We start from the raw sequence: 48,451 nt of genomic DNA, 5'->3' as shown, positions 1-48,451 counted from the left end.
ACGTGCCGGAGGGAGCGACCCGGGAGGGGTTCGCGGGGACGTACGCGACGCAGGAGAACTTCCGGTTGATGCGGGCGGCGTTGCAAATCTACCCACCACACGGTCCCGTCCGTCTCCAAGGCATCTCCAGCGCAGTCGCGACGGTCCGGACCACCTCTGAGTTCCACCACGCCGGCCACACCGGTTCACACCGGGCCGACCCCGGGCTGCGCCACCCCACCTCCATCGACCCGGCCACCCCAGGCTGCGCCAGGCCGTCGCCCGGCAAGGGCCAGGGAATGCCGGGACGGCAAGGGGCCAGGGCGGGCCGTCACGGACCACGCCGCTACAGACCGCGCCATGCCGCACGGTGACGGGTCACGCGATGGCAACTCAAGCAACGACCGGACGGCCGGACCAATGGCCGGACAGGAGCGCGGCGGCCGGAACAGGAAGGGGCGGCCGGAGGTCGAGAGACGGGCAGGGCCGGGCGACGGTTCCGGCCACAGTGCCGAAACACCGTCGTGGAAGACTCCGGAACCGGAGGTGGTGGGGATGGCCCTTCTCCGGCCGGAGAACCCGCAGCAGGCGCGACTGGTCCGGCTGCTGCGCGACGAGGGCCCTCGTTCCCGGGTCGAGCTGGGTGATCTGCTCGGTCTGTCGCGTACCACTCTCACCACCGAGCTGGATCGCCTCGTCGCCCGTGGCCTGGTCGAGACCGCCGGTCCGGCCGCCTCCCGGGGCGGACGGCGCTCGTCCCTGCTGCGGCTCGCCGCCGGAGTACGGTTCGTCGGCGTGCTCGTCGGGGCCGACCGGATCAGCGTGGCGGTCACCGACGGCGAGTTGAACGTGCTGGCCGAGACCAGCGAACCGGCCGACGTCCGTCGGGGCCCCGAGCCGGTGATCGGGCGGTGCGTCGAACTCGTCGGCAAGCTCCGCGTCGAGTCGGGGGGCGGCGAACCCACCGGCGTCGGTGTCGCGCTGCCCGGGCCGGTCGACAACGGCGCCTCCATCGCGCCGACCGCGCTGCCCGGCTGGCAACGATTCCCGGTCCGGGACGCCTTCGCGGCCGAGCTGGGCTGCCCGGCGCTGGTCGACAACGACGCGAACGTGCTGGCGCTGGGCGAGCAGCACGCCGGCATCGGGCGCACCTTCGACGACTTCCTCTATCTCAAGCTTGGCACGGCGATCGGCTGCGGGCTGGTGCTCGGCGGCACGCTGTACCGGGGTTCGACCAGCAGCGCCGGCGACATCGCGCACCTGCCGCTGTCCGAGGACGGGCCGACCTGCGCCTGCGGGGAGGTGGGTTGCCTGGAGGCGTACTGCGGCGACGCCGGACTGACCCGGGCCGCGACGGCCGCGGCACGGACCGGCCGCAGCGCGCCGCTGGCCGCGCGGCTGGCCGAGGCCGGCACGTTGACCGTGTCGGACGTCGCCGCCGCCGCGCTCGCCGGGGACCCGACGGCCCAGGCTCTGGTACGCGACGCCGCGCGCCGCCTCGGCCAGGTGCTCGTCGGCCTGGTCAGCTTCTTCAACCCGGGCATCGTGGTGATCGGTGGCGCGCCGGAGGGGCTCGGGCACATCCTGCTCGCCGAGGTACGCGGCGTGGTCTACCGCCGGTCGGCGCCGACGGCCACCGGCACCATGCCGGTGGTCCTCTCCGACCTGGCCGACCGGGCCGGCCTGGTGGGCGCGGCCCGGCTGGCCAGCGAACACGTCTTCGCCGTCGACTGACCGGGGGGTGTCGACCGGGGGCCGGACAGTCGGCCCCCGGTCGGCGGGATCAGTCCTTGTTGCCGAGTCGACGGGACTCGGTCTTGGCTGCCGAGTCGGCGGGATCAGTCCTTACTGCTGAACGCGGCGTCGAAGGCGGCGGACGGGGCGTCGAAGGCGAGGCGCCGGACGAACTGGAGCGCCTCGGGCGCACCGACCAGCCGGTCCATCCCGGCGTCCTCCCACTCGATCGAGATCGGCCCGTCGTAGCCGATCGCGTTCAGGGCCCGGAAACAGTCCTCCCACGGCACATCGCCGTGCCCGGTGGAGACGAAGTCCCAGCCGCGCCGCAGGTCCGCCCAGGGCAGGTGCGAGGCCAGCCGACCGCGCCGACCGTCGCCGGTGCGTACCTTGGCGTCCTTGCAGTCGACGTGGTAGATCCGGTCGGCGAAGTCGAAGATGAAGTTGACCGGGTCGAGCTCCTGCCAGACGAAGTGCGACGGGTCCCAGTTCAGCCCGAAGGCCGTCCGGTGCCCGATCGCCTCCAGGGTGCGCTTGGTGGTGTAGTAGTCGTACGCGATCTCGCTCGGGTGCACCTCGTGGGCGAAGCGGACCCCGACCTCGTCGAAGACGTCCAGGATCGGGTTCCACCGGTCGGCGAAGTCCTGGTAGCCGCGCTCGATCATCGACGGCGGCACCGGCGGGAACATCGCCAGGGTGTGCCAGATCGACGAGCCGGTGAAGCCGACGACGGTGTTGACGCCGAGCTCCGCCGCCGCGCGGGCGGTGTCCTTGATCTCCTCGGCGGCCCGCTGGCGTACGCCTTCGGGTTCGCCGTCGCCCCAGATCCTGGCCGGCAGGATGCCCTGGTGCCGCTCGTCGATGGGGTGGTCGCAGACCGCCTGGCCGACGAGATGGTTGGAGATCGTGAAGACCTGGAGGTTGTGCTTGGCCAGCGTCTCCCGTTTGCGGTCGACGTACGAGTCGTCGGCCAGGGCCTTGTCGACCTCGAAGTGGTCGCCCCAGCAGGCGATCTCCAGCCCGTCGTAGCCCCATTCGGCGGCGAGCCGGCACACCTCGTCGAACGGAAGGTCAGCCCACTGGCCGGTGAACAGCGTGATCGGTCGCGCCATAGTTCTTCTCCCCTGTGCGTGTGGTGGGGATTCCGTACCTGCGTGACCGGGGCGAGGGCGGCCGGACGTGGCGGCCTACGAGGGGGTGGACCGGTGGGCGCGGTGGCACCTGGGACCGACGGGTTGCGCCTCCCGTCGGTGCACCGGCCACCTCGCGGTCGCCGCCTTCACTCTAGGCGCGCGCCGCGCGATAACGGAAGGCGTAACGCGCTTGCGGAAGGTGCGGCGCGGCTGCGGCGGTGTAGCGCGCTTGCGGAAGATGTAAGGAAGGGTCCCCTGCTAACGCCTCGTGCATAGCAGGGGACCCCTCCTAACCGTTACGGCAGGACCCAGCGCTGGTTGGCGTTGGTGTGACAGGTCCAGAGGTGGACCGCCTGGCCGTCGGCCGAACTGTTGTTCGACACGTCCAGACACTTACCGGACTGCGGGTTGCGCAACGTGCCGTTCGACTGCGCGGACCAGTTCTGGGCACCGGAGCCGTTGCACGTCCAGAGCTGGATCTTCGTGCCGTCAGCCGAGGCACCGCCGTTGACGTCCAGGCACTTGCCCAGCGCGCGGATGGTCGAGTTCGGCGTGACCGTCCAGGTCTGGGCGGCGCTGCCGTTGCAGGTCCAGATCTGGATCTGCGTACCGTCGGCGGTGGCCGCGTTCCGCACGTCCAGGCACTTGCCCGCCAGACCGGTGATCCGTCCGGTGCCGGTGGGCGGCGGGTTCGTACCGCCCAACTCCTTGATCCGGATGTTGCGGAAGGACACGTCGTCACCCGTACCGTGGTTCTGGATGCCGATGTGGCCGGCGAGCGACCGGACCGGGTCGGTGTTGGTGAAGTCGTTGATCTTCGACCCGTTCAGGAAGACCTGGAGGCGTTCCCCCTCCACCAGCAGCTCGTAGGTGTTCCACTCCCCCGCCGGGTTCAGCGCGGCGTCGCGGGCGGCGAGGTCGGCGGACTTGAATCCGTAGACCGCGCCGGTGGTCCGGTCGGCCGCGTCGGTGGGGTCGATCTGCACCTCGTAGCCGTTGTTGATGGCCGAGTTCGGGTCGCTCGACGGCGGGAAGCCGATGAAGACACCCGAGTTGTCGTCCCCGGCGAGCCGCCAGTCCAGCTTGAGCGAGTAGTTCGTGAACTGCTTCGCGCTGTACCAGTACAGGCCCATCCCGCCGACCGAGGTCAGCGTGGCGTCCGAGTTGGTGAAGCTGCCCGGCCCGGCCTGGGACCAGCCGGTGGTCGAGCCGTTGTAGAGGGCGGTGTAGCCGGTCTCCGGGCGGCAGTCGGCCCTGGTGCGGCCGGCCGCGTACCGGATGCCGCCGAGCAGGTGCGCCCGGAACGCCGGCTCGGCGTACGTGGCCTGGGTGTGGCCGCCGCCGGTGTAGAAGGACCGCCCGGAGTTGACCGTCTTGCACCAGGCGATCGGGTGGTCGGCACCCATCACCCCACCCGAGTACGTCGACTCGTTCAGGTTCGCCAGCACCCGCGCGCCGGAGCGGGCGTTGGTCTGGAAGTCGTACCACTCGTCGGTGCGTACCCAGTTCTGCGGCAGGTGGGCGGTGGCCGCGTGGCCGCGGTTCTCGACCCGTACGGTGGCCTGCTGGATCGCCGGGTGCGAGCGGAAGTACGCGCCGACCAGGTTGCCGTAGAAGGGCCAGCCGTACTCGGTGTCGGCGGCGGCGTGCACGCCGACGAAGCCGCCGCCTGCGTTGATGTACGACTCGAAGGCGGTCTGCTGGGTGGCGTTGAGGACGTCGCCGGTGGTGTTGAGGAAGACGACCGCCTCGTACTGGGCGAGGTTGCCGGTGGTGAACGCGGCGGCGTCCTCGGTGGCGGTGACGGTGAAGCTGTTCGCCGCGCCCAGGTCGCGGATGGCCTGGGTGCCGACCGCGATGGAGTCGTGCCGGAAACCGGCGGTCTTGGAGAAGACCAGCACGTCGTACGGGGCGTCGGCGGCGCTGGCCGGGGTGGCCGGTGCGGTGCAGGCGAGGACGGCGAGGACGGCGGTGGCCAGGCCGGCGGCGGGTCTTCTGAGGAGTCTGCGCATGTCGCTCTCCCTACGGTTCGTGGTGTGAGGAGGGGACCCCTGCTATGCACGAGGCGTTAGCAGGGGACCCCTCCTTCTGTCAGGGCAGGACCCAGCGCTGGTTGGCGTTGGTGTGACAGGTCCAGAGGTGGACCGCCTGGCCGTCGGCCGAGCTGTTGTTCGACACGTCCAGACACTTACCGGACTGCGGGTTCCGCAGCGTCCCGTTCGACTGCGCGGACCAGTTCTGGGCAGCCGAGCCGTTGCACGTCCAGAGCTGGATCTTCGTGCCGTCAGCCGACCCGCCCCCGTCGACGTCCAGGCACTTGCCCAGCGCGCGGATCGTCGAGTTCGGCGTCACCGACCAGGTCTGCGCCGCGCTGCCGTTGCAGGTGTAGATCTGGATCTGCGTACCGTCGGCGGTCGCCGCGTTCCGCACGTCCAGGCACTTGCCCGCCAGACCGGTGATCGGGCCGGTGCCGCCGGTGTTCCCGCTGCCCGTGGTGAAGGTGAACGAGTCCAGGTCGTACAGCGATCCGGTGCCGGTGCCGGCGAACGTGAGATAGAGCGTGGTGGTGCCGCTCGGCGGGTTGGTGATCGCGCCGCTCACGGTCGTGAACGTCTCCCAACCGCCGGTCACCGGGACGGTGGCCGAGCCGAGCACGGTGCCGGTGGCCGAGCCGGCGCGTACCTGGAGGGTGCCGCCGGTGCCGGCCGAGGAGACCCGGGCGCTGAACGACGTCACGTTGTTGATCCGGTACGGCTCGAACGCGATCCAGTCGCCGTTGTTGATGTTGCCGACCGTCTTGCCGCCCTCGGCCGGGGCCTTGTCGAAGACCGCGATGCCCGACGAGGTCTTGTAGTGCTCGGCCTGCCGGCTGCGCGGCTGGAGGATGTGCTGGGTGTGGGTGGTGAGCCCGCCGGTGTCGGTGTACTCGGCGTCGAAGATCGCGAAGATGTTCGCCGCGTAGTCGTGTTCACCGTCGACCGGGATGGTGATGGAGCCGGAGCAGCCGGTCTGCGAGGTGATCTGGTGGCCGTGGCTGTCGTGGCCCAGCACGTAGGTCATCCGGACCTTGGTGCAGTCGATCGTGCCGTCCTCCGGGTCGGTGACGGTGATGCTGAACGGCACGGTGTCGCCGAAGGAGAAGAGTGAGCCGTTGACCGGGCCGTTGATGGTGACCGTGGGCGCGGTGTTGCCGACCCGGATCTGCACGCTGGCGTTGCCGGTGGCGCCCTGCGGGTCGCGTACGGTCAGCGTGGCGTTGTACGTGCCGTTGGCGGTGTAGGTCTTGCTCGGGTTGGCGGCCGTCGACGTGGTGCCGTCACCGAAAGCCCACGAGTAGGTCAACGCCCCGCCCTCCGGGTCCGACGACCCGGCCGAGGAGAAGTTCACGGTCAACGGGGCGACCCCGGAGGTCCGGTTCGCCGACGCCACCGCCGTCGGGGCGCGGTTGCCGCCGCCGACGTAGTCGTATCGGTAGAGCGCCGAGTTGGCGTCGCCGTTGAAGTACCCGGTGCCGTAGTCCAGCACGTAGAGCGCGCCGTCCGGCCCGAAGGCCATGTCCATGACCTGCTTGCCGTTCCACGGGAAGGAGGCGTCGATGGCGCCCACCGAGCCGTCGCTGTTGATGTGGATCGGCTTGATCCAGCCACGCCCGAACTCGCCGGCGAAGAACTGGCCGTCGAAGCTCTGCGGCCACTTGGTGGTCGACGTGGACGCGGCGTTGTAGCGGTAGACCGGACCGGCGGCGGGTGACTCGGAGCCGCTGCCGAACTCCGGCGGGCTGCCGGCGTCTCCGGCGTACCGGATCCAGGCGGGTTTGGCGGCCGGCAGGGTGGTCAGGCCGGTGTTGCGGAACGAGTTGTTGGTCGCCCCGCCGGTGCAGTTGTACTTCGGGCCGGCGGTGCCGTTGGCGAAGTTCCACTCGGCGTACGTCTCGTTGGTGGTGTTCGTGCCGGTGCAGTACGGCCAGCCGTAGAAGCCGGGCGCGGTGATCCGGTTGAACTCGACCTGCCCGCTGGGGCCCCGGCTGCTGGTGGAGCCGGCGTCCGGCCCGTAGTCGCCGACGTAGACGATGCCGGTGGCCTTGTCGACGCTCATCCGGAACGGGTTGCGCAGGCCCATCGCGTAGATCTCGGGGCGGGTGCTGGCCGTACCGGGGGCGAACATGTTGCCGGCCGGGATCGAGTACGTCCCGTTGGCGTTCACCTTGATGCGCAGGATCTTGCCGCGCAGGTCGTTGGTGTTGGCCGCGCTGCGCTGCGCGTCGTACGCCGGGTTGCGGTTGGTCCGCTCGTCGATCGGCGAGTATCCGGCGGAGTCGAACGGGTTGGTGTCGTCGCCGGTGGAGAGGTACAGGTTGCCGGCGGCGTCGAAGTCGATGTCGCCGCCGACGTGGCAGCAGATGCCCCGGTCGGCGGGGACGTCCAACACGTCGACCTTGCTGGACTGGTTGAGCGTGAAGTCGGCGTTGAGGGTGAACCGGGACAGCCGGTTGACGCCGCGCCAGGCGGAGAAGTCGGTGGCGGTCGCCGGGGCGTCGCCGGACGGGGTGGACAGCGGCGGGGCGTAGTAGAGGAAGACGTGCCGGTTGCTGGCGAAGTTGGGGTCGACGCCGACGCCCTGCAACCCTTCCTCGTCGTGGGTGTAGACCGGGACGGTGCCGATCACGGTGGTGGTGCCGGCCGCGTCGGTGCGGCGCAGCGTGCCGTTGCGGGCGGTGTGCAGGACCGAGCGGTCGGGCAGCACCGCGAGGGTCATCGGCTCGCCGACCTCGGCCACGCCCTTGGCGAGGGTGACCTGCTGGAAGTCGGTGGCGACGATGGGGTGGGCCTGGGCGGGGGTGGGGCCGCCGAGGGCGGCCGGCCCGGCACCGAGGGCCACTGTGCCGGCGGTGACGGCCAGCAGCAGCGCCGAGGCGCCGGTGAGCCACCGTGCGGGGTGGCGGTGGTGGTGGGTGGACATGCGTGTCCTGTCCCTTCCTGACGAGTGACTGCCAGGGCGGGGCGCGCGCCGTCGCGCCGGATGCCGTAGCGGGAGGGGTGCGGTGGTGCTGTCGTGGGTTCCCGCGCCGCCGGTTCACCTCGACGAAACAATCCGGTGCTGGCGATGACACTAAACGACATTAGTCAATGTGTCTATATCTTCCGCCGAGTCGGCACTGACTTTCGTCAGTTCGATCAAAAGTTGCCGGGGTGGCGAGTCAGTGCCGACGGTCGATCGCCTGTCTGGCCAGCGCGCTCAGCGCCGCGCGGCTCTCCGGCGTCACCGGGACGTGCGCCAGCACGGCCAGCGCCGCTTCGGCGCGTCGCCGGATCATCCGCTCGATCTCGTCCCGGGCACCGGTGCTCTCGATGATCTTGCGCAGCTCGGCGGCGCCGTCACCGTCCAGGTCCGGGTTGCCGAACAGCTCACGCAACCGGGTGCTCTGCGACCGGTCGGCGGCGGCGCGGGCGAGCGCCATCATCACCGTCGGCTTGCCCTCGCGCAGGTCGTCCAGCACGGACTTGCCGGTGACCGCCGGGTCGCCGAACACCCCGAGCACGTCGTCGCGGAGCTGGAAGGCGTCCCCCAGCGGGTCGCCGAACTCGACCAGCGCGGTGACCAGGTCGGGTGGCGCGCCGGCCAGGGTGGCACCGATCTGCAACGGCCGGGTCACCGTGTAGCGGGCCGCCTTCATCCGGATCACCGTGAGCGCGCTGGCCACCGAGCCGTCGCCCACCCCGGACACCAGGTCGAGGTACTCCCCCGCGATCACCTCGGTCCGCATCAACGCGAAGACGCCGTACCCCCGGTGCACCGCCTCGGCGGTCAGCCCGCACTCGTGGAACATCTGGTCCGACCAGGCCGCGCAGAGGTCGCCGCAGAGCAGGGCGGTGTTGCGCCCGTACGCCTCGGGGTCGCCCCGCCACGACGAGCGGGCGTGCAGGTCGGCGAAGATCCGGTGCACCGAGGGCTCACCCCGGCGGCGGTCGCTGCCGTCCAGGATGTCGTCGTGGATCAACGCGAACGCGTGGAACAGCTCCAACGCGGCAGCGGCGGTCACGATCGGCGTGCCGTCCGGGCCACCGGCACCCCGCCAGCCCCAGTAGCAGAACAGCGGACGCAGCCGCTTCCCGCCGGCCAGCACGAACCGGTGCAGCGTGGTGAAGACACCCCGGGGCGCGCCGTCCGGCCAGTCCGGGTCCTGCCGGTCGAGGAACGCGGTCAGCTCGGCGTCGAACCTGGCCCGTAACGCGCCCGCGTCGGCGGACGGCACCGTGACGGTCACCGCACCGGGAGCCCGGCCAGGTGCAGTAGCAGCCCCTTCACCTCCGTGGCAGCGATCCGGTCCCGCGCTGCCGAACCGTCCGAGCAGAGCAGCACCGGCCCGTCGGCGGGGTCGGCGGGCAGCCGGCCGTGCGAACCACGCACCGCGGCGGCGCCCGCGTCCAGGCCGACCACGCTCATCAGGTACCGCATGCCGAGCTTCTTGCGCGCCAGGGCCACCCCGGCCCGCCGCTTCGCCGCACCGGGGGCGGCCGGGTCGAAGAACAGCTCCGCCGGGTCGTACCCGGGTTTGCGGTGGATCTCGACCAGCCGGGCGAAGTCCGGCGCGCGGGCGTCTTCGTGCCAGTAGTAGTAGGTGAACCACGCGTCCGGCTCGGCGACCAGCACCAGTTCACCGGCGCGCGGATGGTCCAGCCCGTACGCCGCCTTGCCGTCGGCGTCGAGCACCTCGGCCACTCCCGGCAGCCCGGCGCAGAGCTTCGCCACCGCCGGCACGTCCGCCGGGTCCCGCACGTACACGTGGGCCACCTGGTGGTCGGCGACCGCGAAGGCCCGCGACGTCCACGGGTCCAGGTACTCCATCCCGGCCTGCGTGTAGACCCGCAACAGCCCCTCGGCCCGCAACAGCCGGTTGACGTCGACCGGCCGGGACACGTCGGTGATGCCGTACTCCGAGAGCACCACCACGGTCGCCCCCCGGTCCCGCGCGGCGTCCAGCAGCGGCCCGAGTACGCCGTCCAGCTCGGCCGCCGCAGCGGCGGCCCGGGGCGAGGAGGGACCGAAGCGTTGCAGGTCGTAGTCGAGATGCGGGACGTAGACCAGGGTCAGGTCCGGTGCCTCTTCCTCGACGATCTGCTGGGCGGCCCGGCAGATCCACCGCGACGAGGGCAGCCCGGCACCCGGCCCCCAGTAGGTGAACAGCGGGAACGTGCCCAGCCGCGCGGTCAGTCGGTCGTGCAGCTCGGGCGGGTCGGTGTAGCAGTCCGGTTCCTTGCGGCCGTCGGCGTGGTAGACCGGCCGGGGCGTGACCGTCCAGTTCACGTCCGCGCCCATCGCGTACCACCAGCAGACGTTCGCCACGGTGTAGCCGGGCTCGGCCCGCCGGGCCGCCTGCCACAGCTTCTCCCCGCCGACCAGCGCGTGGTGCTGCCGCCACAGCAGCACCTCGCCGAGGTCCCGGAAGTACCACCCGTTGCCGACGATCCCGTGCTCGGTGGGAAGCGCCCCGGTGAGGAACGTCGACTGTGCCGAGCAGGTCACCGCCGGCAGCACCGTACCCAGCTCGGCCTGGAAACCGGCATCGGCGACCGCCCGCAGCCGGGGCATGTGCGCCAGCAGCCGGGGGGTCAGCCCCACCACGTCCAGCACCACCAGGGGTCGGCTCACGACGGTCCTCCAGGGTCGGTCACGGCGTCACCACCGCTTCGGTCGGGGTCAGCCCGAGGGCGACCAGTTCGTCGCGGGTGAAGGCCAGTTCGGCGGCGATCCCGGCGGCCAGCTCCGCGTCGGTGCGCGGGCGCCGCCGGAGCGGCAGCACCCCCCAGGTGTACGTCTCGATGTCGAGGTGGTCGCAGCCCGCGTCGTCGCCGCCGAGCAGGACGGCCAGCGCGTCGCGCAGCACCGGCAGCGTCGAGCCCAGCGGCGGCTCGGGCGGGGCGTGCAGCGGCACGTGGTAGTGCACCCGCCACGGGCCGGGCAGCGCCGCGTCGAGCGCCGCGTCCAGGTCGTCGGCCGCCCACGCCGGGTCGGCCGGGTCCCCCGCCGACGACGAGGCCGCCGGGCCGGCGGTGGCGGTGGCGGTGGCGGTGGCGCAGCTCGCGGCACGGGTCTGGTGCAGGAAGCGCGGCTCGACCCAGCGGCGCAGCGCATCGGCGTCGCCGACCGGGTCGGCCGCCTCCAGCGCGGCGGAGACCTGCACCTTCACCACCGGCAGCCCGGCGGCGGCCAACCGGTCGAGGGCGGCGGCCGGCTCCTCCCAGGCACAGGCGAGGTGGGCGAGGTCCAGGCAGATACCGAGCCGCTCGGTGTCCAGCCCGGACAGCGCGGTGACCGCCTGGGCGCTGCTCTCCACGACACAGCCGGGCTCCGGCTCGAAGCCGACCCGCACCGTCCGGCCGGTCTCCCGCTCCAGTGCGGCGAGCCCGGCGGCGAGCTGGTCCAGCCGGTGCCGGGCCGCGTCCGCACGGGCGGTGTCCCAGGGGGTACGCCAGGCCAGCGGCAGGGTCGAGACGGAGCCCCGCACGGCGTCGTCGGGCAGCAGGTCGGCCAGCACCCGGGCGAGGTCCAGGGTGTACCGGAGCCGCTGCGCGTCGGTCCAGTCCGGCAGGTACACCGCCCCCTTGACCACGGATGCCTGGAAGGCCGCGTACGGGAAACCGTTGAGGGTGACCACCTCCAGCCCGCGCACGGTCAGCTCGGTGCGCAACCGGCGACGGGCGTCCGGGGCGGCGGCCAGTTCGGCGGCGACCGGGGCGGCCAGCCACAGCCCGAGCCCGAGCAGGTCACTGCCGAGCGTCTCCCGGACCGGCACCGCGTAGCGGTCGAGCTGGGCGACGATGCCGGCGAGGTCCTCGGCGGCGTGCACGTTGGTGCAGTACCCGAGGTGCACGGTGCGCCCGCCGGGATGGCGTAGCCGCATCAGCCACCGCCACGCAGGATCGAGTTGCCGGCGAAGGTGGGCTCGGCGTCGACGTCGCTCAGGTCGAGCCGCCCCGACTGGCCGTAGAACTCCACCGGGTTGCGCCACAGCAGCAGGTCCACGTCGTCGTGGGTGAACCCGGCCGCCAGCATCGCCTCGCCGGTGGCCCGGGTCAGCAGCGGATCCGAGCGACCCCAGTCGGCGGCCGAGTTGACCAGCACCCGCTCGGTCCCGTACGCCTTGAGCAGCTCGACCATCCGGGGCGGCGACATCTTGGTGTCGGGATAGATGGAGAACCCGAGCCAGCAGTCGCTGTCCCGCACGGCGCGGACGGTCACCTCGTTGAGGTGGTCGACCACCACCCGCCCGGCCCCGATCCCCGACTCGGCGACCACCGCGAGGGTGCGCTCGACGCCCCGGGCCTTGTCCCGGTGCGGGGTGTGCACCAGCGCCGGCAGCCCGTGCTCCACCGCCAGCGCGAGCTGGGCGGCGAAGACCTCGTCCTCCTCCGGCGTCATCGAGTCGTACCCGATCTCGCCGACCGCCACCACGCCGTCCTTCTCCAGGTAGCGCGGCAGCACGTCGAGCACCGCCCGGCAGCGCGGGTCGTTGGCCTCCTTCGGGTTCAGCGCGATCGTGGCATGGTGGCGTACGCCGAACTGCCCGGCCCGGAACGGCTCCCAACCGACCAGCGAGTCGAAGTAGTCGGTGAACGAGCCGACGCAGGTCCGTGGCTGGCCGAGCCAGAACGCCGGCTCGACCACCGCCCGGACCCCTGCGGCGGCCATCCGCTCGTAGTCGTCGGTGGTCCGGGACGTCATGTGGATGTGCGGGTCGAAGATCCGCATCACACCTCCCTGTGGTGGGTGGTCAGCCGGTCCAGCAACGCGACCGCGTCGGCGGGCATGTCCCGCCCGGCGGCCCGCCGCTCGTCGGCCAGCGCGCCGAGCATCTGCGCCAGCTCCCCGTCGGCGCGGGCGTCGAGGTCGGCGACCACGGCCAGCGGTACGCCGGTGAAGACGCACTTGAGCACGGCCTGCCGCCAGGCCGGCTGGTCGAGGTGACGGGCGTACGGGCCGAGGGCGGCGGCGACCAGCCGGGTGTCGTTGGTGCGGATCGCGTCGTGCAGCAGCGGCACCCCGGCCGCGCCGATCGGCAGCAGCGGCAACGCCTTGAGCACCGCCCGCTTCTCGGCCGCGTCGCCGGTCCGGTACAACGTCTCGGCCTGCCCGGCGAGCCCGGCCTGTCCCGCGTGCTCGGCCTGTCCCGCGTGCTCGGCGTGCCCTGCCTGCGCTGCCTGCCCTGCGTGCCCGGTCGGCAGGGCGGTCAGCAGCAACGCACGAGCCGCCTCGTCGGCGGTCCAGCCGGGCAGGTCGGGCAGCTCGGCCCGACCGCAGTGCCGTCCGGCGGCGGGAAAGAGTCGCGCGATCGTGGCCGGCTCGGCCGCGACGCGCCGCAGCGCCGTCGCCAGCCACTCCGGGTCGGGTACGCCCCGCAGGGCCGCCCGCAGTTCGTCCGGTGTCATCGCCGTCCGCACCCCTTCCTCCGCTTCGCCAGTCAGCGCTCTCCGCGCTCCGAAGTCCGCCTCACCGTCACGCGGCCCCCGGGACCGCTGTCGCCTCGCCCGCACCGACGGCCGACGCGACGACGGCCGACGCCATGGAGCTCGACGCGACGACGGCCGCCGACGCAGCGGAGGTCGACGCGGCGACGGTCGACGCGGCGGCGGTCGACGCGGCGGCGGTCGACGCGGCGGCGGTCGACGCGGCGACGGTCGACGCGGCGGCGGTCGACGCGGCGACGGTCAACGCGGCGGTGTGCAGGAAGTGCAGGGAGCGGGCGGCGATGCTGGGGGCGGCGTGCGAGTGGCGGGGCAACTCGACCGCGACCAGGCCCCGGTAGCCGACCTCGCGCAGGGCGGCCAGCACCGGCGGGAAGTCGATCTCGCCGGTGCCGAACTCCAGGTGTTCGTGCACGCCTCGCCGCATGTCGTCGATCTGCACGTTGACCAGGTGCGTGGCGACCGCGTGGACACAGTCGGGCACCGGTATCGGTTCCAGGCAGCGACAGTGTCCGATGTCGAGGGTGATGCCCAGCCGGGGCGGGGCGCCGAGGGCCGCGTACAGACGACGCCAGTCGGCGATGTCCTCGACCAGCATGCCCGGCTCGGGCTCGAAGCCGAGGGTCACCCCGGCGGCGTCGGCCGCCTCGACGACCGGCGCGCAGCCGGCGACCAGGCGGTCCCAGGCGAGGGCCGGTGGGACCGACCCGGGTCGGACACCGGCCCAGAACGAGACCGCCTCGGCGTCGAGGTCCGCACCGATCGCCACCGCGCGGCGCAGGAACTCGATCCGCAGCGCGGCGTCGTCGTGCAGCAGCGTCGGCGCGTGCTTGTGCCAGGGGTCGAGCAGGTACCGCGCCCCGGTCTCGATCACCAGACCGAGACCGAGGTCGGCCAGTCGGCGGCCGACGGCGTCGACCCGGCGGGCCAGCCCCGGCGCGAACGGGTCGAGGTGGTCGTGGTCGAGGGTGAGCGCCACGCCGGTGTACCCGAGGTCGGCGATGACCGCCAGCGCGTCGTCCAGCCGGTGGTTGGCGAAGCCGTTGGTGCCGTACCCGAAACGCAGCCCGCCCGGGTTCGCGGAGCCGGCGGCGGTCATGTCGGTGAGACCTTCCGGGCCAGCCTGCGGCCCAGCGGCGCGGCGGCGGCGACCGCCAGCCCGAGCAGGCCGGCACCGGCCCGCGCGGTCAGCGCGCCCTGCAACGCGGGCAGCCCGGTGATGCCGGCACCGACCGCCGCGCGGACCCGGCCGGCGCTCGGATCGGCGGCCACCCGGGCCTGGGCGGTGCCGTAGCGGGCGGCGTACCAACCGGCGAGGACTCCGGGCAGTGCCGCCGCCACCCGGCCGGCGGCCGTCGGCCCACTCCGGTGGGACGGCAGCGCGGCGCTCGCCGCGACCAGCGCGGTGCCGGCCAGGGTACGTCTCGGCAGCGCCCGGTCGGCGCCGGTGACCTCGCGGCGGGACAGGGCGGTGACGGTCCAGGTGTGGGCGGCGACGGTCAGCGCCGCCGGCAACGCCCGCGACGGTCGACCACCGGCGGCACCGAGCAGGACGTCCAGTCCCCGGCAGGTGGCCATCACTGCGGGCCCGGCGGCGGTGTTCTTGGCGGCCAGGTCGTACGCCCAGACGGCGGCGGCCAACGGCACCGCGACGGCGGTGGCGCGACGGCCCCCGCCCAGCGCGGCGAGCCCGACGCCGGCCACGGTCAGGCCGGCGGCCAGGCCGACCGCGAGGCCGGGGTGGACCCGGCCGCTGGGGATCGGGCGTTCGGGGCGCTCGACCGCGTCCAGCCGCCGGTCTGCCCAGTCGTTGGCGGCCATCCCGGCCCAGTAGAGCAACACCGACGCGGTGGCCAGCACGGGCGTGCCCGGGCCGAGCGCACCGGCCGCCGCGGCACCGGCCACCACGTCCCCGGGCACCGAGAGCGCGGCCGGGGCCCGGACCAACTCGGCGAGGTCAGCCACGCGAGGCATCGCGACCTCCGGCGTGCAGGCGACGGGTGAACGCGGCGAGTCGGGTCCACTGGTCGCCGAGCGAGTGGGTGGCGGTGCCGAGCGGGTCCTTGAAGAAGAAGGCGAGATCGGTCAACGGCCCGGTGATCCCGGCGGCGTGTGCCGCGGCGGTGAGCCGGGCCAGGTCGAGTACGAGCGGGGCGGCCAACGCCGAGTCGCAGCCCTGCCAGGTGAACTCCAGGCGCATCCCGGTGCCCAGGAAGCCGGCGAAGGTGATCAGGTCCCAGGCGGTCTTGAAGTCGCCCAGTTCCTCGACGTACTCGATGCGGGTGTCGCCCTGCGGCAGGTAACCGAGCGTCTCGCCGAGCACCCGCTGCTTGCTGCGGACCTTGGCGGCGTTGGCGGCCGGGTCGGAGAGGGTCGCGCCGTCACCGCCGCCGAGCAGGTTGAGCCCGGACCAGGACCGGACGGTGAGGTGGCGCATCGCGAACATCGGGGCGAGCACCGACTTGAGCAGCGTCTCCCCGGTCTTGCCGTCGTGTCCCGCGTACGGCACCCGGTGCGTGTCGGCAAGCGTGGTCAACGCCGGCAACCGGAGCCCGGTCGACGGGGTGAAGTCGACGTACGGGCAGCCCGCCGTCACCGCCGCGTACGCGTACAGGGAACTGGGTGGTAGCACCTCGTCGGGGCCGGCGAGGGCGGCCCGCAGCGCGTCCGGGTCGGCGTGGCCGGGGTGCGGTCGGGGCGTCGGCTCGGTGGCCGCGACGTTGACCACCACCACCCGGTCCAGCCCGTGCCACTCGCGGAAGTCGACGAGGTCACGGACGGTGGCGGCGGCCCGGTCGGCCTGGCTGCCGCCGATCGGCGCGGGGCGCAAATCGCGTTCCACGGCGGCCAGTTCCTCGGTCAACGCGGCGACCAGGCGGACCGGCAGCACGCCGGCGGCGGCGAGCGCCTCGGCACGTTTGGCGAGCGGCGTGGTGACCACGTCGTGGCCGCCGAACATCAGCTCGGCGAAGGTCGGCAGCGCCGGGCCGCGCAGCTCGGGCAGCTCGGTGACGCACCCGGTGGGCCCGGTCAGACCGCCCCGCAGGGCGAGCGCCCCGACGATGCTGGTGGTCGCGACCGAGCCGCGCGCCCCCACCAGCCAGACACCCGTACGCATGGCGCTCCTTCGGATCACTTCGGGCGGATGCGCCCCGTCCGCCGCGCCGCCCGATGAAACTCACCGGCTGGCGTCGAGGTCGGCGGCGACGACGCCAGCCGGCATTCGGGCGGTGCGGACGGACGGGGCTAGCAGGCAGGGGCGGTCGGCGTCGCGCCCCTGCCTCCCCCGCAACCGGTCGGCCACCGGCATCGGTGACCGGGCCGGACGACTCGTGGCGAACAGGTCCGCCCAGAGGCGGGGAAGATCGGGTGGTGCGTACCCGGCGGGATCTCCTGGCCGGCGGCGACGTTGCCGTCGGTGGCGGTCCTCCGGTGCGGCCGGGGAATCCCGGTCCGGCCGCACCGGAGGCACCGCGTTCCTCGTGCCCCCGGGCCGGGTGGCCGGTGGCACGACCTCCGGTACCGACCCCGTTCCGGCCGCGGGGCGCAACCGCGGCCGGCCCTCGCCGGTCGGTACCGGAGGCGGTTCAGGCGGCGACCGTCGCCAGCGTCGGCTCCACCTCGGTCCAGGCGGACCCCAGCTCGGCCGAGCGGACCACCGCGTCCAACACCAGTTGCACCTGCAACGCCTCGACGAACGAGGGCGACGGGTCGACGCCGGTCGCCACCGCCTCAATGAAGTCGCGCATCTGGTGGGTGAAGGAGTGCTCGTACCCGATGATGTGGCCCGGCGGCCACCAGGCCGACAGGTACGGGTGCTCGCTCTCGGTCACCAGGATCCGGCTGAAGCCCTGCTCGGCCGTGGGCCGCGTGGCGTCGTAGAACTCCAGCTCGTTGAGGCGTTCCAGGTCGAAGACGACCGAGCCGAGCGACCCGTTGATCTCCACCCGGAGGGCGTTCTTGCGACCGGTGGCGAACCGGGTCGCCTCGTACGTGGCCAGCGCGCCGCCGTCGAGTCGGGCCACGAAGATCGCGGCGTCGTCGACGGTCACCGGTCCGGTGGCGGCGGCACCGTCGGCCTGCGCCGCCAGCCCGCTCGACCCGGACGGCAACGGCCGCTCCTTGACGAACGTCTCGGTGACCGCGCTGACCCCGGCGATCCGCTGGCCGGTGACGTGCTGGGTCAGGTCGATGATGTGCGCACCGATGTCACCCAGCGCGCCGGAGCCCGCCTGGTCCTTCTGCAACCGCCAGACCAGCGGGAACTGCGGGTCCACGATCCAGTCCTGCAGGTAGCTGGCCCGGACGTGCCGGATCTCGCCCAGCCGTCCGTCGGCGACGAGCTGACGCATCAGCGCCACCGCGGGTACCCGTCGGTAGTTGAACCCGCACATCGAGCGGGCCCCGCCGGCTCGGGCGGTGGCCGCCGCAGCGGCCATCTCCCGCGCCTCGGCGACGGTGTTGGCCAGCGGCTTCTCGCACAGCACGTGCTTGCCGGCGGCCAACGCCGCGAGGGCGATCTCGGCGTGGCTGTCCCCCGGTGTGCAGATGTCGACCACGTCGATGTCCGGGCGGGTCACCAGCTCCCGCCAGTCCGTGGTGTGCTCCTCCCAGCCGAGCCGGTCGGCGGCGTCGGCCACCTTTCCCGGATCACGCCCGCAGACGGCCACCATCCGGGCCCGCGCCGGCAGGTCGAACACTCGATTCACGGTCCGCCAGGCCTGCGAGTGCGCGGCGCCCATGAACGCGTAGCCGACCATGCCGACCCGCAGTTGGTTGTCAGTCGTGGACAAGGTGGGTCTCCCCCCGTGGTGTCAGAACCCGAGCTTGAGGTAGTCGCTCGCGTTCTCCTTCGTGATCGTCTCGGAGGCGAGGACGATCTCCTTGGGCACCTGGAGCTCGACCAGATCCGACATGCCCCGGTTCTGGCCGATCAGCCGAGCCAGCGAGATGGCCGACGAGGCCATCGACGGGCTGTAGGTCACGGTGGCCTTGAGCACCGTGTTGTCGGCCTGGATGTCCTCCATCGCCTTCTTCGAGCCGGCGCCGCCGACCATGAAGAACTCGTTGCGGTTGGCCTGGCTGATCGCGGCCAGCACGCCGATGCCCTGGTCGTCGTCGTGGTTCCAGACCGCGTCGATCTTCGGCAGCGCCTGGAGCAACTGGCTCGTCTCCTGCTGGCCGGAGTCGACGGTGAACCGGGCCGCCCGCCGGTTGGCCACCCGCAGGCCGTGCTGGGCCAGGGTGTCGTTGAAGCCCTTCGTCCGCTCCTGGGTCAGCTCCAACTCGTCCATCCCGGCGATCTCGGCGATCACCGGGTTGCTCACGCCCTTGGCCTTGAGCTGCTCGTAGATGAAGGTCGCGGCGGAGACGCCCATGCCGTAGTTGTCGCCCTTGATCTGCAACCGGTACGCCTTGGCGTCCGGGAAGGCCCGGTCCAGGTTGACCACCGGGATGCCGGCCGCCATCGCCTCCAGACCGAACGAGTTCAGCTCCTTGCCGTCGTGCGGTAGCAGCACGATCACGTCAGGCTTCTGCGAGATCAGGGTGGACAGCGCCGCCCGCTGGGCCGCCGCGTCCGCACCGGCCTCGACCGTCTTGAACTCCACGTCGGAGTACGCGCCGGCCTGCGCCCGGGCGTTGTTCGTGATCGCGGCGATCCAGCCGTGGTCGGCGGCCGGCGCGGAGAAACCGATCGTGACCCGCTCACCGGGCTCGGCGTTGCCGCCGCCCTCGGCCGCCTTGGTCTGTGCCTCGGTGGGCGTCCCCTGCTCGTTGCTGGTGCAGGCGGAGAGCAGGACGCCGGCACCGACGGCCGCCCCGCCGAAGAGCATCCGGCGCCGCGACATGTCGCGACTGTGCTGGGTCATGACGACCTCCTGATGTCAGGTGGTGGAGGGAAATTGGGTGTGCGCTACCCGGCCACCGTCGTTCGCTCGGGTGGCCCGGTGTGGTGCGGAAGGTGCGAGAGAAGTCAGCCGGTGGTGAGCCGGTTGTTGCGGCGGAAGAACTGGGTGAGGGTGCCGAACTGCACCTGCTGGATCAGGACGGCGGCGACGATGATGCCGCCCTTGACCATGTTCTGCGCCTCGGTGGAGAGGCCGTTGATCGCGAACAGGTTGGTGATGGTGGCGAAGATGATCACACCGAGCAGGGAGCCGACGATGGTGCCCCGCCCACCGCTGAGCAGCGTGCCACCGATGATCACGGCAGCGATCGCGTCCAGCTCGTAGAGGTTGGCCATCGCCGCCTGGGCCGAGGTGGCCTGGGCGGTGAGCATGATCGCGGCGATGCCGCAGCAGAGGCCGGAGAGCGCGTAGAGCAGCAGGGTGTGCAGCCGGACGTTGATGCCGGCCAGCCGGGCCGCCTCCGGGTTGCCGCCGACGGCGACCGTACGCCGACCGAAGGTGGTGCGGTTGAGCAGCACCCATCCGGCGGCGACCACCGCGGCGAGGATGTAGACCAGCAGCGGGATGCCGAGCAGGTCGTTGCTGGCGATGCCGTTGATCACGCCGTTCTGCGAGATCTGCGTCTGCTTGTCGGAGATCTCGGCGGCCAGTCCCCGGGCGGCCACCAGCATGGCCAGCGTGGCGATGAACGGCACCAGCCGCCCGTACGCGATGAGTGTCCCGTTGACCAGCCCGACCGCGATCCCGACCACGATCGCGGTGAAGATCATGCCGCCGGCACCGAAGCTCTGGGTGGCGACCGTGGTGCACCAGACTCCGGCGAGCGCGACGATCGCGCCGACGGAGAGGTCGATGCCGCCTCCGATGATCACGAAGGTCATCCCGACGGTGACCACGCCGACCACCGAGGCGAGCTTGAGGATGCTGAGCATGTTGGCCCAGACCCAGTCGGGGTTGGAGTAGAGGTCGGAGCGGGTGGCCGCACCGATCACGAAGAGCGCCAGCAGCACCCCGATCAGGGCCAGGTTCCGCTTGGCGCCCTCGCCGCCCTCACCGCTCCAGAAGGAGAGCCCGCGCCGCGACCCGCCGGACGGGTCGTGCTTGGTCACCCCGGTCGGTGCCGGCTCCACCGGCGGCGACTGCGCCGGCAACTGTGTGGTAGCGGGCGATCGCTCGCTCATGCCGGCGCTCCGCTTCGCTCCGCGCCGCCATGAGACACCTTCGCACTGGATCGATGATTCGCTCGCTGACGCTCGCTCATGCCGGTGCGCCTTCCATCAGAGACCCCGCCATCACGAGGTCGAGCACGGTGTCTTCGTCCAGTTCGCCTGCCGGGGCCGTCCGCACGACCCGGCCCTCCCGCATCACCAGCACCCGGTCGGACAGACCGAGCACCTCGGGTACCTCGCTGGAGACCAGCAGCACCCCGACACCCTCGGCGGCAAGCTGCCGGATCACCTGGTACAGCTCGGCGCGGGCGCCCACGTCCACGCCCCGGGTCGGTTCGTCGAGCAGCAGCAGTCTGGTGTCGCCGAGCAGCCAGCGCCCGACCACCACCTTCTGTTGGTTGCCGCCGGAGAGGGTGCGCACCGCCCGGCGTACGTCGCGCGGACGCATCTCCAGGTTCTCCGCGATCCGGTCCGCCTCGGCGCGTTCCTTCCCGACGTCGGTGAACCCGAGTCGGGCGTACCGGCTGAAGGTGGCCAGCGTGACGTTGCGGTAGATCGGTTCGCCGAGCAGCAGCGCCTGGCTCTTGCGCTCCTCCGGGGCCATGCCCATGCCGGCCCGGACCGCCGCGCCGACACTGCCCGGTCGCAGGGCCCGGCCGGACATCCGCACCGAGCCGGCCTCGGCCCGGCGCGCGCCGTAGATGGTCTCCAGCAGCTCGGACCGGCCGGAGCCGACCAGCCCGGCGATGCCGACGATCTCGCCGGCCCGCACGGAGAGCGAGACGTCGGCGAACTCCCCGGCGCGGGTCAACCCGTCGACCTGGAGCAGTTCCTCGCCGACGCCGGTGTCGGCGGGCCGGTCCGGGAAGACGTACTCGATGGTCCGGCCGGTCATCCGGGAGACCAGGTCCCCGGTCGGGGTGTCCCGGGCCGCCAGGTTCGCGGCCGTGGTCCGGCCGTCCTTGAGGACGGTCACCCGGTCACCGATCTCGCGGATCTCCTCCAGCCGGTGCGAGATGTAGATGACCGCGATGCCCTGCGCGGTCAGTTCGCGGATGATCCGGAAGAGGTTCTCCACCTCGTCGTGGGCCAGCACCGCGCTCGGCTCGTCCATGATGATCAGCCGGGCCTCGTGGGAGAGCGCGCGGGCCATGCTGACCACCTGCTTGCCGGCCGCGGGCAGCGCCCGCACCATCCGGCCCGGCGGGATCTCCGCGTGCCCGAGCCGGCCGAGGATCTGCCGGGTACGCCGGGCCATCTGGCCCCGGCGGACGAAGCCGAGCCGGCGCGGCTCGTGCCCCAGGAAGGCGTTCTCCGCCACCGACAGGTCCTCGACCAGGTCGAGTTCCTGATAGATGGTGGCGATCCCGGCCCGCATGGCGGCCTGCGGATTGGCGAACGTGACCGGCTCCCCGCGCCATTCGACCAGCCCCGAGTCCGGTCGATGCACTCCGGCGAGCACCTTGATCAACGTCGACTTGCCGGCACCGTTCTGGCCGAGCAGGCAGTGCACCTCACCGGCCCGCACCTCCAGTTGCACGCCGTCCAGCGCGCGTACGCCCGGGAAGGTCTTGACCACGTCGGTCAGGCGCAGGACCACCTCGCCGGCGACGGTGTCGTCCGGGGCCTCGACCAGCGGCGCGTCGCTCACGTCACCATGACTGTTCATGCCGCCTCCTGGAAGGCCAGGTCGCTGGCGAGCACCGCGGCTCCCGCGACACCGGCACGCGGCCCCAGCTCGGAGAGCACGACCGGCAGGTTGCCGGTGGCCAGCGGCAGGGAGCGCCGGTAGACGACGCTGCGGATCTCGGCGAGAAGTACGTGCCCCAGGTGGGCGAGTCCACCGCCGATGACGATCATCGACGGGTTGGTGAAGCTCACCAGTCCGGCCAGGACGCTGCCGACGCGTCGACCGCCCTCGCGGATGAGCTGGATGCAGGCCACGTCTCCTTCGACGGCTCCGGCGGCGACGTCCTGGGCGGTGACCGACCCCTGCACGCGCAGCCGTTCGGCCAGCGCGGGCGAGGCACCGGTACGCGCTGCCGCAGTGGCGTCCTTGGCCAGCGCGGCACCGCTGAACAGCGCCTCCAGGCAGCCGGCGTTGCCGCACGAGCAGACCGGTCCGTGTCCGTCCACCTGGATGTGGCCGATGTCCCCGGCGCAGCCGTCGGTGCCCCGGTAGACCTCGCCGCTCAGATAGATCCCGCACCCGATACCGGTGCCGATCTTGACGAAGAGGAAGTCGTCGACCGAGTGCGCCACCCCACCGTGCCGCTCACCGATCGCCATGATGTTCACGTCGTTGTCGACCACCGCCGGGCAGCCGTGCTCGCGGGTCAGCAACTCACGGACGGGAAAGCGGTCCCAGCCCGGCATGATCGGCGGGGATACCGGCACCCCGTCGCGGAAACTGACCGGACCGGGCACCCCGATGCCGACCGCGTTCAGCCGGTCGTAGACGCCGTCCACCCGGGCCTTGGCCAGCAGTTCGTTGACACGGTGCAGGATCACCTTGGGGCCGGAGCGGATGTCGGCCGACTCCGCGTACGCCGCCACGGGCTCCAGGCGACCGTTGAGCACCTCGACGTCGATGGAGCTCGCCCCGAGGTCGACGGCCGCGAACCGAAGGTCCGGGCTCAACTCGACCAGGGTGGAGCGGCGGCCACCCCGCGAGGCGGCCATCCCGGCCTCGGCGACGTAGCCGTGTCCGACCAGACGCTCCAGCTCGGCCAGCAGCCGGGGACGGGGTATCTCCAGGCGGTCCGCCAGTTCCGCTCGGGAAACGGCCCCCTGGTCGCGGAGCAACCGCAACAGGCGCACGTGCAGGGGTTCGACGGTCCGCATCGGGACCCCTTTCATCGATGCCATTCACATCGACGCAACGCCGATGTGTTGTGTCCGACACAGTAGGCGCCTTCCGCGCTGCCTGTCCAGATCTTCGGCCGACATTCCACCAACTTTTGTCCCGACAGACAAAAGCTTCAAGTGGATCAAGAAAAGGGTTGCTCAGGCGGTTCGCGCCGTGGCAGATGGTGGTCGCCGGCCTGCCGACACCGACCCGGCTGAGCCGGCGTCCGGGAGCGCGGCGACGCGGATCCGACCGGGCACGACAAGCCCGGGCCCGTCCGTCGATCATCGACGGTCGGACCCGGGCTGCCTCCGATCAGCTAGCGGGCGGCGCCTCGCCCTCGTCCTTCAGCTTGCGGTCGTCGCGCAGCTCGACGTACGGCTCCCGGTCGACCGGGCGGAGGCCGCCCGCGATCGCCCGGCCGCGTGCCAGCTCGGCGTCGAACTCGGCGCCGAACAGGACCGCGACGTTGCTGAGCCAGAGCCAGACCAAGAAGATGATCACGCCGGCGAGGGCCCCGTAGGTCTTGTTGTACGAACCGAAGTTGGCCACGTAGAGCGCGAAGACGCCGGAGACCAGCAGCCAGATCACCACCGCCAGGACCCCGCCCGGGCTGACCCAACGGAAGCCGCCCTGCCGGGCGTTCGGCGACGCCCAGTAGAGGATGGCGAACATCAGGCTGACCAGGATCAGCAGCACCGGCCACTTGGCGTAGTCCCAGACCGTCACCGCCGTCCGGCCGACTCCGATCGCGTCACCGACCTGCTGGGCGAACCGGCCGGTGAACACCACGATCACGGCGCTGGCCAGCAGCAGCATCCCGATCACGGCGGTGACCCCGACCCGGATCGGCAGGGTCTTCCAGATCGGGCGCCCCTCCGGCACGTCGTAGATGACGTTCGAGGCGCGCATGAAGGCGGCGACGTAGCCGGAGGCCGACCAGAAGGCACCGAGCAGACCGATCACGGCGGCGAGGCCGGCGAGGCCACCGTTCTGCTGCGCCTGGTCGATGGCCGCGTCGATGATCTGGCGGATGTTCTGCTCCGGCACCGCCTGGTCGACGGTGTCCCGGACGCCCTGGGTGGCGGCCGGGCCGAGCAGACCGAGCAACGAGACCAGCACCAACAGGCCGGGGAAGATGGAGAGCACGCCGTAGTAGGTGAGTGCGGCGGCCCAGTCGGTCAGGCCGTCGGAGTTGAACTCCCGTACGGTCCGCCGCGCCGCCGCCACCCACTCGTCCCGGGACAGGCGGGTCGGCCCGTCGGGCGCGTCCCGGTCGGCCGGCGGGTGCTCCGCACCGCTGCCGGGATCCTCGGCGGGCCGCCGCCGTGCGTCGCGCCCGTCCGGACGGGAAGACTTCTCGGAGGCCATCGCCCCTCCCCTCACCTCGACGTTCTCGCCCGAGACATGCCCCGCCAGCACGCTCGGGTAACCCCACCCACCAGCCCCGGGCGCGGACCGACTGCCGGGTCGTGCCGTCGACCACATCGCTGCGCCGTCGCCACACCGCCGCGCCACCGGCCGCCGCGAATCCGGTCCGGGCCCGGGAAATGCGTACGGAGAATGGTGCGTACGGCGCCGGAGAGGCGTCACTCATCGGCCGTGCGTTGTCAACCGTGACGCGCCGACCGAATCGCGCCGGGCATCGCGCCGGCACCCGCGCCACCGCCTCCAGGACCGCCGCGAGCCACTCGAACGACGCCGCCACCCTCCGTCACTTCATGCACGGAGAGTAATTGATTCGCTGGCATTTCGACGCCAACATATGACAGCCGAATGCCTCAAGAAGGAGAAAACGGGCGCGGCCACACGGGCCCCCTCCGCGCGCTCGGCAGACTAACGCGCACGTCCCGCGCAGATCGCGAAACCGATTCTGAAACATCCGCAGCGGGGAGTGACTGAAACAAAATGAAAGTCACTCAGGGAAACGATGATCGACAATGTTCCCAACGAAGTGTCAATTCGCGTATCGTCCCCCCTCGTGTCGGCTATCCGATTCACCGATGATTCCGGACCCGAGGGCAATCGCGCCCGTGCCCGAGTGGCGGAGGCCGACCCCGAGGCCGATCCGCGCACCGTCGGGACCGTTCCGGCCACCGTCCCCCGGCAACGGTCCGGCCCCGATCGCGCCACCGACCCGAGCGCCCCGCCCGGCGGCCGTCCCACCCCCGGGGACACCGACGCGCCGCCGGAGGTGGACGCACGGGAACTGGCCAGCCGGTTCGAGGACGAGAAGCCCGGCCGAACGCTTTCCGGGCCGATCGCCATCCTGCTGACCGGCGCGACCCTGGCCGTGGCACTGCTCGCGCTCTGGCAGGTGTTCCGCCCGCTGGCCCAGGGCAGCAAGTACTACCTGATCTTCTTCCTGGCCGGCGTACTCCCGCTGGTCTTCCTCGCGTACCCGGCCGACCTGCGCCTGCCCCGACTGCGCCGCAACCGGGACGCGGGCACCGACCGGGACGTCCCGTCCCCGGCGCAGGCCCGGCCGCCACGCACCGGGCCGAGCGGGGTCGACTGGGCGTTGGGCGTCGCCGCGCTGGCCGCCTGTCTCTATCCGGTGCTGCCGGTCGCGTTGGCCGGCGGTGGCGGCGGCTACGACGCCTTCCTCGACCGGCAGGGCCTGCTCGTCGGCACCGACGTGGTGATGGGCACCGTCCTGCTGCTCCTGCTGCTGGAGGCGTGCCGGCGCACCACCGGCTGGATCCTGCCCGTGGTGTGCCTGCTCTTCCTCGGCTACGGCTACTACGGCGGGCTGCTTCCGCAGACCTGGGCGGTGGCCCACGCCGGGCTCGACTTCGGGCAGCTCGTGGACGCCTTCTACAACTCCGACAGCGGGTTCTATGGCACCCCGTTGGACGTGGCCGCCACCTACATCGTGCTGTTCACCATCTATGGTGCGGTGCTCGACCGCTCCGGCGCGGGCCGGTTCTTCGTCGACCTGTCGGCGGCGGCGTTCCGTCGCTCCCGCACCGCCGCCGGCCGTACCGCCGTCGCCTCCGGCTTCCTGCTCGGCACCGTCTCCGGGTCGGGCGCCGCCACCACCGTCAGCATCGGCGCGGTCACCTGGCCGATCCTGCGCCGCGCCGGCTACCCGGCGGAGCGGGCCGGCGGGATGCTCGCGGCGGCCGGCGTCGGGGCCATCCTCTCCCCGCCCACGCTCGGCGCGGCGGCGTTCATCATCGCCGAGTACCTGGGCGTCTCCTATCTCCAGGTGCTCGGCTGGGCGATGGTGCCGACGGTGCTCTACTACCTCGGCATCGTGCTCTCGGTGGAGATCGACGCGCGGCGCTCCGGGGTACGCGCGGCGGCCCTGCCGGCCACCTCCGCCTGGCGGCTGCTGGCCCGCTCCGGCTACCACTTCGCCTCGCTCTTCGCGATCGTCGGTCTGCTCGCCGTCGGCGTGTCGGCCACCCGCGCGGTGGTGCTGGCCACCCTGCTCGCGATCGTGCTGTCCTACCTGGACCGGAAGCACCGACTCACTCCGCCCCGGCTGCTCGACGCGCTCTCCGGCGGCGCGCGCGGCGTGCTCGCGGTCACCGTCGTCTGCGCGGCGGCCGGCATCATTACCGCCACCACCACCAAGACCGGGCTCGGGCCGCAGGCCGCCGCGCTGCTGGTCGACGCCGCCGGTGCGGTCAGCTCGAACCCGGCCGTGGTGCTGGCGCTCACCGCGCTGCTCGCCGCCGTCGCGTTGAGCCTGCTCGGCCTCGCCATCCCGGTCACCGCGTCCTTCGTGATCGGCTGGGTGATCATCGGCCCGGCCCTGCTCGACCTCGGCGTCAGCGCCCCCGCCGCGGCGATGTTCGTCTTCTACTTCGCGGTGCTGTCCGAGGTGTCGCCGCCGACCGCGCTCGCCGCGGTCGCCGCCGCAGCCATCACCGGCGGCCGGGTGGTGCCGACCATGTGGCACACCCTGCGGTACGCGCTGCCGGCCTACCTCATCCCGCTCGCCTTCGTGGTCACCCCGACCGGGCTCGGCCTGCTCGGCATCGGTGGTCCACAACGGATCCTCGTCGCCGGGACGGTCACCGCGCTCAGTGTCGCGGTACTGGCCGTGGCGGCGGGCGGCTGGCTGCCCGGGGTCGGCCCGGCGGGCGCACCGGAACGCGTGCTCGGCGCGATCGCCGGGCTCACGCTGCTCTGGCTGGAACCCGTACCCGTCGCGATCGGTGCCGTACTGGCCGGCGCCATGGCGGTGGGCGTTTTCGTACGACGCGGATCCGCCGGCTCCTCCGGTGGGACGCGAGCCGGATCACCGGCATGACCGAGGAAGGAGCAAGAGTGGGACGGATCAACGTGCGGCTCGTGGCGGGAGTGGGAGCACTCGCCCTCGTCGCGGCCGGCACCGCAGGTTGCGGCGGCCGTCAGGGCGCCGCCGCCACGGACGACACCGCGAACGCCGTCACCTGCGAGGTGGCCGAGAACACCCGGGTGGGCATCGCCACCGGCAACGCCACCGGCGTCTACTACGTGGTCGGCAACGCCCTGGCCGGGCAGCTCTCGAACAGCACCGAGGGTCGGCTCACCGGCACGGCGGCCGAGACCGGCGCGTCGGTGCAGAACATCGAACAGCTCGTCGGCGGCCAGTACGACGTGGCGTTCTCGCTCTTCGACACCGCCGTCAACGCGGTGCAGGGCAAGGGCACCTTCACCGCGCCGCAGCCGGTCGAGGCACTGGCCCGGATCTACGACAACTACACCCAGGTGGTCGTCCGGGCCGACGCGGGAATCAACTCCGTGGCCGACATGAAGGGCAAGAAGATCTCCACCGGCTCCCCCAAGTCCGGCACCGAGGTCATCGCGAACCGCCTGCTGGAGGCCGCCGGACTCGACCCGGCCGCCGACGTCCAGGCGCAGCGTCTGGACCTGACCAAGACGGTCGAGGGCGTCAAGGACGGCAGCCTGGACGGATTCTTCTGGTCCGGCGGCGTACCCACTGGTGGTGTGACGGACCTCTTCACCACGGCCGGGGACAAGGTCAAGTTCATCGACATCACGCCGTTGTTGCCTAAGATGAGCGAACTGAACCCCGCGTACCAGGCCGGCACGATCGGCAAGGACGTGTACTCCACTGTGGCGGACACCCCGACCATCGTGGTCCCCAACGTGCTGCTCGTCCGCAAGGACCTGGACGCCAACGTGGCCTGCGCGATCACTCGGACGGTGTTCGAGAAGAAGGACGCGCTGGCCCAGGCCAACCCCGCTGCCAAGGGCATCGCTCTGGACACCGCCCGCAAGACCGACCCGGTCGGTCTGCACCGGGGGGCGGACAAGGCGTTGCAGGACCTCGGCGCGAGCTGACCCACCCTGGCCGGGCCGGTGCCTCCCGTGGGCCCGGCCCGGCCACCCCTACCTCGGGAGACCCCCGTGCCGCTGCCCTCACTGGCGCGCGTACGCCGGCACAACCGTCCGTCCGATCACACCGGTCGACTGTGGTCGGTGCGTACGCAGCTCCTCGCACCGATCCTCGTCGCCACCGCCGGACTGCTCGCCCTGGGCGCGATCCAGACCGACAGCGCCCTGTCGACCACCCGCGACGCCGAACGCGCCCGGGTGCTGGCCGGCACCGCCACCGCCACCGTGTCACTGGTGCACGAGGTGGAGCGGGAACTCGGCGAGACGGCAGCCCTGCGTCAGCGCGGCGGGACCTCCGGCCGGCAGCTGGTCGACGCCCAGCGGCAGCGGGTCGACGAGGCCGTGACGCGGTACCGGTCGGCCAGCGGGGACGCCCGGCGGGCCGCTCCCGACCTGGGCCGTTCACTGGACGGCGTGGACGAACACCTCGTCCAGCTCGACGAGGCCCGGGTGGCCGCGCTGGGCTCCGCGACCGCCGACCCGACCTACGTGGCGCTGGTGGAGTCGCTGCTCACGGTCGCCGACGCGCTGCCCGCCCAGGTCCGCGACCCGGAGCTGGCCAACCGGGCCCGCGAGGTGGCCGCGGTCGCCGCCCAGGAGCACCTGGCGTCGCTGGAACGGGACCTGCTGCGGACCGTCTTCGTCCGGGGCGAGCTGGCCGAGGGCGAACTGGTCCGGCTGGGCCGACTGCGGGGCGCGGCGGAACAGCGCCAGGCCGAGTTCTCGCGGATCGCCGGTGCGGGCGCCACGGCCGCGTACACCCGCTTGATGGAGAGCAGTGACGTCTCCACCGCTCGGCGGATGCGCGACAGCGCGCTGAACGCGGACCGCGAGCCGGCCGCGCTCGACACCGACGGCGACGCCTGGTTCGTGGCGCAGAGCGGCACCATCCGCCGGTACAACCTGCTGGGCCGCGAACTCTCCGACGAACTCGACCGGCGGGCCGCCGCGTTGGCCGCCGACGCCCGCCAGCGGGCCCTGGTCACCGGTGGCTCCACCGGTGCGCTGGCGCTGGCCTCGCTGGTCGCCGCCGCGATGCTTGCGGTACGCACCAGCCGCCGGCTGCGGCGGCTGCGGGTGGCCGCGTTGACCATGGCGCACCGGGAACTGCCCGAGCGGATCACCGCGATCTCGGCCGGCGACAGCGGTTCCGGTGCCGGTCCGGCCTCCCAGGCCACCGCCGGGATCAGTCGCGGGCGCGACGAGATCGCCCAGGTGGCGGAGGCGTTCGACACGGTCAACCGGGCCGCCCTGCGGCTCGCCGGTGAGCAGGCCGAGCTGCGCATGGACGTGACCCGGATGGTCGAGGCGCTGGCCCGCCGGATCCGTACGCTGATCACCCGGCAGTTGCGCCTGCTCGACGAGTTCGAGCAGGAGGAGACCGATCCCGACGCGCTGGCCCGGCTCTTCGCGCTCGACCACCTGGCCGCCCGGATGCGGCGTAACGGCGAGAACCTGCTGGTCCTCGCCGGTGGCGAGCCGGGCCGCTCGCACGAGGGCCCGCACCTGCTGGCCGACGTGGTCCGGGGTGCCGCGTCGGAGATCGAGGAGTACGCCCGGGTCGAGATCGACGTACCGGCCGCCGCGGTGCACGGCTCAGCCGTGGGCAACCTCGTCCACCTCCTCGCCGAGCTGCTGGAGAACGCCACCGCCTACTCCCCGCCGCACGCACCCGTGCACGTCGACGGTCGACGTACCGTCGACGGGCTCACGTTGCGCGTACACGACCAGGGCATCGGCATCGGCGAAGGCCGGCTGGCCGAGATCAACGAGCGGCTGCGCGCACCCGCCGTCCTGTCCAGCGCGGCGGCCGGCAGCATGGGCCTGCACGTGGTGGCCCACCTGGCCGCGCGGCACGGCGTGCAGGTCCGACTGCACAGTGCCGGTGCCGGCACGGTCGCCCAGGTGGAGGTCCCCGAGGCGATCCTCACCCGCGTCGAGGAGGTCAAGGGACGGCCGTCCGCCGCACCCCGGGCCACGCCGCCGGGTGCCGCCTGGTTCCGGTCGCCCGACGGTACGCCCGGCGGCATCGGGGTGGGGCGGCCCCGGGTGGACGTGGGCACCGCGCCGGAGCAGTTCAACGTGCACCGGGCCCCGACGATGACGCTGCCGGTGGTCCGCGCCGCCGCCAACGGCTCGTCCGGCTGGTCGGGTGGCGGGATGAGCGCCGGGGCAGGTGCCGGGATGAGCGTCGGGCCGGGTGCCGGGATGAGCGTCGGGCCGGGCGTCGGGCCGGGCGTCGGAGCCGGCGGCGGGCCCGGCCAGGCACCGCCGAGCTGGCCCGGTGCAGGGGCGGGGCACCCGCCGCCGGACTGGTCGGCGCACGCCCCCTCGGACGGTCGACCCACCTGGTCGACAGCCGGCGCGGCGACCGCGAGCGGGCTGCCCCGGCGTACCCGTGGCGTCGGGTTGCAGTCCGAACTGCACGACACGCCACCCCCGCCGGCCGGCACCGACCTGCTCGACCCCGAGGTGGTCCGAGCCCGACTCACCGCCCTGTCGGCCGGGGTGGCCCAGGCGATGCGACGCAACCAGCAGACCAGACACACCGGGAGACCAGAATGATGCCCAACGTCAGCGCCGGCCTGGACTGGCTCCTGGCGAACTTCGCCGAGCAGGTTCCGGACGTGTCGCACGCCCTCGCCGTCTCCGGCGACGGGTTGCGACTGGCCGCCTCGCCCCACCTCTCCACCGACCAGGCGGACCAGCTCGCCGCCGTGATCAGCGGTCTGGCCAGCCTGACCGTCGGCGCGGCGCGGTTGATGTCCGCCGGCCGGGTACGCCAGCAGATCGTCGACATGGACGGCGGGGTGCTGCTGGTGATGGCGGTCGGTGACCGTGCCCTGATCGGGGTGCTCGCCTCCGCCGGATGCGACCTGGGCCAGATCGGCTACGAGACGGCCACCCTGGTCCAGCGGGTCGCCGAGGCCCTCGAACCGGCGACCCGGACCTGGGCGGAACACGGCGGGGTACCGGCGTGACCGGGCCGGATGTCTGCGCTCCCGTGCCTGCCGCCGCAGGTCGCAGGCCGGGTGTCGGGGTTGGCGGGCGGGGTCGGCGTCTGGTGTCGGCGGTGCTGGCGGTCGCCCTCGTCGCCGGCTGCGGTGCCGAGGCCACTCCGGAGCCCCGCCCGTGGCACGACGGGCGCATCTTCCTGGCCACCGGCAACACCACCGGCGTCTACTACCAGCTCGGCGGCGGGTACGCCGACATCATCAGCCGACACCTGCCCGGTTACGAGGCCCGCGCCGAACCGACCGGAGCCTCCGGCGAGAACATCACCCGCCTGGTCGAGGGAGACATGGAGATCGCCTTCAGCCTGGCCGACACCGCCGCCGACGCCAGCGCCGGACGTGGCGCGTTCGACGGCCAACCCCAACCGGTCCGGGCCCTGGCCCGGGTCTACAGCAACTACACCCACGTCATCGTCCGCGCCGACGCCCAGATCACCGACCTCGCGGCGCTGCGCGGCAAGCGGGTCTCCACCGGCTCGCCCAAGTCCGGCACCGACGTCATCGCCGCCCGGCTGCTCACCGCCGCCGGGCTGGACCCCGAACGGGACGTACGCCGGGCCCGGCTGTCACTGCCCGAGACGGTCACCCGGATGCGCGCCGGAAGCCTGGACGCGATGTTCTTCTCCGGCGGCCTGCCCACCCCCGGCATCGCCGACCTGCTGAGCGGTGCACCGGACCAGTTCGCCCTGCTGCCGATCGCCGAGCTGGTCGAGTCGCTCAACGCCGAACACGGCTCGGTCTACACCACCGCCGAGCTGCCTAAGGACGCCTACGACACGCCGAGTGGCACCCCCACCGTCACGGTCGCCAACGTGATCCTGGTCAACGCCGACATGCCCGAACAACTGGCGTACGACCTGACCCGGCTCCTCTTCACGTACCAGACCGACCTGGCCCTGGCACATCCCGAAGCGCGCAACTTCGACCGCCAGAGCGCCGCCTCCACCGACCCGATCCCCCTGCACCCCGGCGCCGCCCGCTACTACCGGGGCGGCTGACAACCGCTGCGCTGCCTCGACGTCGGACGGGACAGATCATGGTGCGGAAGTGCTCTCGCAGGGGCGCTTTCGCACCAAGATCCGTTCGGGCCTCTCCGGCGTCCGCTACGGGCGCTCGGAGAGCCGGGTGACGAACGCACGCCAGGAGCCGGGACCGAAGACCAACACCGGCCCAGCCGGATCCTTGGAATCACGTACCGCCACCACACCCGACAGGTTGTCGGCCACCTCCACGCAGTTGCCACCCTGCCCGTTACTGCGGGTGCTCTTGCGCCACCGGGCGCGGCTCAGCTCCATGTCTCCGCCACCTCCGTCATCGGGACGCCATCCGCCCACCGCCCCGCACCTGAATCTTGGACAGTTGCCGTTAGGAGCTGACGGCAACTGTCCAAGATTGACGCGGACTCCACGTGCCGAGGCCGCTACGGGCGCTCGGAGAGCTGGGTGACGAACGCACGCCAGGAGCCGGGACCGAAGACCAACACCGGCCCAGCCGGATCCTTGGAATCACGTACGCCCACCACACCCGACAGGTTGTCGGCCACCTCCACGCAGTTGCCTCCATCGGGACCACTGCGGGTGGTCTTGCGCCATCGGGCACCGGTCAGCTCCATGTCTCTGCCAACTCCGCAATCAGATCGAGGGACTGCTGCTGCGATAGTGCCTCACCCCGGATCGACTCCCAAACCTCGACCATCTGCTGAACGTAGTCGGGACGGTCGATCACCTGTCCGTGGCGTTGGCCCTCCAGGTAGACGACATCGTCTCCGTTGGTCGAGGTGGCGATCACGAAGGGGCCGCCAAGCCCTGCATATGCTCCGGCTGCCAGCGGCACGACCTGAATCCGAACCCGGGGCATGGCTGAGCCCGTCTTCCCCAGGTGCCGCAGTTGCTCCCGCATCACCTCCTGCCCGCCGATCCGGCGGTGCAGGACATACTCATCGATGACCACAGTAAAGAGGGGCGGCCGGTCACGGGTCAGCGCCGCCTGGCGGTCCAACCGGTTGGTCACCTGCTGCTCGACCTCGTCGTCAGCGAACAATCCGCCACCCGACAGCAACGCACGGGCGTATGCCTCAGTTTGCAGCAGCCCCGGCACACACAGCGGCTCGAACGAGCGCAGCGCGGTGGCCTCTGCCTCGATGCCTGCCCAGTCGCGGAACCACGGCACGACGGACTCCCGGCTGAGTCGGCGTTGGATGCGCTCGAAGCGTCCGTCGGTGCCGAACACGGCGTCGCAGCGGCGGGCGAAGTCCAGGCTCGGCTTCCGCTCGCAGGTCTCCACCTTCGCCACCAGCGCCGCCGAGTAGCTGAGCGCCTCCGCCAGCGCGGTCTGCGACATGTCGGCGGTGGCTCTGACCAGCCGTAACTCCTCCGCGAAATGCTCCAGCATGGACGAGCGGTCCACGGACACCCTCCGTACATCGTCGTACCGCCTGGGGACGGCTCGGGACTCGCTCGTCGTCACCGCGCCAAGCCTCCCACCGTAGTCGCGTCCTCACCAGACTGTCACGCAGCGGGACCGCTCACGGGATCGGACGGCGGGCGGAACCAGGCCGGGGCGTCGGCGTACCCGACTCGGCCGGCGCCCCATTCACCTCGACGGAGGCCCACCCATGCGATTCCGGTTCTGGCGATGCCCGCCACCGGCCACCCCCGCCCCGCTCCCCCGGCGCGGAGCGCACACCAGCCCTCTGCCGACCGCCCTCGCGCTGCCACCGGCCGGGCATGCTCCCGCCGTGCGGCCTGCATGGGCGAGCGCCCCGACGGAGATACTTCCGCTCAACGGGCCGGGACCTCTGGGGTGGCTCACCCTCGCCGGACGGTGGCGGGCCAATGCCGGACGGTGGATGTCGTCACCCCACGGGAGCAGGGAGCGTTGATGCCCCGTTACCGCCCCCACGTCGCGGCCCGACCGTCCTGGCGGTGCCGGGTCTGCGGTGCCTGTTGGCCGTGCTCGCCGGCCCGGCTGGCATTGCTGGGCGAGTACCGGGAGAACCGTACCGGCCTGCTCGTCTACCTCGGCTCGATGATGTACGACGCCGCCGGTGACCTGGATGGCAGTTCCTCACCGGAAGCCCTGGCCGCCCGCTTCCTCACCTGGGCCCGCCCCCGCTGACCCACCCCACACCGCCCCACCCACCGCATGCCACCCGACCCCACACCACCCGACCCCACACCACCCGACCCACGCCGATCATGGAGTTGTGGCGAGGACAGAAGGGGGCAAAACACATCCTTCCGGGTGCCACAAGTCCATGATCGGCGCGAGGGACGCCTGATCGGCGCGAGGGACGCCCGATCAGCGCGAGGGACGCACCGGCGGACGGCGAGGACGGCCACCGGAGCCAGGCGGCGGGGCTGAGGGATGAGGGTGGACCCGGAGCGGCGGGTCAGAGGTCGGTGGGGGTGGTGGCGGCGCGGGCGGCGGCGACGAGGTGGTCGGTCTCGGCGAGTACGTCCGGGGCGTCGGTGGGGGTGCCGGGATCGTAACGGACCATCCAGGTCAGCCCGTCGACGCCGGACACCCGCCGGCCGACGATCCGACCGGCGCCACCGGGAACAGCGTGGTGCTGGGTGTACGCCACGGACTTGGTGACCCGGGCCCGGATCTGGTGCGGCAGCTCACCGGGGTCGAGCAGCAGGTAGCGCTCGGCCGGACAGTCGGCGACCACCACGTACCCGTCCCGTTCGGCGACCTGCTCGCCGGGGGTGACGGTCAGCTCCCGGCCGGACCAGACCGCCTTGACGATGTCGTGCCAGCCGATCCGGTGGCCGCGTCCGGGCAGCCAGAGCCCCAGGTTGGTGGCCACCACCACGCCGTCGCCCTCGCCGTTGCCGGCGGCGGACCAGGCCAGCACCCGCTCGTCGCGCTCCAGCGGTGGCCGGTCGGCCTGCGGCAGCTTGCGTCGGCGGCGGAACAGTCCCATTTCTACAGCCCTCCTGCCGCCTGCTCGCGCAGCGCGCGGGCGTGCTGCTCCAGCGACAACAACTCGCCGAAGGTGGCGAAGTACTCGTCCTTGTTGTTGACCGGGTTGATCCGCTGGATCCGTGACTTGAGGTCCCGGATGCGGGCGGTGACCGAGCCCCACTGGAGGCGGGCCATGGTGATCGAGACGTACCTCGGGTCGGGCTCGCCGTCGATCCGCAGCGGCTCCACGGCCAGCTCACCGACGAGGGCCTGGGCTGCCAGGTCGGTGCAGGCGTCCCGGACCGACTCGATCCACACCGCGCCACCGGCCGCCGAGGCGGCACCGCCGGCCTCCGCCACCGCCTCCCGGACCACCACGTGCACCGGGTGCCGGTAGTCGCTCGCCTCGACCGCGTCGAACATCGGCCCGGCCAGCGCCGGCTCCTGGAGGGCGAGCTTGAGGGCTTCCCGCTCGACCATCGACTGCGGACTGTCCACCGCCGGTTCGGGGCGGGTGGAACGCGTCGGCGTATCCGCCGGACGTCCCGAGGCCGCGGCGAGCACCGCGCGCTGCACCGGCTCGATCTCCATGCCGAGGTCACCGGCGAGCTTGCGGACGTACTCGGGACGCTTTTCCTGGTCCTTGAGCTTGGCCACCAGCGGGGCCGCCCGGCGCATCGCCTCCACCCGGCCGTCCACGGTGTCCAGGTCGAAGCGGTTGAGCATGTGCCGCAGCGCGAAGTCGACGAGCGGCTCACGGCGGGCCACCAGGTCGCGTACGGCCAGGTCGCCCTTTGCCAGGCGCAGCTCGCACGGGTCCATGTTGTCCGGGCTGACCGCGATGAAGGTCCGCCCGACGAACCGCTGGTCGTCCTCGAAGGCCCGCAGCGCCGCCTTCTGCCCGGCGGCGTCCCCGTCGAAGGTGAAGATGATCTCGCCGGCCACCGCGTCGGTGTCCAGCAGCAGCCGGCGCAGTACGCCGATGTGATCGGCGCCGAACGCGGTGCCGCAGGTCGCCACGGCGGTCGGCACGTCGGCCAGGTGGCAGGCCATCACGTCGGTGTACCCCTCGACCACCACCACCCGGCCCTGCTTGGCGATCTCCCGCTTGGCCTGGTCGATGCCGTAGAGCACGTGCGACTTCTTGTAGATCGGCGTCTCGGGGGTGTTCAGGTACTTCGGGCCGTCGTCGTCCTCGAAGAGCTTGCGGGCGCCGAAGCCGATCACGTCGCCGGTCAGGTCGCGGATCGGCCAGAGCAGCCGACGTCGGAACCGGTCGATCAGGCTGCCCGAGCGGGCCGGTCGGGACAGCCCGGCGGTGACCAGCTCGTCGTGGCTGAACCCGCGTTGGCGCAGGTGCTTGGTGAGCGGGTCCCAGCCCTCCGGGGCGAAGCCGCAGCCGTACCGTTCGGCGGCGGCCCGGTCGAACCCCCGCTCGGCCAGGAACTCCCGGGCGGTACGCGCACCGGCGGTGGTGAGCTGCGCGGTGTAGAACTCCACGGCGGCGGCGTGCGCGGCGACGAGCCGCTGCCGCTGGCCCTGCTGCGGGCGGCTGCGCGGGGCGGACCGGTCGTCCTCGATATACCGCAGTTGCACGCCGGCCCGTTCGGCCAGTCGCTCCACCGACTCGACGAAGCTGAGGTGCTCGGCGTCCATCAGGAACTTGATCGCGTCGCCGCCCGCGCCGCAGCCGAAGCAGTACCAGACGTTACGGGCGGGTGAGACGTTGAACGAGGGAGACTTCTCGTCGTGGAACGGGCAGAGCCCCTTGAGGTTGCCGCCGCCGGCCGACCGGAGCGTCACCGTGTCGGAGATGACCTCGGCGATCGACGTACGCTCGCGGACCAGCGCGATGTCCTCGTCCCGGATCCGCCCCGCCATGTCGGCCACCTCCTCGGGCTACATCCTGCCCTGCCCCACCGACGGTGTAAGGAAGGGCCCCCTACTAACGCCTGCGGTATAGCAGGGGTCCCCTCCTAACACCCGCGAAGCGTCAGCGGGGACGACGACGCAGGTAGCGCCGGACCGGCGGCGGGTCCTCCTCGCCGTAGGAGCGGGCGGTGCGGACGGCGGCGGCCAGGCCGGAGCGCCGAGGGCGGCTCGGTGGCTTGAGCAGCGGATCGTCGGACATGTCCTTGACCAGCGAGGCGGCCAGCCCGAGCATCACCAGCACGAACGGCAACGCGATCATGATGGTGGCCTGTTGGAGCGCGTCGAGCCCCCCGGCGAGCAGCAGCACCGCCGCGACCGCGCCGATCAGCACACCCCAGGAGACCACCAGCACCCGGTGCGGCCGGAGCGCGCCCCGCGAGGTCAGCGAGCCGAGCACCAGCGAGGCCGAGTCGGCGCTGGTGACGAAGTACAACCCGACGAGCACCACGGCCAGCACGCTGGTCAGCGCCGCCAGGGGCAGCGCGTCGAGCAGCCCGAACAGCGCCTGCTCGGTGCTGGCGGCGACGTCGGCCACCAGGTCACGGGTGCCGGTGGTCTGGATCCGCAGCGCGCTGCCGCCCATGATCGCGAACCAGACGGCGCTGGCGCCGCTGGGCACCAGCAGGACGCCGATCACGAACTGCCGGACCGTGCGTCCCCGAGAGATCCGGGCGACGAAGGTACCGACGAACGGCGCCCAGGAGATCCACCACGCCCAGTAGAAGATGGTCCAGCCACCGAGCCACGACGGGTCCGAGAAGGCTCCGGTACGCGTGGACATGACGACCAGGTCGTCCAGATAGTTGCCGATCGAGGCGGGCAGCACCTCCAGCGTGTAGATGGTCGGACCGACCACGAACACGAACAGCATCAGCGCCAGGGCCAGCAGCACGTTGGTGGTGGAGAGCCACTTGATGCCCTTGTGCAGGCCGGTGAAGGCGGAGATCACGAAGGCCAGGGTGAGCGCGGCGATCACCACCAACTCCACGGCGGTGCTGTCCGGGACGCCCAGCACCAGGTCGAGACCGGCGGCGATCTGGAGGGCGCCGAGGCCGAGGCTGGTGGCCGAGCCGAAGACGGTGGCGAAGACGGCCAGCAGGTCGATCGAGCGGCCCAGAACCCCGTCGGCCCGGTCCCCGATCAGCGGCCGGAACGCCGCCGAGATGCTGTTCTGCCGGCCCTTGCGGAACGTCGAGTACGCCAACGCCAGCGCGACCACCGCATAGATCGCCCAGGGATGCAGCGTCCAGTGGAACAGCGTGTACTGCATGGCCGCCCCGGCGGCCGCCTCGGTCTGCGGTTCGACGCCGCTGGCCGGTGGCGGGGTGGTGAAGTGCTGGATGGGCTCGGCCACGGCGAAGAAGACCAGGCCGATGCCCATGCCGGCGCTGAACATCATGGCGATCCAGGCGAGCGTGCTGAACTCCGGCTCGTCGTCGTCCTTGCCGAGCCGTAGCCGGCCGAACCGGGACACCGCCAGCACCACCGCGAGCACCAGGAAGGCGTTGGCGGCGACCACGAAGAACCAGCCGAACGTGCTGGTCACCCAGGCCAGGCCGGATTCGCCGAAGCTGGCCAGTGAGTCGCTCGCGAGCACGCCCCAGACCACCACGGCCAGCACTCCGCCGATGCTGAGCCCGAGCACTATCCGGTCGATCTCACCGGACGTCCGATCGGGCTGCTGCGGTACCTCGTCTCTCATGGTCACCCCGAACCAATCCTCCGGTTCCCGCGCCGTCACGTGCCGCAATCAGCACGAATCACCCTGGCGGGACCAGGGGATCAGCGGCACGCAGTGGCCGCCGACGGGGACGGGAACGTCACGGAGGGTTCGGGCACCTCGAACCCAATTGGATCATGACGTTAACAGGGTTCGAGGGAAAGGGCTCGTCAAGCCCTTGATCAACCGACCGGAGCGGGGACCGGAGCCTGCTCGTCGAGATCGGCCTGACGGTTCCAGTCGGGCTTGCTGGCCCGCCAGCCCTCGTCGTCCAGGCCCCGCCGCCAGTAGCCGGAGATGGAGAGCGCGTCGCGCGGCACACCCCGCTCCACCCGCAACAGCTTGCGCAACTGGCGGACGAAACCCGCCTCGCCGTGCACGAACGCCTGCACCGCACCGGGCGGAAAGTCCAGCCCGCGGACGGCGTCGACAAGCGCCTCACCCACCGGCCGGGCACCCCGGTGCAACCAGGTCACCGCCACCGCGCCGGGGCTGGGCAGCGGCTGCTCGTCGAGCGGGCCGTCGACCTCGACGAAGACGTACGCCGGCGCGCCGGCCGGCAGCCGGGCCAGCGACGCGGCGATCGCCGGCATCGCGCTCTCGTCACCGACCAGCAGGTGCCAGTCCGCCTCCGGGCTCGGCGCGTACGCCCCGCCGGGGCCGACGAACAGCACCTCGTCGCCGGGGCGCAGCGCGGCGGCCCACGGCCCGCCGAGTCCCTCGTCGCCGTGGTGCACCACGTCCACGGTCATCTCCCCGGTCGCCGCGTCCCAGTTCCGGACCGTGTACGCCCGCAGCCGGGGGTAGTGCTCCCGGGGCAGCTCGCGCCGGATCGCGGCGAGGTCCATCGGGCGCGGGTAGTCGACCCCGTCGACCGGGAACACGATCTTGATGTAGGTGTCGGTGTACTCGCCGAGCGGCAGCCCGACCAGCTCCTCCCCACCCAGCACCAGCCGGATCACGTGCGCGGTGGGCCGCTCGGTGCGCAGCACGCGGGCGGTGGTGACCTTGATCGGGCGCTCCGTCATCTGGTTAGGCTAACCTAACTCGCCCGGGGGTCGTCCACCCCGGTGCCCGATCCCCACCCCCGACCGCCCCCGACGGCGCGCGACGGGGTGTGATGTTAGGAGGGGTCCCTTCCTATACACCAGGCGTTAGCAGGGGACCCTTCCTTACACCGCACCCCCTTGCACTCACCCCCGTACACCGCGCACCGTTACACCGCGCACCCCTTACGTCGCGCTCCGGCCGAGTAGGCGGGTGTGCCAGGAGAGTGCGGCCGGGTCGGTCAGCGAAGCCACCTGGTCGATCACCACCCGCAACCGGGCGGCGTCGTCCGGCGCGGCCCGCCACGACGGCGCGAACACCGGGTCGAGCAGGTCCGGCGCCCGCCGCGCCAGCACGGCCACCAGGTCGGTCAGGATCTCCCGTTGCCGCTGGTACCGTGCCGACGCGCCGGGGCGACGCATCACGTACCGCAACGCGATGCCCTTGAGCAGCGCACACCGGGCCCGCAACGGCCGGGGTACGACGAGGTCGGCCTCGTACCGGCGGTGCGGCCCGGGCCCGTACCGGTCGGTGGTGGCCGCCACCGCGGTTGCCACGAACCGGCCGGTCAGCACGCTGGTGGTGGCCTTGAGCGCGGCCTGCGCCCGGTGACTGCCGTCGTACCCGGCCAGCGGGGCGAACACCGGATCGGCCAGCAGGTCCAGCAGCGCCTGTTCCAGGTAGTCGGGCGACTCGGCCGAGTAGACGGCGGCCACGTCGGCGCAGAGACCGGCCCGCTCGTCGGCGTCGACCCGCAGCGGCTCCAGCGTCAGGTACCCGCCGTGGATGCCGTCCTCGACGTCGTGCACCGAGTACGCCACGTCGTCGGCCCAGTCCATCACCTGCGCCTCCAGGCAGCGCCGCTCGCCGGCCGGGCTACCCTCCCGCAACCAGTGGAAGACCGGCAGGTCGTCGGCGTACACCCCGAACTTGCGCCGGCCGGGTCGGCGGGTCCACGGGTACTTGCCGACCGCGTCCAGTGCGGCGCGGGTCAGGTTCAGTCCGGCCGAGGTGCCGTCGGCGGCGTACACCTTGGCCTCCAGGCGGGTGAGCACGCGCAACGTCTGCGCGTTGCCCTCGAAGCCGCCACAGTCGGCGGCCACCACGTCCAGCGCCGCCTCGCCGTTGTGGCCGAACGGCGGGTGCCCCAGGTCGTGGGCGAGCCCGGCGGTGTCCACCACGTCCGGGTCGCAGCCCAGCCGCGCGCCCATCTCGCGGGCGATCTGCGCCACCTCCAGCGAGTGGGTCAGCCGGGTACGCAGGAAGTCGTCGGTGCCGGCCGTGTGCACCTGGGTCTTGGTGGCGAGCCGCCGGAAGGCCGCCGAGTGCAGCACCCGGGCCCGGTCCCGCTCGTACGGCGACCGGCCGTGGCCGGCGTCCTTGGCCGGCTCCGCCACCCAGCGCGCCTCGGCGCCGTCAGCGTTCAATCCCCCGCCTGCCGCAGCACGCAGAACTCGTTGCCCTCCGGGTCGGCGAGCACCGTCCAGTCGTCGCCGTCCTGGCCGACGTCCACGTGCCGCGCCCCCATGTCGACCAGCCGTTCCACCTCGGCCTCCCGGTCGGCCGGGCGCAGGTCGAGGTGCAGCCGGTTCTTGCCCTCCTTGACCCCGCTCCCGCGTACGAAGAGGAGACCGGGCAGCCGGTCGGCGGACTCGCGGATCTCCACCTCGTGCGGCAGCTCGCGCACCACCTGGTAGCCGAGCGCCTCGGCCCACCAGCGGGCCAACCGGCCCGGGTCACGGGCGTCCACGGTCAGATGCGTCCAGACGCTGGTCATGCCGGCACCGCCGCCCGGCCGTCGGCTCGGCTTCCCAGCAGTGCGGTACGCGATTCCATCCGGCCACCCTTCGCGACGACGGTCCACGGGCGAGCCCAGGTTACGCCCGGTCGGCCGGTGCGGCCCGGCCACGACGTGCCCCTGTCGTGGTCACATCCTCCGATCAGTCGAGAGTTGCCGACCGATTGCCGACGGTTACGGGATCGCCTAACTTGACGCCGACAGGTAGCGTCGCCACTGCGGAACGTCACTTGTCGAGGCGGAGACACGACCGGTGGGAGAGACACGCTCGTGAACGCGGAAACGATGATGGGCACCGAGTTGCGCGGGCTGCGTCGCCGCCGCCCCGAGATCGTCGGCGTGGTCCTCGCCGGCATGGACGGCCTGCTGATCTCCAGCGACCTGCCCACGACCGATGCCACCCATCTCGCCGCCCTGGCCGCCGCCAGCTTCGGCCTCGGCCACCGGATGGCCACCACCGTCCGACGCGGTGAGTTCCACGAGTCCGTGGTGCACACCGCCGCCGGCTGTGTGGTCACCTATCCCGCCGGCCGCGACGCCCTGCTGACCCTGGTCGCCGAGCCGGGCGCGGATCTGGTCGCGCTGCGCGAGGAGGCCCGGGGCCTGGTCGACCGGACCGGTGCCGCGCTCGCCGCCCGACACCGCCCGACGTTGCCGACGCAGCGCCCCGACCCGCACGCCCCGTTGGCGGTACGCACCCCGATGGCCACCCTGCCCAGCCGGCGCCCGCCCCGCGACCCGTACATCACCTGGCGTCGCCCGCCGATGTGAACCCGGCACCGCACCGCCCGGCGGCACCGGTCCGGCACCACCGTCCGGCGGCACCGGTCCGGTGCCGGGCCGGCGGACCGCCAGTCCACCGGCCCGTCCGCGTCACCGGCTGTCCGAGCCCGCCGTGACCACTGCGGCCCGACCCGCCTCCAGCCGGGCGACCGGCACCCGGAACGGCGAGCAGGAGACGTAGTCCAGCCCGACCGAGTGGAAGAAGTGCACCGAGTCCGGATCCCCGCCGTGCTCGCCGCAGACCCCGAGTTTCAGCCCGGGGCGGGCGGCCCGTCCCTCCTCGGCGGCGATCCGCACCAGCCGGCCGATCCCGTCCGCGTCGATGGACTCGAACGGTGAGATGCCGAAGATGCCCAGCTCCAGGTAGCGCCAGAAGAAGGCACCCTCCACGTCGTCGCGGGAGAATCCCCAGCCCATCTGGGTCAGGTCGTTGGTGCCGAAGGAGAAGAACTCGGCCGCCTCGGCGATCTGTCCGGCGGTCAGCGCCGCCCGGGGCACCTCGATCATCGTGCCGATCAGCACCTCGACGTCGCTGCCGCCGACCACCTCACCGATGATCCGCTCCGCCTCCGCGCGGACCGTCTCCAGCTCCTGCACGGCCCCGACCAGCGGCACCATGATCTCGGGGCAGGAGCGTACGCCCTGCCGGGTGCACTCCACCGCCGCCTCGGTGATCGCCCGTACCTGCATCGCGAACAGGCCGGGGATCACCAGGCCGAGGCGTACGCCGCGCAGCCCCAGCATCGGGTTCTCCTCGTGCATCCGGCGTACGGCGGCCAGCAGCGCCTCCTCCTTGGCGACGTCCTCGCCACGCTCCTGGGCCACCGCCACGTCGACGGCGAGCTGTTCCAGCGGGGGCAGGAACTCGTGCAGCGGCGGGTCGATCAGCCGGACGGTGACCGGTTGCCCGTCCATCTCCCGGAAGATCCCCACGAAGTCCGCCCGCTGCAACGGCAGCAGCGCGGCCAGCGCCTGCTCCCGTTCCTCCGCCTCCCGCGCCAGGATGAGCCGTTCGACCAGCTCACGCCGGTCGCCGAGGAACATGTGCTCGGTACGGCAGAGCCCGATGCCCTGGGCCCCGAAGCGCCGGGCCCGGGCCGCGTCGGCGGCGGTGTCGGCGTTGGTGCGTACCGCCAGCCGCCGTGCGGCGTCGGCGTGCGACATGATCCGGTGTACGGCCCGGACCAGCGCGTCGTCCGTGGTCTCCGGGTCGAGTTCGCCCTCGAAGTACTGCACCACCTCGGACGGCGTGGCCGGCACCTCGCCCAGGTACACCCTGCCGGTGGTGCCGTCGATGGAGACCACGTCGCCCTCGCTGACCGTCCGCCCGGCCACGGTGAACCGCCGGCCGGGCACGTCGATGTCCAGCTCGTCGGCGCCGGAGACGCAGGTCTTGCCCATCCCCCGGGCCACCACGGCGGCATGGCTGGTCTTGCCGCCACGCGAGGTGAGGATGCCGCGCGCGGCGATCATGCCGTTCAGGTCGTCCGGGTTGGTCTCCCGACGGACCAGGATCACGTCCTGGCCCTCGCCGGCCAGCTCCACGGCGCGGGCCGAGGTGAAGACGACCGCGCCGACGGCGGCACCCGGCGAGGCGCCGATGCCGGTGGCGACCGGCTGGAACCCGTGGTCGAGCTGGAAGCGCGGGAACATGAGCTGGGCCAGTTGGGCGCCGTTGACCCGGTGCAGCGCCTCGTCCAGGTCGATCAGGCCCTCGTCGACGAGCTGACCGGCGATGACGAACGCGGCGGCGGCGGTCCGCTTCCCGACCCGGGTCTGCAACATCCAGAGCTTGCCGTGCTCGATGGTGAACTCGATGTCGCACAGGTCCCGGTAGTGCCGCTCCAGCCGGGCCATGTAGTCGAGCAACTCGGCGTAGGACGTGCGGTCGATCCGTTCCAGCTCCTGCAACGGCACGGTGTTGCGGATGCCGGCGACGACGTCCTCACCCTGGGCGTTGGCCAGGTAGTCCCCGTAGATGCCCTGCGCGCCGCTGGCCGGGTCGCGGGTGAAGGCGACCCCGGTGCCGGAGTCCGGCCCGAGGTTGCCGAAGACCATCGCCACCACGTTGACGGCGGTGCCGAGGTCGGCCGGAATGCGCTCCTGCCGCCGGTAGACCACCGCCCGCTCCGCGTTCCACGAGTCGAAGACCGCCCGGATGGCCAGGTCGAGCTGCTCGCGCGGCTCCTGCGGAAAGTCGCGCCCGGTGTGCTTCCGGAAGATCTTCTTGTACGTGTCGACGAGTCCCCGCAGGTCGTCCGCGTCCAGGTCGAGGTCGTCGGTGGTGTTCCGGGCCCGCTTGGCCTCGTCGAGCGCCTGCTCGAACTCCTCCCCCGGCACCTCGCAGACGGTCTTGCCGAACATCTGGATCAGCCGTCGGTAGGAGTCCCAGGCGAACCTGTCGCTGCCGCCGGAGGCGGCCGGGTCGGCACTGCCGCCGGGTACGGCCGAATCTGCGCTGCCGCCGGAGGCGGCCGGACCGGTGGAGGCGCCGGCCTGCCGGGCCAGGCCCACCACCGAGCGGTCGTTGAGCCCGACGTTGAGGACGGTCTCCATCATCCCGGGCATGGAGAACTTCGCCCCGGACCGCACCGAGACCAGCAGTGGGTCGTCCGGGTCGCCGAGCCGCCGGCCCATCCCCTGCTCCAGGGAGTCCAGGTGGCGCGCGATCTGGTCGGCCAACCCGTCGGGCTCCACCCCGGTGGCGAGGTACGCCTGGCATGCCTCGGTGGTGATGGTGAAGCCGGGCGGGACCGGCAGGCCGAGGTTGGTCATCTCGGCCAGGTTGGCACCCTTGCCGCCGAGCAGGTCCTTGAGGTCCTTGTTGCCTTCGGCGAAGTCGTAGACGTACTTGTGTTCGACCGTTTCCTGCGTCACCAAAGCCTCCCACGCGCCCGGATTGACACTTAACGAGAGTTCAGTTTCCGAATACCCCGGGATCGACCACTGGTAATCCGGGGGACTTTTCCGATCGGTGGGCGAAGGCTAAGCGAACTTCGCGAGCCTCGGGACCATTCGGTGACAATGGGCACAGCAATCACGACCACACGCGTTCGTCACGGTCTTTGGGAACGTTTCCACGTGCACGAATACGCAATGGCCGACCTCCCCGTACTCTTGACGGCACGCAGCGTCACGCTCGCACCATTGCCAGAACCGCCGCGACTACACCCCTCGGAGCCGTCGTCGTGTCCACACCCCCCGCCACCGCCCCCGTACCGCCCGAAAGCACCGGCCCCGCCGGCGTACCCGCCGCGCGGACCGGCGGCACGACGGACCGCACGCCGCCCACCGCGCCGGAGAGCACCGCCGTCGGCGCGGTCCCCGCTCGGGAGGCCGCCGCTCGGGAGGTCGCCGCCGTCGACCCGGTCGGCGGGGCGGCACGCACCACCGGGGAGCTGGCGGAGACGGCCGCGCGGGAGGCTACGGCCCAGCTCGCCCGGCCCGCACCGGTCCGGCTCGACGACGTGGTGCCGGCCCCGGAACGGGTCACCCCGGACGCCACCGCCGACCACCTGCTCACCGCCGACACGGTGATCCGGGTCAGCGCCGAACCCGCCGCCCTGGCCGTCGCCGAGCAGCTCGCCGCGCTGCTGCGCCCCGGCACCGGGTACCCGCTGCCGGTGACCGACAGCACCGCGCCCACCCCGGCCGGCAGCATCGCCCTCGACCTGACCGGCGATCCCGACCTCGGCGCGGAGGGCTACCGGCTCGACGTCACCCGCGACGGCGTACGACTCACCGCCGGCACCGCCGCCGGCCTGCACCACGGAGTCCAGACGCTGCGCCAACTGCTGCCCGCCGACATCGAGAGCCCCACCCCGGTGGCCCGACGCTGGGTGCTGCCCGGCGGATCGATCCTCGACCGGCCCCGCTTCCCGCACCGGGGGGCCATGCTCGACGTGGCCCGGCACTTCTTCGGCGTACCCGACGTGCTGCGGGTGATCGACCACCTGGCCCGGTACAAGCTCAACCGGCTGCACCTGCACCTCACCGACGACCAGGGTTGGCGGATCGCCGTCGACTCCTGGCCCGACCTGAGCACCGTCGGCGGGGCCACCGAGGTCGGTGGCGGACCGGGCGGGTACTACACCCAGGCCGACTACCGCCAGATCGTGACATACGCCGCAGCTCGACACATCACCGTCATCCCCGAGATCGACCTGCCCGGGCACACCAACGCCGCGCTGGCCGCGTACCCGGAACTCGCCCCGGACCGGACCGCGCCGCCGCCGTACACCGGCACCGAGGTCGGGTTCAGCTACGTCGACCCGGCACACGAGCGGACGTACGACTTCGTCGCCGACGTGCTCGGCGAACTCGCCGCACTCACCCCCGGACGGTGGCTGCACATCGGCGGCGACGAGGCGTTCAAGGTGCCCGCCGACGTCTACGCCGCGTTCGTCGAGCGGGTGCAGCGGATCGTCGCCGGGTTCGGCAAGACGATCGTCGGATGGCACCAGATCGCCCCGGCCGGGCACGTCGACGGGCGGATCCTCCAGTGGTGGGGCACGAACGGCGACGACCCACAGACCGCCGACGCGGTCCGTCGGGGCGCCCGCCTGATCCTCTCCCCCGGCAACCACGCATACCTGGACATGAAGTACGCCCCGGACACGCCGATCGGACACGACTGGGCCGGCCTCGTCGACGTGCGCCGGGCGTACGAGTGGGATCCCGCCACCCACCTGACCGGCGTACCGGCCGAAGCCGTGCTCGGGGTGGAAGCGCCGCTCTGGACCGAATCGGTGACGAACCTCGCCGAGATCGAGTTCATGCTGCTGCCCCGCCTACCCGCCATCGCCGAGCTGGGCTGGTCACCCCGCCGCACCCACGACTGGGACGCCTTCTGTCGACGACTGGCCGGGCACGGCCCGCGCTGGACCCGGGCCGGCATCATCTTCCACCGCGCACCCGAGATCCCCTGGCCGACCGACGCCGATATCCCCACCCCCCGACTTCCGTCGGATGTAAGGAAGGGTCCCCTGCTAACGCCTCGTGCATAGCAGGGGACCCCTGCTAACACCGCGCCTCAGGCGTGGGCGGGTTCGCGCGGAACGGGCGGTGCCGAGGTCTCGGCGACGGGCGGCTCCGGGCGCGATGGGCCGCCCGATTCGATCGCCAGGTCCGGTTTGTCCGAGAAAGTTCATGCACGTATGACCGGTTGATCCCTGATCGCGGGGTGGCCTCGGCCACCCCGATCGCGGAATCATCGGCCCGGGCCGGGGGTTGTACATGGCATGACCGCGACGCCTCCCCCGGCGCCGCACCCCGGGACCGGGACCGGGTCGGAATGACCCGGCAACCCCCGGCGTTACACCTGGCTCGGACGTCGTGAGCGGCCCCCCGGCCCCCGACGGTTCCGATCGCACTTCCCCCCTTTCGCACGGCCCCGGCACACCCCCTACGTGGGCCGCGCGCACCCCCGAACGAAAGGTGCAGACATCATGCGTACCGCCATCTTCCGCAAGGCTGCCCTGACCGCTGCCGGCCTCGCCTTCACCGGCGGCGCCATCGCCGGCCCCATCACCACCGCGTACGCCGCACCGGCCGGCCCGCCCGTCGCCGCCGTGCAGGCCGACCGCAAGGGCAACAGCGAGCGTCAGCTCGACGTCCGCTACGAAGCCCAGCCCAACTTCTACTACTGCGGCCCCGCCG

36 protein-coding genes and 2 pseudogenes are annotated in these 48,451 nt (G+C 72.2%); 11 read left to right on the top strand and 27 right to left on the bottom strand.

The window, feature by feature from the left end; genetic code table 11:
* A pseudogene (locus ACWDVW_RS28270) lies at positions 1-83 on the top strand (lysine 5,6-aminomutase subunit alpha TIM-barrel domain-containing protein); the annotation flags it as partial.
* Positions 84-534: 451 nt separating this feature from the next.
* The gene (locus ACWDVW_RS28265; protein WP_449954764.1) at positions 535-1,713 is read left to right on the top strand and encodes an ROK family transcriptional regulator; all 1,179 of its coding nucleotides are present in this window, start codon (positions 535-537) and stop codon (positions 1,711-1,713) included.
* A gap of 104 nt (positions 1,714-1,817) precedes the next feature.
* Here ACWDVW_RS28265 and ACWDVW_RS28260 read toward each other — a convergent pair whose 3' ends face one another.
* From ACWDVW_RS28260 to ACWDVW_RS28180, 17 genes are all read right to left on the bottom strand, one after another.
* Positions 1,818-2,825: a sugar phosphate isomerase/epimerase family protein gene (locus ACWDVW_RS28260; RefSeq protein WP_449954761.1), complete on the bottom strand. Its 1,008-nt coding sequence runs from the start codon at positions 2,823-2,825 to the stop codon at positions 1,818-1,820.
* 317 nt (positions 2,826-3,142) lie between these two features.
* Positions 3,143-4,858, bottom strand: a complete 1,716-nt coding sequence (locus ACWDVW_RS28255; protein WP_449954758.1) for a ThuA domain-containing protein — start codon at positions 4,856-4,858, stop codon at positions 3,143-3,145.
* A gap of 79 nt (positions 4,859-4,937) precedes the next feature.
* Entirely contained in the window at positions 4,938-7,805 is a 2,868-nt protein-coding gene (locus tag ACWDVW_RS28250; protein WP_449954755.1) for a PQQ-dependent sugar dehydrogenase, read from the bottom strand.
* A gap of 238 nt (positions 7,806-8,043) precedes the next feature.
* The gene (locus ACWDVW_RS28245; RefSeq protein ID WP_449954752.1) at positions 8,044-9,111 is read right to left on the bottom strand and encodes a polyprenyl synthetase family protein; all 1,068 of its coding nucleotides are present in this window, start codon (positions 9,109-9,111) and stop codon (positions 8,044-8,046) included.
* Entirely contained in the window at positions 9,108-10,496 is a 1,389-nt protein-coding gene (locus tag ACWDVW_RS28240) for an alkaline phosphatase family protein (protein ID WP_449954749.1), read from the bottom strand. The genes ACWDVW_RS28245 and ACWDVW_RS28240 overlap by 4 nt, the downstream gene beginning before the upstream one ends.
* 19 nt (positions 10,497-10,515) lie before the next feature.
* Positions 10,516-11,748 carry a metabolite traffic protein EboE gene (gene eboE / locus ACWDVW_RS28235; protein WP_449954746.1) on the bottom strand — a complete coding sequence of 411 codons (1,233 nt, stop codon included), beginning with the start codon at positions 11,746-11,748 and terminating at the stop codon, positions 10,516-10,518.
* Complete coding sequence (locus tag ACWDVW_RS28230; protein WP_449954743.1) at positions 11,748-12,596, bottom strand: TatD family hydrolase; 849 nt, start codon at positions 12,594-12,596, stop codon at positions 11,748-11,750. The genes eboE and ACWDVW_RS28230 overlap by 1 nt, the downstream gene beginning before the upstream one ends.
* Entirely contained in the window at positions 12,596-13,273 is a 678-nt protein-coding gene (locus tag ACWDVW_RS28225; protein ID WP_449954740.1) for an EboA domain-containing protein, read from the bottom strand. Before ACWDVW_RS28225 ends, ACWDVW_RS28230 begins: the two co-directional genes overlap by 1 nt.
* A 67-nt stretch (positions 13,274-13,340) precedes the next feature.
* Positions 13,341-14,408: a sugar phosphate isomerase/epimerase family protein gene (locus ACWDVW_RS28220; protein WP_449954737.1), complete on the bottom strand. Its 1,068-nt coding sequence runs from the start codon at positions 14,406-14,408 to the stop codon at positions 13,341-13,343.
* Positions 14,405-15,283, bottom strand: a complete 879-nt coding sequence (locus ACWDVW_RS28215) for an SCO3242 family prenyltransferase (protein WP_449954734.1) — start codon at positions 15,281-15,283, stop codon at positions 14,405-14,407. Before ACWDVW_RS28215 ends, ACWDVW_RS28220 begins: the two co-directional genes overlap by 4 nt.
* Positions 15,267-16,427 carry an inositol-3-phosphate synthase gene (locus ACWDVW_RS28210; RefSeq protein ID WP_449954732.1) on the bottom strand — a complete coding sequence of 387 codons (1,161 nt, stop codon included), beginning with the start codon at positions 16,425-16,427 and terminating at the stop codon, positions 15,267-15,269. Before ACWDVW_RS28210 ends, ACWDVW_RS28215 begins: the two co-directional genes overlap by 17 nt.
* 469 nt (positions 16,428-16,896) lie before the next feature.
* Complete coding sequence (locus tag ACWDVW_RS28205) at positions 16,897-18,069, bottom strand: Gfo/Idh/MocA family protein (protein ID WP_449954769.1); 1,173 nt, start codon at positions 18,067-18,069, stop codon at positions 16,897-16,899.
* A 54-nt stretch (positions 18,070-18,123) separates the two neighbouring features.
* Positions 18,124-19,179 (bottom strand): substrate-binding domain-containing protein, encoded by a 1,056-nt coding sequence (locus ACWDVW_RS28200; RefSeq protein WP_350698317.1) that lies wholly within the window; start codon positions 19,177-19,179, stop codon positions 18,124-18,126.
* Between the two features lie 104 nt (positions 19,180-19,283).
* Entirely contained in the window at positions 19,284-20,399 is a 1,116-nt protein-coding gene (locus tag ACWDVW_RS28195) for an ABC transporter permease (protein WP_449954727.1), read from the bottom strand.
* A gap of 76 nt (positions 20,400-20,475) precedes the next feature.
* Entirely contained in the window at positions 20,476-22,056 is a 1,581-nt protein-coding gene (locus ACWDVW_RS28190; protein ID WP_449954724.1) for a sugar ABC transporter ATP-binding protein, read from the bottom strand.
* On the bottom strand, positions 22,053-23,231 hold the full coding sequence (locus ACWDVW_RS28185) for an ROK family protein (RefSeq protein ID WP_449954721.1): 1,179 nt from the start codon (positions 23,229-23,231) through the stop codon (positions 22,053-22,055). The genes ACWDVW_RS28190 and ACWDVW_RS28185 overlap by 4 nt, the downstream gene beginning before the upstream one ends.
* A 319-nt stretch (positions 23,232-23,550) precedes the next feature.
* Positions 23,551-24,606, bottom strand: a complete 1,056-nt coding sequence (locus tag ACWDVW_RS28180; protein ID WP_449954718.1) for a YihY/virulence factor BrkB family protein — start codon at positions 24,604-24,606, stop codon at positions 23,551-23,553.
* A 670-nt stretch (positions 24,607-25,276) separates the two neighbouring features.
* Between ACWDVW_RS28180 and ACWDVW_RS28175 the strand changes: the two genes are divergently transcribed.
* From ACWDVW_RS28175 to ACWDVW_RS28155, 5 genes are all read left to right on the top strand, one after another.
* Positions 25,277-27,499 (top strand): TRAP transporter permease, encoded by a 2,223-nt coding sequence (locus ACWDVW_RS28175; RefSeq protein ID WP_449954716.1) that lies wholly within the window; start codon positions 25,277-25,279, stop codon positions 27,497-27,499.
* 17 nt (positions 27,500-27,516) lie between these two features.
* Positions 27,517-28,536 (top strand): TAXI family TRAP transporter solute-binding subunit, encoded by a 1,020-nt coding sequence (locus ACWDVW_RS28170; protein ID WP_449954713.1) that lies wholly within the window; start codon positions 27,517-27,519, stop codon positions 28,534-28,536.
* 138 nt (positions 28,537-28,674) lie between these two features.
* A complete protein-coding gene (locus ACWDVW_RS28165; RefSeq protein ID WP_449954710.1) occupies positions 28,675-31,155 on the top strand; it encodes a sensor histidine kinase in 2,481 nt (826 codons plus the stop codon).
* Positions 31,152-31,571 carry a roadblock/LC7 domain-containing protein gene (locus ACWDVW_RS28160; RefSeq protein WP_117231037.1) on the top strand — a complete coding sequence of 140 codons (420 nt, stop codon included), beginning with the start codon at positions 31,152-31,154 and terminating at the stop codon, positions 31,569-31,571. Before ACWDVW_RS28165 ends, ACWDVW_RS28160 begins: the two co-directional genes overlap by 4 nt.
* 83 nt (positions 31,572-31,654) lie before the next feature.
* Positions 31,655-32,602 carry a TAXI family TRAP transporter solute-binding subunit gene (locus tag ACWDVW_RS28155; RefSeq protein WP_449954707.1) on the top strand — a complete coding sequence of 316 codons (948 nt, stop codon included), beginning with the start codon at positions 31,655-31,657 and terminating at the stop codon, positions 32,600-32,602.
* A 105-nt stretch (positions 32,603-32,707) separates the two neighbouring features.
* On the opposite strand, the gene ACWDVW_RS28150 is transcribed toward ACWDVW_RS28155, so the two are convergent.
* From ACWDVW_RS28150 to ACWDVW_RS28140, 3 genes are all read right to left on the bottom strand, one after another.
* Entirely contained in the window at positions 32,708-32,899 is a 192-nt protein-coding gene (locus ACWDVW_RS28150) for a DUF397 domain-containing protein (RefSeq protein WP_449954704.1), read from the bottom strand.
* A gap of 125 nt (positions 32,900-33,024) precedes the next feature.
* The gene (locus ACWDVW_RS28145; RefSeq protein ID WP_449954702.1) at positions 33,025-33,216 is read right to left on the bottom strand and encodes a DUF397 domain-containing protein; all 192 of its coding nucleotides are present in this window, start codon (positions 33,214-33,216) and stop codon (positions 33,025-33,027) included.
* Positions 33,207-34,010 (bottom strand): helix-turn-helix domain-containing protein, encoded by an 804-nt coding sequence (locus ACWDVW_RS28140; protein WP_449954699.1) that lies wholly within the window; start codon positions 34,008-34,010, stop codon positions 33,207-33,209. Before ACWDVW_RS28140 ends, ACWDVW_RS28145 begins: the two co-directional genes overlap by 10 nt.
* A gap of 474 nt (positions 34,011-34,484) precedes the next feature.
* Between ACWDVW_RS28140 and ACWDVW_RS28135 the strand changes: the two genes are divergently transcribed.
* A complete protein-coding gene (locus tag ACWDVW_RS28135; RefSeq protein WP_449954696.1) occupies positions 34,485-34,721 on the top strand; it encodes a flavin reductase in 237 nt (78 codons plus the stop codon).
* Between the two features lie 274 nt (positions 34,722-34,995).
* On the opposite strand, the gene ACWDVW_RS28130 is transcribed toward ACWDVW_RS28135, so the two are convergent.
* From ACWDVW_RS28130 to ACWDVW_RS28105, 6 genes are all read right to left on the bottom strand, one after another.
* On the bottom strand, positions 34,996-35,532 hold the full coding sequence (locus ACWDVW_RS28130; protein ID WP_396753063.1) for a hypothetical protein: 537 nt from the start codon (positions 35,530-35,532) through the stop codon (positions 34,996-34,998).
* Between the two features lie 2 nt (positions 35,533-35,534).
* On the bottom strand, positions 35,535-37,394 hold the full coding sequence (dnaG, locus tag ACWDVW_RS28125) for a DNA primase (protein ID WP_449954693.1): 1,860 nt from the start codon (positions 37,392-37,394) through the stop codon (positions 35,535-35,537).
* A gap of 112 nt (positions 37,395-37,506) precedes the next feature.
* Complete coding sequence (locus tag ACWDVW_RS28120; protein WP_449954767.1) at positions 37,507-39,147, bottom strand: BCCT family transporter; 1,641 nt, start codon at positions 39,145-39,147, stop codon at positions 37,507-37,509.
* Positions 39,148-39,347: 200 nt separating this feature from the next.
* Positions 39,348-40,193 carry a siderophore-interacting protein gene (locus ACWDVW_RS28115; RefSeq protein WP_350698288.1) on the bottom strand — a complete coding sequence of 282 codons (846 nt, stop codon included), beginning with the start codon at positions 40,191-40,193 and terminating at the stop codon, positions 39,348-39,350.
* Positions 40,194-40,397: 204 nt separating this feature from the next.
* Positions 40,398-41,639 (bottom strand): deoxyguanosinetriphosphate triphosphohydrolase, encoded by a 1,242-nt coding sequence (locus ACWDVW_RS28110; protein ID WP_449954691.1) that lies wholly within the window; start codon positions 41,637-41,639, stop codon positions 40,398-40,400.
* Positions 41,636-41,989: a VOC family protein gene (locus ACWDVW_RS28105; RefSeq protein ID WP_449954688.1), complete on the bottom strand. Its 354-nt coding sequence runs from the start codon at positions 41,987-41,989 to the stop codon at positions 41,636-41,638. The genes ACWDVW_RS28110 and ACWDVW_RS28105 overlap by 4 nt, the downstream gene beginning before the upstream one ends.
* Positions 41,990-42,280: 291 nt before the next feature.
* Here ACWDVW_RS28105 and ACWDVW_RS28100 point away from each other — a divergent pair, with 291 nt between their 5' ends.
* Positions 42,281-42,781 carry a roadblock/LC7 domain-containing protein gene (locus ACWDVW_RS28100; protein WP_449954686.1) on the top strand — a complete coding sequence of 167 codons (501 nt, stop codon included), beginning with the start codon at positions 42,281-42,283 and terminating at the stop codon, positions 42,779-42,781.
* Between the two features lie 102 nt (positions 42,782-42,883).
* Here ACWDVW_RS28100 and ppdK read toward each other — a convergent pair whose 3' ends face one another.
* Positions 42,884-45,673 (bottom strand): pyruvate, phosphate dikinase, encoded by a 2,790-nt coding sequence (ppdK, locus tag ACWDVW_RS28095; RefSeq protein WP_449954682.1) that lies wholly within the window; start codon positions 45,671-45,673, stop codon positions 42,884-42,886.
* Positions 45,674-45,981: 308 nt separating this feature from the next.
* Between ppdK and ACWDVW_RS28090 the strand changes: the two genes are divergently transcribed.
* Both ACWDVW_RS28090 and ACWDVW_RS28085 read left to right on the top strand, forming a co-directional pair.
* Complete coding sequence (locus ACWDVW_RS28090; RefSeq protein ID WP_449954679.1) at positions 45,982-47,799, top strand: beta-N-acetylhexosaminidase; 1,818 nt, start codon at positions 45,982-45,984, stop codon at positions 47,797-47,799.
* A 441-nt stretch (positions 47,800-48,240) separates the two neighbouring features.
* Positions 48,241-48,451: pseudogene (locus ACWDVW_RS28085) on the top strand (C39 family peptidase); the annotation flags it as partial.

The sequence above is a fragment of the Micromonospora sp. NPDC003241 genome (genome assembly GCF_053589795.1).
This window is presented reverse-complemented; position numbering and strand designations above follow the sequence as displayed.

Bases quoted from the DNA above. Each gene is read 5' to 3' on its own strand.
- ACWDVW_RS28265 (WP_449954764.1), top strand. From the start codon at position 535: ATGGCCCTTCTCCGGCCGGAGAACCCGCAGCAGGCGCGACTGGTCCGG.
- ACWDVW_RS28260 (WP_449954761.1), bottom strand. From the start codon at position 2,825: ATGGCGCGACCGATCACGCTGTTCACCGGCCAGTGGGCTGACCTTCCG.
- ACWDVW_RS28255 (WP_449954758.1), bottom strand. From the start codon at position 4,858: ATGCGCAGACTCCTCAGAAGACCCGCCGCCGGCCTGGCCACCGCCGTC.
- ACWDVW_RS28250 (WP_449954755.1), bottom strand. From the start codon at position 7,805: ATGTCCACCCACCACCACCGCCACCCCGCACGGTGGCTCACCGGCGCC.
- eboE (WP_449954746.1), bottom strand. From the start codon at position 11,748: ATGCGGCTACGCCATCCCGGCGGGCGCACCGTGCACCTCGGGTACTGC.
- ACWDVW_RS28230 (WP_449954743.1), bottom strand. From the start codon at position 12,596: ATGCGGATCTTCGACCCGCACATCCACATGACGTCCCGGACCACCGAC.
- ACWDVW_RS28225 (WP_449954740.1), bottom strand. From the start codon at position 13,273: ATGACACCGGACGAACTGCGGGCGGCCCTGCGGGGCGTACCCGACCCG.
- ACWDVW_RS28220 (WP_449954737.1), bottom strand. From the start codon at position 14,408: ATGACCGCCGCCGGCTCCGCGAACCCGGGCGGGCTGCGTTTCGGGTAC.
- ACWDVW_RS28215 (WP_449954734.1), bottom strand. From the start codon at position 15,283: ATGCCTCGCGTGGCTGACCTCGCCGAGTTGGTCCGGGCCCCGGCCGCG.
- ACWDVW_RS28210 (WP_449954732.1), bottom strand. From the start codon at position 16,427: ATGCGTACGGGTGTCTGGCTGGTGGGGGCGCGCGGCTCGGTCGCGACC.
- ACWDVW_RS28205 (WP_449954769.1), bottom strand. From the start codon at position 18,069: ATGGTCGGCTACGCGTTCATGGGCGCCGCGCACTCGCAGGCCTGGCGG.
- ACWDVW_RS28200 (WP_350698317.1), bottom strand. From the start codon at position 19,179: ATGACCCAGCACAGTCGCGACATGTCGCGGCGCCGGATGCTCTTCGGC.
- ACWDVW_RS28195 (WP_449954727.1), bottom strand. From the start codon at position 20,399: ATGAGCGAGCGATCGCCCGCTACCACACAGTTGCCGGCGCAGTCGCCG.
- ACWDVW_RS28190 (WP_449954724.1), bottom strand. From the start codon at position 22,056: ATGAACAGTCATGGTGACGTGAGCGACGCGCCGCTGGTCGAGGCCCCG.
- ACWDVW_RS28185 (WP_449954721.1), bottom strand. From the start codon at position 23,231: ATGCGGACCGTCGAACCCCTGCACGTGCGCCTGTTGCGGTTGCTCCGC.
- ACWDVW_RS28180 (WP_449954718.1), bottom strand. From the start codon at position 24,606: ATGGCCTCCGAGAAGTCTTCCCGTCCGGACGGGCGCGACGCACGGCGG.
- ACWDVW_RS28160 (WP_117231037.1), top strand. From the start codon at position 31,152: ATGATGCCCAACGTCAGCGCCGGCCTGGACTGGCTCCTGGCGAACTTC.
- ACWDVW_RS28150 (WP_449954704.1), bottom strand. From the start codon at position 32,899: ATGGAGCTGAGCCGCGCCCGGTGGCGCAAGAGCACCCGCAGTAACGGG.
- ACWDVW_RS28145 (WP_449954702.1), bottom strand. From the start codon at position 33,216: ATGGAGCTGACCGGTGCCCGATGGCGCAAGACCACCCGCAGTGGTCCC.
- ACWDVW_RS28135 (WP_449954696.1), top strand. From the start codon at position 34,485: ATGCCCCGTTACCGCCCCCACGTCGCGGCCCGACCGTCCTGGCGGTGC.
- ACWDVW_RS28130 (WP_396753063.1), bottom strand. From the start codon at position 35,532: ATGGGACTGTTCCGCCGCCGACGCAAGCTGCCGCAGGCCGACCGGCCA.
- dnaG (WP_449954693.1), bottom strand. From the start codon at position 37,394: ATGGCGGGGCGGATCCGGGACGAGGACATCGCGCTGGTCCGCGAGCGT.
- ACWDVW_RS28120 (WP_449954767.1), bottom strand. From the start codon at position 39,147: ATGAGAGACGAGGTACCGCAGCAGCCCGATCGGACGTCCGGTGAGATC.
- ACWDVW_RS28115 (WP_350698288.1), bottom strand. From the start codon at position 40,193: ATGACGGAGCGCCCGATCAAGGTCACCACCGCCCGCGTGCTGCGCACC.
- ACWDVW_RS28105 (WP_449954688.1), bottom strand. From the start codon at position 41,989: ATGACCAGCGTCTGGACGCATCTGACCGTGGACGCCCGTGACCCGGGC.